This window comes from Micromonospora halotolerans, assembly GCF_032108445.1.
Classification (GTDB): domain Bacteria; phylum Actinomycetota; class Actinomycetes; order Mycobacteriales; family Micromonosporaceae; genus Micromonospora; species Micromonospora halotolerans.
Window position 1 is genome coordinate 3734481 of the sequence record NZ_CP134876.1, and the last position, 55690, is coordinate 3790170.

At 73.6% G+C, this 55690-nt stretch carries 53 protein-coding genes, 1 tRNA gene and 1 pseudogene (1 of these 55 running past the window's edge); 38 read left to right on the forward strand and 17 right to left on the reverse strand.

All coding sequences use genetic code 11. From position 1 onward, the window contains the following. Together RMN56_RS17785 and RMN56_RS17790 are read left to right on the forward strand one after the other, a co-directional pair. Positions 1 to 471: the 3' portion of a DUF8453 domain-containing protein gene (locus tag RMN56_RS17785; RefSeq protein ID WP_313718579.1), read on the forward strand. It extends 246 nt beyond the left edge of the window; 471 of the gene's 717 nt are visible here — the last part of the coding sequence; its start codon lies off the left edge, out of view; the stop codon is at positions 469 to 471. A 43-nt stretch (positions 472 to 514) separates the two neighbouring features. After that, positions 515 to 1294, forward strand: coding sequence for a TIGR02391 family protein (locus RMN56_RS17790; protein WP_313718580.1), 780 nt, complete (start codon positions 515 to 517; stop codon positions 1292 to 1294). Positions 1295 to 1345: 51 nt separating this feature from the next. On the opposite strand, the gene RMN56_RS17795 is transcribed toward RMN56_RS17790, so the two are convergent. Next, complete coding sequence (locus tag RMN56_RS17795) at positions 1346 to 2248, reverse strand: Rho termination factor N-terminal domain-containing protein (protein ID WP_313718581.1); 903 nt, start codon at positions 2246 to 2248, stop codon at positions 1346 to 1348. Positions 2249 to 2411: 163 nt separating this feature from the next. On the opposite strand from RMN56_RS17795, the gene RMN56_RS17800 reads away from it, so the two are divergent. Next, positions 2412 to 3035 carry a hypothetical protein gene (locus tag RMN56_RS17800; RefSeq protein WP_313718582.1) on the forward strand — a complete coding sequence of 208 codons (624 nt, stop codon included), beginning with the start codon at positions 2412 to 2414 and terminating at the stop codon, positions 3033 to 3035. 7 nt (positions 3036 to 3042) lie between these two features. Here the strand turns inward: RMN56_RS17800 and RMN56_RS17805 are convergent, their stop codons facing one another. Then, a complete protein-coding gene (locus tag RMN56_RS17805; RefSeq protein ID WP_313718583.1) occupies positions 3043 to 3228 on the reverse strand; it encodes a hypothetical protein in 186 nt (61 codons plus the stop codon). Positions 3229 to 3879: 651 nt separating this feature from the next. Continuing rightward, a tRNA-Arg gene (locus RMN56_RS17810) sits at positions 3880 to 3955 on the reverse strand. Between the two features lie 166 nt (positions 3956 to 4121). Here RMN56_RS17810 and RMN56_RS17815 point away from each other — a divergent pair. Next, on the forward strand, positions 4122 to 4859 hold the full coding sequence (locus RMN56_RS17815) for a hypothetical protein (RefSeq protein ID WP_313718584.1): 738 nt from the start codon (positions 4122 to 4124) through the stop codon (positions 4857 to 4859). Between the two features lie 10 nt (positions 4860 to 4869). Here RMN56_RS17815 and RMN56_RS17820 read toward each other — a convergent pair whose 3' ends face one another. Then, the gene (locus RMN56_RS17820; RefSeq protein WP_313718585.1) at positions 4870 to 5880 is read right to left on the reverse strand and encodes an alpha/beta hydrolase; all 1011 of its coding nucleotides are present in this window, start codon (positions 5878 to 5880) and stop codon (positions 4870 to 4872) included. A gap of 88 nt (positions 5881 to 5968) precedes the next feature. Further along, a complete protein-coding gene (locus tag RMN56_RS17825) occupies positions 5969 to 6379 on the reverse strand; it encodes an HPF/RaiA family ribosome-associated protein (protein WP_313718586.1) in 411 nt (136 codons plus the stop codon). 278 nt (positions 6380 to 6657) lie between these two features. Between RMN56_RS17825 and ssb the strand changes: the two genes are divergently transcribed. The 3 genes and pseudogenes from ssb to RMN56_RS17840 form a co-directional block, all read left to right on the forward strand. Next, positions 6658 to 7464, forward strand: a complete 807-nt coding sequence (ssb, locus tag RMN56_RS17830) for a single-stranded DNA-binding protein (protein WP_313718587.1) — start codon at positions 6658 to 6660, stop codon at positions 7462 to 7464. A gap of 94 nt (positions 7465 to 7558) precedes the next feature. Next, positions 7559 to 8590, forward strand: a complete 1032-nt coding sequence (locus RMN56_RS17835) for a cobalamin biosynthesis protein (protein WP_313718588.1) — start codon at positions 7559 to 7561, stop codon at positions 8588 to 8590. After that, positions 8587 to 10127: pseudogene (locus RMN56_RS17840) on the forward strand (cobyric acid synthase); the annotation flags it as partial. The gene RMN56_RS17835 and the pseudogene RMN56_RS17840, both read left to right, overlap by 4 nt. Before the next feature lie 56 nt (positions 10128 to 10183). Here the strand turns inward: RMN56_RS17840 and RMN56_RS17845 are convergent. Further along, positions 10184 to 10585: a rhodanese-like domain-containing protein gene (locus tag RMN56_RS17845; protein ID WP_313724775.1), complete on the reverse strand. Its 402-nt coding sequence runs from the start codon at positions 10583 to 10585 to the stop codon at positions 10184 to 10186. 110 nt (positions 10586 to 10695) lie between these two features. Here RMN56_RS17845 and RMN56_RS17850 point away from each other — a divergent pair, with 110 nt between their 5' ends. The 4 genes from RMN56_RS17850 to RMN56_RS17865 all read left to right on the forward strand — a co-directional run bounded on the left by RMN56_RS17850 (position 10696) and on the right by RMN56_RS17865 (position 14715). Further along, positions 10696 to 11349, forward strand: a complete 654-nt coding sequence (locus RMN56_RS17850) for a uridine kinase family protein (RefSeq protein ID WP_313718590.1) — start codon at positions 10696 to 10698, stop codon at positions 11347 to 11349. A gap of 21 nt (positions 11350 to 11370) precedes the next feature. Further along, entirely contained in the window at positions 11371 to 12738 is a 1368-nt protein-coding gene (locus RMN56_RS17855; RefSeq protein WP_313718591.1) for a dipeptidase, read from the forward strand. A gap of 78 nt (positions 12739 to 12816) precedes the next feature. Continuing rightward, positions 12817 to 13023: a hypothetical protein gene (locus RMN56_RS17860; RefSeq protein ID WP_262284628.1), complete on the forward strand. Its 207-nt coding sequence runs from the start codon at positions 12817 to 12819 to the stop codon at positions 13021 to 13023. 108 nt (positions 13024 to 13131) lie between these two features. After that, positions 13132 to 14715: an ATP-dependent DNA ligase gene (locus tag RMN56_RS17865; RefSeq protein WP_376787196.1), complete on the forward strand. Its 1584-nt coding sequence runs from the start codon at positions 13132 to 13134 to the stop codon at positions 14713 to 14715. A gap of 27 nt (positions 14716 to 14742) precedes the next feature. On the opposite strand, the gene RMN56_RS17870 is transcribed toward RMN56_RS17865, so the two are convergent. Continuing rightward, positions 14743 to 15558, reverse strand: coding sequence for an SURF1 family cytochrome oxidase biogenesis protein (locus tag RMN56_RS17870; RefSeq protein WP_313718593.1), 816 nt, complete (start codon positions 15556 to 15558; stop codon positions 14743 to 14745). 133 nt (positions 15559 to 15691) lie between these two features. Between RMN56_RS17870 and RMN56_RS17875 the strand changes: the two genes are divergently transcribed. Both RMN56_RS17875 and RMN56_RS17880 read left to right on the forward strand, forming a co-directional pair. Then, positions 15692 to 17056, forward strand: coding sequence for a cobyrinic acid a,c-diamide synthase CobB (locus RMN56_RS17875; RefSeq protein WP_313718594.1), 1365 nt, complete (start codon positions 15692 to 15694; stop codon positions 17054 to 17056). Then, positions 17053 to 17622, forward strand: coding sequence for a GNAT family N-acetyltransferase (locus RMN56_RS17880; protein ID WP_313718595.1), 570 nt, complete (start codon positions 17053 to 17055; stop codon positions 17620 to 17622). The genes RMN56_RS17875 and RMN56_RS17880 overlap by 4 nt, the downstream gene beginning before the upstream one ends. Before the next feature lie 128 nt (positions 17623 to 17750). Here RMN56_RS17880 and RMN56_RS17885 read toward each other — a convergent pair whose 3' ends face one another. Next, entirely contained in the window at positions 17751 to 19883 is a 2133-nt protein-coding gene (locus RMN56_RS17885; RefSeq protein ID WP_313718596.1) for a transglycosylase domain-containing protein, read from the reverse strand. 133 nt (positions 19884 to 20016) lie between these two features. On the opposite strand from RMN56_RS17885, the gene cobC reads away from it, so the two are divergent. From cobC to cobA, 3 genes are read left to right on the forward strand one after another with little or no spacing between them, the layout of a single operon-like run. Continuing rightward, positions 20017 to 21099, forward strand: coding sequence for an Rv2231c family histidinol phosphate aminotransferase CobC (gene cobC / locus RMN56_RS17890; protein WP_313718597.1), 1083 nt, complete (start codon positions 20017 to 20019; stop codon positions 21097 to 21099). After that, positions 21099 to 22172, forward strand: a complete 1074-nt coding sequence (gene cobT / locus RMN56_RS17895; RefSeq protein ID WP_313724776.1) for a nicotinate-nucleotide--dimethylbenzimidazole phosphoribosyltransferase — start codon at positions 21099 to 21101, stop codon at positions 22170 to 22172. Before cobC ends, cobT begins: the two co-directional genes overlap by 1 nt. Before the next feature lie 52 nt (positions 22173 to 22224). Next, on the forward strand, positions 22225 to 23454 hold the full coding sequence (cobA, locus tag RMN56_RS17900) for a uroporphyrinogen-III C-methyltransferase (protein WP_313718598.1): 1230 nt from the start codon (positions 22225 to 22227) through the stop codon (positions 23452 to 23454). A gap of 55 nt (positions 23455 to 23509) precedes the next feature. Here the strand turns inward: cobA and otsB are convergent, their stop codons facing one another. Both otsB and RMN56_RS17910 read right to left on the reverse strand, forming a co-directional pair. After that, positions 23510 to 26071: a trehalose-phosphatase gene (otsB, locus tag RMN56_RS17905; protein WP_313724777.1), complete on the reverse strand. Its 2562-nt coding sequence runs from the start codon at positions 26069 to 26071 to the stop codon at positions 23510 to 23512. Between the two features lie 35 nt (positions 26072 to 26106). After that, entirely contained in the window at positions 26107 to 27507 is a 1401-nt protein-coding gene (locus tag RMN56_RS17910; RefSeq protein WP_091269672.1) for an alpha,alpha-trehalose-phosphate synthase (UDP-forming), read from the reverse strand. Between the two features lie 307 nt (positions 27508 to 27814). Between RMN56_RS17910 and ettA the strand changes: the two genes are divergently transcribed. The 4 genes from ettA (at position 27815) to RMN56_RS17930 (ending at position 31308) form a co-directional block, all read left to right on the forward strand. Next, positions 27815 to 29491 carry an energy-dependent translational throttle protein EttA gene (gene ettA / locus RMN56_RS17915; RefSeq protein ID WP_313718599.1) on the forward strand — a complete coding sequence of 559 codons (1677 nt, stop codon included), beginning with the start codon at positions 27815 to 27817 and terminating at the stop codon, positions 29489 to 29491. Beyond that, positions 29484 to 29927: an acyl-CoA thioesterase gene (locus RMN56_RS17920; RefSeq protein WP_313718600.1), complete on the forward strand. Its 444-nt coding sequence runs from the start codon at positions 29484 to 29486 to the stop codon at positions 29925 to 29927. Before ettA ends, RMN56_RS17920 begins: the two co-directional genes overlap by 8 nt. Further along, positions 29924 to 30592 carry a DUF8185 domain-containing protein gene (locus tag RMN56_RS17925; protein ID WP_313718601.1) on the forward strand — a complete coding sequence of 223 codons (669 nt, stop codon included), beginning with the start codon at positions 29924 to 29926 and terminating at the stop codon, positions 30590 to 30592. The genes RMN56_RS17920 and RMN56_RS17925 overlap by 4 nt, the downstream gene beginning before the upstream one ends. Positions 30593 to 30723: 131 nt before the next feature. Continuing rightward, entirely contained in the window at positions 30724 to 31308 is a 585-nt protein-coding gene (locus tag RMN56_RS17930) for a type III secretion system chaperone family protein (protein WP_313718602.1), read from the forward strand. A 31-nt stretch (positions 31309 to 31339) separates the two neighbouring features. On the opposite strand, the gene RMN56_RS17935 is transcribed toward RMN56_RS17930, so the two are convergent. From RMN56_RS17935 to RMN56_RS17945, 3 genes are all read right to left on the reverse strand, one after another. Then, positions 31340 to 31729: a globin gene (locus RMN56_RS17935; protein ID WP_208602946.1), complete on the reverse strand. Its 390-nt coding sequence runs from the start codon at positions 31727 to 31729 to the stop codon at positions 31340 to 31342. Between the two features lie 79 nt (positions 31730 to 31808). Then, positions 31809 to 33191, reverse strand: coding sequence for an MFS transporter (locus RMN56_RS17940; protein WP_313718604.1), 1383 nt, complete (start codon positions 33189 to 33191; stop codon positions 31809 to 31811). A gap of 249 nt (positions 33192 to 33440) precedes the next feature. Beyond that, a complete protein-coding gene (locus RMN56_RS17945; protein ID WP_376787197.1) occupies positions 33441 to 34487 on the reverse strand; it encodes a mechanosensitive ion channel family protein in 1047 nt (348 codons plus the stop codon). Between the two features lie 287 nt (positions 34488 to 34774). Here RMN56_RS17945 and RMN56_RS17950 point away from each other — a divergent pair, with 287 nt between their 5' ends. Further along, positions 34775 to 35314: an HNH endonuclease gene (locus RMN56_RS17950; RefSeq protein WP_313718606.1), complete on the forward strand. Its 540-nt coding sequence runs from the start codon at positions 34775 to 34777 to the stop codon at positions 35312 to 35314. A gap of 8 nt (positions 35315 to 35322) precedes the next feature. Here RMN56_RS17950 and RMN56_RS17955 read toward each other — a convergent pair whose 3' ends face one another. The 3 genes from RMN56_RS17955 to RMN56_RS17965 form a co-directional block, all read right to left on the reverse strand. Then, entirely contained in the window at positions 35323 to 36186 is an 864-nt protein-coding gene (locus RMN56_RS17955; protein ID WP_313718607.1) for a class F sortase, read from the reverse strand. 13 nt (positions 36187 to 36199) lie between these two features. Then, complete coding sequence (locus RMN56_RS17960; RefSeq protein WP_313718608.1) at positions 36200 to 36709, reverse strand: hypothetical protein; 510 nt, start codon at positions 36707 to 36709, stop codon at positions 36200 to 36202. Positions 36710 to 36800: 91 nt separating this feature from the next. After that, positions 36801 to 37271 (reverse strand): Lrp/AsnC family transcriptional regulator, encoded by a 471-nt coding sequence (locus tag RMN56_RS17965; protein ID WP_313718609.1) that lies wholly within the window; start codon positions 37269 to 37271, stop codon positions 36801 to 36803. 142 nt (positions 37272 to 37413) lie between these two features. Here RMN56_RS17965 and RMN56_RS17970 point away from each other — a divergent pair, with 142 nt between their 5' ends. The 14 genes from RMN56_RS17970 to RMN56_RS18035 all read left to right on the forward strand — a co-directional run bounded on the left by RMN56_RS17970 (position 37414) and on the right by RMN56_RS18035 (position 50260). Beyond that, positions 37414 to 38298, forward strand: coding sequence for a tryptophan 2,3-dioxygenase (locus RMN56_RS17970; protein WP_313718610.1), 885 nt, complete (start codon positions 37414 to 37416; stop codon positions 38296 to 38298). Between the two features lie 14 nt (positions 38299 to 38312). Next, on the forward strand, positions 38313 to 39587 hold the full coding sequence (kynU, locus tag RMN56_RS17975; protein ID WP_313718611.1) for a kynureninase: 1275 nt from the start codon (positions 38313 to 38315) through the stop codon (positions 39585 to 39587). Further along, the gene (locus tag RMN56_RS17980; protein WP_313718612.1) at positions 39584 to 40918 is read left to right on the forward strand and encodes an FAD-dependent oxidoreductase; all 1335 of its coding nucleotides are present in this window, start codon (positions 39584 to 39586) and stop codon (positions 40916 to 40918) included. Before kynU ends, RMN56_RS17980 begins: the two co-directional genes overlap by 4 nt. Before the next feature lie 20 nt (positions 40919 to 40938). Beyond that, entirely contained in the window at positions 40939 to 42420 is a 1482-nt protein-coding gene (locus tag RMN56_RS17985) for a 2-hydroxymuconic semialdehyde dehydrogenase (protein ID WP_313724778.1), read from the forward strand. A gap of 56 nt (positions 42421 to 42476) precedes the next feature. Next, complete coding sequence (locus tag RMN56_RS17990) at positions 42477 to 43271, forward strand: 2-keto-4-pentenoate hydratase (RefSeq protein ID WP_313718613.1); 795 nt, start codon at positions 42477 to 42479, stop codon at positions 43269 to 43271. Continuing rightward, the gene (locus tag RMN56_RS17995; RefSeq protein ID WP_313718614.1) at positions 43268 to 44197 is read left to right on the forward strand and encodes an acetaldehyde dehydrogenase (acetylating); all 930 of its coding nucleotides are present in this window, start codon (positions 43268 to 43270) and stop codon (positions 44195 to 44197) included. The genes RMN56_RS17990 and RMN56_RS17995 overlap by 4 nt, the downstream gene beginning before the upstream one ends. Next, entirely contained in the window at positions 44194 to 45258 is a 1065-nt protein-coding gene (gene dmpG / locus RMN56_RS18000; protein WP_313718615.1) for a 4-hydroxy-2-oxovalerate aldolase, read from the forward strand. Before RMN56_RS17995 ends, dmpG begins: the two co-directional genes overlap by 4 nt. Next, positions 45255 to 46028, forward strand: a complete 774-nt coding sequence (locus RMN56_RS18005; RefSeq protein ID WP_313718616.1) for a 2-keto-4-pentenoate hydratase — start codon at positions 45255 to 45257, stop codon at positions 46026 to 46028. The genes dmpG and RMN56_RS18005 overlap by 4 nt, the downstream gene beginning before the upstream one ends. Then, positions 46025 to 46447, forward strand: a complete 423-nt coding sequence (locus RMN56_RS18010; protein WP_313718617.1) for a RidA family protein — start codon at positions 46025 to 46027, stop codon at positions 46445 to 46447. Before RMN56_RS18005 ends, RMN56_RS18010 begins: the two co-directional genes overlap by 4 nt. Continuing rightward, a complete protein-coding gene (locus RMN56_RS18015; RefSeq protein ID WP_262284602.1) occupies positions 46444 to 46968 on the forward strand; it encodes a 3-hydroxyanthranilate 3,4-dioxygenase in 525 nt (174 codons plus the stop codon). The genes RMN56_RS18010 and RMN56_RS18015 overlap by 4 nt, the downstream gene beginning before the upstream one ends. Further along, positions 46968 to 47969, forward strand: a complete 1002-nt coding sequence (locus RMN56_RS18020) for an amidohydrolase family protein (protein WP_313718618.1) — start codon at positions 46968 to 46970, stop codon at positions 47967 to 47969. Before RMN56_RS18015 ends, RMN56_RS18020 begins: the two co-directional genes overlap by 1 nt. Positions 47970 to 48035: 66 nt before the next feature. Next, positions 48036 to 49499: an amidase gene (locus RMN56_RS18025; protein WP_313718619.1), complete on the forward strand. Its 1464-nt coding sequence runs from the start codon at positions 48036 to 48038 to the stop codon at positions 49497 to 49499. A 49-nt stretch (positions 49500 to 49548) separates the two neighbouring features. Beyond that, complete coding sequence (gene ctaJ, locus RMN56_RS18030) at positions 49549 to 49860, forward strand: aa3-type cytochrome oxidase subunit CtaJ (RefSeq protein WP_446685801.1); 312 nt, start codon at positions 49549 to 49551, stop codon at positions 49858 to 49860. Next, positions 49847 to 50260, forward strand: coding sequence for a DUF5130 family protein (locus RMN56_RS18035; protein WP_313718620.1), 414 nt, complete (start codon positions 49847 to 49849; stop codon positions 50258 to 50260). Before ctaJ ends, RMN56_RS18035 begins: the two co-directional genes overlap by 14 nt. Before the next feature lie 102 nt (positions 50261 to 50362). On the opposite strand, the gene pepN is transcribed toward RMN56_RS18035, so the two are convergent. Then, positions 50363 to 52909, reverse strand: a complete 2547-nt coding sequence (pepN, locus tag RMN56_RS18040) for an aminopeptidase N (RefSeq protein ID WP_313718621.1) — start codon at positions 52907 to 52909, stop codon at positions 50363 to 50365. Positions 52910 to 53134: 225 nt separating this feature from the next. On the opposite strand from pepN, the gene RMN56_RS18045 reads away from it, so the two are divergent. The 3 genes from RMN56_RS18045 to RMN56_RS18055 all read left to right on the forward strand — a co-directional run bounded on the left by RMN56_RS18045 (position 53135) and on the right by RMN56_RS18055 (position 55640). Beyond that, positions 53135 to 53758, forward strand: coding sequence for a mycothiol-dependent nitroreductase Rv2466c family protein (locus RMN56_RS18045; RefSeq protein ID WP_313718622.1), 624 nt, complete (start codon positions 53135 to 53137; stop codon positions 53756 to 53758). A gap of 188 nt (positions 53759 to 53946) precedes the next feature. After that, the gene (locus RMN56_RS18050; RefSeq protein ID WP_313718623.1) at positions 53947 to 54318 is read left to right on the forward strand and encodes a hypothetical protein; all 372 of its coding nucleotides are present in this window, start codon (positions 53947 to 53949) and stop codon (positions 54316 to 54318) included. 122 nt (positions 54319 to 54440) lie between these two features. Continuing rightward, complete coding sequence (locus RMN56_RS18055; RefSeq protein WP_313718624.1) at positions 54441 to 55640, forward strand: DUF1015 family protein; 1200 nt, start codon at positions 54441 to 54443, stop codon at positions 55638 to 55640. Positions 55641 to 55690 lie beyond the last annotated feature (50 nt).

Here is a 55690-nt window from a genome sequence, read left to right on the forward strand (position 1 = left end):
CCCGACGAGCAGGACCCGCAGAAGATCATGCTGGTCGTCCAGAACACCGGGATGACCGTTGCCAAGAAAGTCCGCGTCAGCTTTGACCCTCCGTTGCAGTCGGTGTACTCGCCTGACTTCGCGGAGACGGTCCCGGCCCTCCTGGGACCGATAGCGACGCTTCCACCTGGCCGCAGGCTTCAGTGGCTCTTCGACATCGGATTCCGGCTCTTTGAGGCGACGGATAACCCGCGCCGGTACAACGTCACCATCAACGCTGACGGACCGTTCGGCCCAGTGGAGGAGCTGAGCTACGACATCGACCTCAACGACCTCCGCCGCCACGACGCGTCCACGTCGGCTCCAAAGAAGATCGCAGATGAGCTGAAGAAAGCTCGCACGGCACTCGACAAGATCGCGGTGCAGCAGCAGAAGATCGTTGCACGCCTCCCCGCTCCGGAGGTCCGCCCTGAAGATCCGCCGAGAGAGTGAGCGGCATCTGTCCCGTGTCCGACCGTGCGTTTAGGCTGCGCCGGTGAACATCGACTGGTGCATCACCGAACTCTCTGCCTATATCGAGCTTGCTGATAAGTACGAGAGCAAGGCGTTCACGGCCCGTGGCGACTACGTGGGTGACCGTGCACTCAAACCCCTCGCTGACGAACTGCGTGAGCGGGAGCCGATCATCCAGCGGATATTGAACGCAGTGCAGCCAGGGCTCGGCAAGCAGCAGCTAATACGGCGAGGCGCTTACGGCCTCTATACCAGCAAAGGACGAGACGCCGCAAAGTACGCGCTGGGCTACCTCAAGCGTCGGGCTGAGGTTGAGGCCAACCTTCGCTCGCCTGCCCCTAGGATGTCGGCGGACCGGCTGCATCCGTGGGTGTGGCAGGCCGCCCGGACTCTCTGGGAGACCAAGCACTACCGCGAAGCCGTCCAAGCGGCCAGCACCAGTCTCAACGCCCATCTTCAGGAACTGACCGGTCGGCGTGATGTCTTTGACTCGGACCTGATCACGCAGTGCTTCTCCGCGAGCGATCCCGAGCCGGGCAAGCCACGACTGCGGTGGCCGGGAGAGCCGACGGATGCGGAGTACAAGGCCATGCAGAGCGGACTCCGAGCGCTCGGCCAAGGTGCCTTCATGACAATCCGCAACCGTGCAACCCATGACCTTGAAGAGCTTGGTGAGCACGAGGCGTTGGAGCGGCTGGCCACGCTGAGCTTGCTGTGTCGGTGGATCGAGCGATGCTCGTTGGTGTCGGCTCCTGTCCCCGAGGACCACCGCACCTCCGCCGCGCAAGCCCTTGGAGCGTGACAGCAGCCGACTCTACCGGCGAGGCGGAATCGGCTGCTGGTTGTGGGTGGGCTAGTTCGCCTCAGCGATCCGGCGGAGAGCGGCGGCCACGTTGAGAACCTTCTTGCCGCCGACCCGGCTGGCCTTGTAGTCGAACGAACGGGCGGTAAACCGCAGCTCGACCTTGCCGGCGGGGGAGTCGCCGATGAGGGTCACCCCGCCGTCCTTGTGCTGCACGATGTTGGACTTGGTGAGCTGCTGCGCGACCAACTCCGCCTTCTCGCGGCTGCTCATCTTCCGCGTCACGTTCATCTTCATTCCGGCGCGGGAGGTCGCGCACCGGCCCTTGTAGTCGGCGCTGGCCCGGTTCAGCTCCGGGTGGCAGATCCAGCAGCCAGCCCGCTCCGCCGCGTCCTCCGGGAGCGCGTCGTGGCTCCGGTCGCTGTGCTCATTCTCCCACTGGGCCTCCTCGTGACACGGGACGCAGAGCTGGACCGCCTTGGCCGCGTCCCGGTCGTTGGCGTCGCCGGAGCCGGTCCCGATGTTCCGGACGCCGCAGGAGCGGCAGTTGCCCTTCTTGGCCTCCGGTTGGGCCGCCGGGGTGGCCTCCGCCTCCTCGCGCGGGCCGGTGTTCTCCGGGAGGTTGCTGAGCTGGCGGATGCGCTTCTGGATGGCCTTGGTCTGCTGCGAGAGCGGGAGCGAGGTGAGCCGCTGGAACTCCTCGCGCGGCGTCTCCGTGGCGGCCGTGATCTTGGCGTTGGCCTCCGGGTCGGTGGTCGGGTGCTCGGAAACGTTGAGGTCGATCGAGGCGGGGTTGGCCTTGGCCTCCCGCTCGATCCGCTCCCGCTCCATCGCGGTGGCGAGCGGAACGATGAGGTCAGCCTTGCGGCCCTTGCTCGCACCCTTGATCCCGTAGCGGGCGGCCAGCTTGCGCAGCTCGACGGCGGTCATTCCCTGGAGTTCGATCTCGATCATGGCCGTGGTCCCTTCTCGTTGGTGGCCGGTTCAAGATCAACTATCCTCCAGCGATCTGAAAATGGAAACCCTTTTCAACAAAGCTCCTCAAGCCCGGCAGCGAGGCGGGAGGGTTGCAGCCGTGCGGAACCATGGCGGGGTGGGCTCTAGCACTCCGTCGTGGATGGTCCTGGTCACTGCCGCGCTGGCCGTCGTCGGAACACTCGCGGCTGCGATCATCACGCAGATCCTCAGCGGACGGCGGGAGAGCCGCCAATGGGAGAGGCAGCGCGAGCAGGAGTTGGCCCGCTGGGAGCGGGAGCGGGCGGAGCGCCAGGAGCAGTGGGAGCGCGAGGATCATGCCCGGTGGCACCAGGAACGCCTCGCCGCCTACACGGACCTGCTCCAGCGGTCGGAGGACTGTCGAGGGGTGATGCGTTCGGCAGTGTTCCTGCGAAAGCCAGGCTCACGGCCGATTTCTGACGAGAAGAGCAAGGCCCTGAACGAAGCCATGGCGAACTTGGGCCTGAGCCTGACGAAAGCCAGGTTGTTTGCGTCCGAGGAAACCAGGCGGAGTGCATCGAAGCTCTATCAAGAAGCAGCTGTTTGCTGGGCCATGGCGGATTCGGGAGAGCCTGCCACCGAGGAGCAATTGAACGGTCTGCGCTCCCAACTGCGTCTCACGGACGGTCTGGCCGACGACCTGTTGCAGTCAATCCGTCGTGATCTAGGCATGAAGGCCGGTCCCACGGAGGCGGAACGGCTAGCAGCCGACTCCTCAATTGATCCGGAGTCGGCTGCTGGTTGAGCCCGGTCTAGCTGTTGGTGGTGTCGCCCTGCGTCATGTCGACCAGTCGGCCGCTCGACGCGTCCTGCACGAGGGTCCACAGGTTGGCGGGAGTCGCCTGCTCGTGGCAGAGCGTCTTCATCACCACTCCCATCGGGCGCTGCTTGAGGACGATCTTGTCCGGGACCAGCGCGAGGTCAGTGCGGATTGCCATTGTTCACCGGCATGCTTCGTTGCGTCCCTTGCCGCGCAGCGCCGTCACCAGCTCGACGCGGCTCCACGTCTCCGTGGTCACTGGGACCTTCAGCGACCGGTCGTACAGCTTGGGAGCGCCCATCACTGGCTCTCCACAACCCAGGTGTCTCCCCTTGGTCAGCTCCGTGTCGATCTCCTCGCGGAACCGAGACCAATGCGCCTTCTCGCTGGCGCTGAGCGGGGTGCCAGGGCGACCACCCGCGTACCGGCGCGCAGCCGGAGCCACCGGCTGTTGGGTCCGCCGGACGGGAGCTGTCGTAGGCGTCAGCCCCGCCTCGCGCAGGATCTGCGATGCCGCGTCATCACCGGACATCTCTCCACCTCCTATCGTGGGTGCGGTATCGCCCCCAAGATCAACTTGGCTACGACGATCCGGGGGTGTTGATCTTGAATGCAGCGAGGCGGAGGAGCGCCAACCGGCGATGCCTGAGGGGCGACCCCTCATAGGTCGACGGAGCGAGTCCGATGGGTGCAGGAGAGGCGCGCTGCAATCGGTACCCGGCAGGGGTACCGGCCTCCGCGAGCGAGGCGATGGGCTGCGACGGACGTGGATCGGACTCTCGATCTTCACGGGGTCCGGCTGGGGAGCTGCGTCCTAGCAGGTCAAATGTGGTGCGCCCGGCAGGATTCGAACCTGCGGCCTTGGGATTAGAAGTCCCCTGCTCTATCCGCTGAGCTACGGGCGCGCGTCGACGGTGTCGCGCCAAGAGGGTACCGCCGACCCCCGGCTCGCCGGGGGAACGGGTGGTCGCGGCCACGTCGCCGCTCACCGTCCCACGTCCGGCCGCGGCGGGCACCCCGGATATCCGGGTCACGGGCCACCGGCGGCGGGCGGTCCGTACCCTCGGCGTCGTGCTGCTCGACCAGGAAACCGAGAACGAGATCGCGTACGAGCTGTGCCAGCTCCTCGGCCGCGCCATCCTGCCCGTGAGCGGGTCGGACGGGCCCGGTGCGCCGGGTACGACCTTCGGCACCGCCTTCTTCTACAGCCAGCTGGTCGGCGCGACCGACGACGGTGAGGTGGTGCACGAGTGGCTGCTCACGGCCGCCGCGACCACCCGGACGCCGTACGGGGAGATCGGGCTGCGGCCGAGCGTCACCGAGCCGGCGGAGGCGGCCGCGGAGCCGATCGAGCTGCCCGATTTCGCCGACCGGTGGCTGCACCTGCCGGAGCTCGGCCTGGCCGCCATGCCCACGGGCGGGCTGCACGGGCACGCCGAGGACGGGGGCTGGAGCTGGCGTACCCAGCAGGTGACCGACGCTGTCGCCGCGCCGGCCGACGCGGTCGCCCGGCTCGGCGCGGAGCCCGGCTCGGCGTTCGTGCTGGCGCTCGGCGTCGGCGACGACGGGTCGCGGCCGTTGGAGGCGGTGATCGAGCGGGTGGCCCGGGTGGGCGACGGCGTGCGGGTCACCACCGAGCTGCCGTCCGGGTACGTGGGCGCGCCCGTGTTCGGCGTCGAGGCGCTCGACGGGGAGCTCTCGCTGCGCTGCCTGGGTGTGCTCCTGCCGGCGGACGGCGGCGGCCACCCGGTCGCGACGTTCGACCGGATCCGGTCGGCGCTGGCGGCGGCGACCGCCGGCTACCGCTGACCGGTCCGGCTCAGCCCTCGGCGGCCGCGCCGGCCGTCTCGTCGGCCGGCCGCCGCGGAGCCGGCGCGGTCGGCCCCGCGCCGAGGAAGCCCTCCGCCCAGCGACCGACCTCCGTGAAGACCTTTTCGCGTACGGCGGGACCGGACAGGGTCAGGTCGTGCAACCCGCCGTCGAAGCGGGCCAGGGTGACGTGCCGGCCGAGCCGGGGCGCCCAGCGCACCATGTGCTCCACGTCGAGCACCGCGTCGGCGAGGGTGGCTGACTCGTGCCACTTCGTGCCCCGGTAGCTGCGGGTGGAGCAGGCCAGCAGCACCGGCACCGGGATGTCCAGGCCGGCCCGGAGCTGGCGTTGACCGGCGCGGATCGCGTTGATCCAGCCGGCCCGCACCGGGAACCCGGCGAGCGGCTTCCACGCCAGGTCGTAACGCCACTCGCCGCGGTGGTCGGCGTGCAGGCTCTCGCCGTACACGGTGCCCAGCCCGAACGGGAGGATGCGCTGTGGCGCCCGGCGGCCCAGCCGGGAGACGGCGGCCGCGAGGGGTCGACGGACCAGCCAGGGCGCGTTGATGTCGAAGAAGGGGCTGTTCAGGACGATCCCGTCGACCAGGCCGGCCTCGCGGCGGGCGTGCGCCCAGAGCGAGATGATCAGGCCGCCGGTGGAGTGGCCCATGGCGAGCAGGTTGTCGTGGCCCTCGTCCTCGCGGATGATCTTCGCGGCGGCGTCCAGCTCCGCGAAGTAGTCGCTCAGGTCGCGGCAGAAGTTCGGGGTCTGGTGCGGTTGCAGGCTGCGGCCGTACTTGCGCAGGTCCAGCGCGTAGAAGTCCCAGCCGCGCTCGGCGAAGAAGTCGGCGACGTGGGTCTGGAAGAAGTAGTCGACGAAGCCGTGCACGTAGAGGACGGCCCGGCCGGTGGGGCGCTCCGCCCGCCGGCGGACCAGGGTCGCGACGACCGGTCCCTCGTCGTCGGTGCCCAGGTCGATCGTCTGCCGCTCGTACGGCGGTCCCAGCACGTCGGGTTCCACGACCGCGACGGTACGCCGCCGAGCTACCCGGCGGTAGCCCCCGCCCCCGCCCGCCGGCACCGGGTGCGGACGGGGGTGGGGGTAGGCCTCAGGCGGTCTCCGCGTCGGCCCGCTCGGCGGCCTGCGCGGGGACGCCCTCGGGCTGGTCCGTCTCGCGCAGGTGCTTGTTGTGGCGCGGCTCCTGCCGGGTCTTCGCGTCGTTGAGCCGGCGGCGCAGGTCGTCCCGGACGTCGTTGAGCGCGGCGTGCAGGTCCTCCTCGGCGGAGGTGGTGACGATCTTCTGCCGGCCCGCGACCCAGCACTCCAGGGTGACCTTCTGGCCCCGGGCGTTCCGGTCCTTGACCGACACCTCCAGTTCGGTGGCATCGGCGTGGAACCCGGCGAGCCGGGCGTCGAGGGTCGCGAACTGCTCCGCGATCCAGTTGCGGTCGCCCTGGGAGAATCCGGCGCCCACCCGCAGGCACTCGGCCACGGTCGCGGGGTTCGCCACGGCGCTCATCGCCGGGCCTCGCAGACGTCTCGGAGAAGCATCGGCGCTCCCTTTCTCTCGGTTGATCAAGTTCATACCCAATCCGGGTAGGTCCGGAACCCGGCCTGCTGATCATGTGCTTCCGCAGGTCAGGGCCACCGGGCCACCGGTCCTAGCAGACCGGGACCTTGATCAGGTGGTTGTCCACAGCCGGCCCGGTCGTCCACAGCCCGGCCGGGGACGGCTGGCTCCCGGGCGCTCGCCGGCGGAGGCTCGGCCCCACAAGCCGAGTTCCCCTGGGAGGGGCGATGTTCGATACGTACGTCACGATCGTCGGCAACGTGCTGACCGCGCCGGAGTGGCGCCGGACCACCCAGAGCAACACCCTGGTGGCCAACTTCAAGGTCGCGTCGACCGCCCGCCGCCTCGACCGGGAGAGCGGCCGCTGGGTCGACGGCAACAGCCTCCGGGTGCGGGTGAACTGCTGGCGGAAGCTGGCCGAGGGGGTGGCCGCCTCGGTGGCGGTCGGCGACCCCGTGGTGGTGGCGGGCCGCCTCTACACCCGCGACTGGACCGACGACGCCGGCAACCACCGCACCCTCTACGAGCTGGAGGCCGTCGCCGTGGGCCACGACCTGTCCCGGGGCCGCGCCCGGTTCCTCCGCAACCGGCCGAGCATGACGACCAGCACCGTCGAGGACACCGAGACGGAGAGCCGGGTGCACGGTGAGGCCACCGAGCCGGTGCCGGTCGCGCAGGCCCCGGCGTCGCTCGACGACCGGCCGTTCGACGACGAGTTCCCGCCGCCCGAGTTCAGCGTTTCCCGCGTCGGCCTCTCCGCCCGGGCGGACGCGGCGGCCGGCGACCTCGACGAGCTGGCCGACCCGTTCGACGAGCGGCCCGACGGCCGCGCCGCCGAGCCGGACGAGCTGGGCGCCGACCCGGACGAGCTGGCCGCCGAGCCGGACGGCGACGAGCTGGGCGCGGAGCCGGTCCCCGGGACGCGGGGCGCCGAGCCGGCCGCCGGCGAGCCGGATCCGGCCGGTGCGAGTGCGGGAGTCACCGGGACCGGCCGTGGCCGGCGGGGCCGGGGGCGGACCCCGGTGCCCGCCTGAGCAGCTCCGGATCGTGCGACGGGGGAGCGGGGTGGCGACGCCGGCGTGGCCACCCCGCCGTACGACTAGGCTGGCCGGCCGGAGGTGGTGACGGGTGCGGCAGGCGACCGCCATGGCGAACGCGGCGGGACTGGTGGCGGGCTACGCCCTGGACTCGCTGCTCGGCGATCCCCGACGGTGGCACCCGGTGGCCGGCTTCGGCCGGGCGGCCGGCGCCCTGGAGCGACGGATCTACCGACCTGAGCGATCGGCCGGCGCGGCGTTCACCGCGCTCGCGGTCGGCGCGCCGGTGCTGCTCGGGGCGGCTGCCGGCCTCGCCACCCGGCGGCACCCGGTGGCCCGGGCCGCGCTGGTGGCCGCCGGGACCTGGACGGTGCTGGGCGGGCGCACCCTGCGGCACGAGTCGCGGCTCATGGCGCGGGCGCTGCAGGCGGATGACCTGCCCGCCGCCCGCGGCCGGCTCAACCATCTCTGCGGGCGGGACCCGTCGGCGCTGGACGAGCCGGAGCTGGCCCGGGCCACCGTCGAGTCGGTCGCCGAGAACACCTCCGACGCCGTGGTCGCCCCGCTGGTCTGGGGCGCCGTCGCCGGGCTGCCCGGCCTGCTCGGCTACCGGGCGGCGAACACCCTCGACGCCATGGTCGGCCACCGCTCACCCCGCTACGCCCGCTTCGGCACCCCGGCCGCCCGCCTCGACGACCTGCTCAACCTGGTCCCCGCCCGGCTGACCGGGCTGCTCACCGTCGCCGTGGCGCCGACCGCGCACGGGGACCGCGCCACCGCGTGGCGGGTCTGGCGACGGGACCGCAACGAACACCCGAGCCCCAACGCGGGCCAGTGCGAGGCGGCCATGGCCGGGGCGCTCGGCGTCCGGCTGGGCGGGCGCAACGTCTACTTCGGACGCGAGGAGACCCGGCCGTTCCTCGGTGACGGGCCCCGGCCCGAGGCGCGGCACCTGAAGCGGGCCGCCCGGATCTCCGGCGCGGTCGGCCTGGCCGCGCTCGGCCTCGCGGCGGCGTACCCGGTGACGGTCGGTCGCCTCGTCGGCGCGACCGGCCGCGCCGCGCTGCGCGCCCTCGCCGGGACGCGACCGGGGAGCGGGCGAGCGGCGGGGAGCGGGCGATGAGCGGCGGGCTGCTGGTCGCCGGGACCACCTCCGACGCCGGCAAGAGCGTGCTCACCGCCGGCATCTGCCGCTGGCTGCGCCGCCGGGGTGTGTCGGTCGCCCCGTTCAAGGCGCAGAACATGTCCAACAACTCGGCCGTGGTGGTCGGGCCGGACGGGCGCGGCGGGGAGATCGGCCGCGCCCAGGCCATGCAGGCCGCCGCCTGCGGGCTCGCGCCGGACCTGCGCTTCAATCCGGTGCTGCTGAAGCCGGGCAGCGACCACGCCAGCCAGGTGGTGCTGCTCGGCGAGGCGGTCGACACGGTCACCGCCGGCAACTACCGAAAGCTGCGTCCCCGGCTCGCCGAGACCGCGTACGCGGCCCTGGCCGAGCTGCGGGCCGAATACGACGTGGTGATCTGCGAGGGCGCGGGCAGCCCGGCCGAGATCAACCTACGGGCCGGCGACTACGTCAACATGGGGCTGGCCCGGCACGCCGGCCTGCCGGCCGTCGTGGTCGGCGACATCGACCGTGGCGGCGTGTTCGCCTCGATGTTCGGCACGGTCGCGCTGCTCGACCCGGCCGACCAGGCCCTCGTGGCCGGCTTCGTGATCAACAAGTTCCGGGGCGACCTCGGGCTGCTCCGGCCGGGGCTGGACATGCTGCACCGGGTCACCGGCCGCCCCACCCTCGGCGTGCTGCCCTGGGCGCTCGACCTCTGGCTCGACGCGGAGGACTCGCTCGCGTACGGGCGGGTGCTCGGCCGGCCGGCGGCCCCCCGGGGCACCGAATGGCTCGACGTGGCGGTGGTCCGGCTGCCCCGGATCAGCAACGCCACCGACGTGGAGGCGCTGGCCACCGAGCCGGGCGTCCGGGTGCGGCTCACCATCGAGCCGGCCGAGCTGGCCGCCGCCGACCTGGTGGTCCTGCCCGGTTCCAAGTCGACCGTGGCGGACCTGGCCTGGCTGCGGGAGACCGGCCTGGCCGACGCCGTCCTGGCGCACGCCGCCGCGGGCCGGCCGCTGCTCGGCATCTGCGGCGGCTTCCAGATGCTGTCCCGGGCCATCCACGACCCGGTGGAGAGCCGCCAGGGCAGCGTGCCCGGCCTGGGGCTGCTCCCCGTCGAGATCACCTTCGACCCGCGCAAGACGGTCCGGCGTGCCGCCGGCACCGCCGCCGGGGACGTGCCGGTCCACGGCTACGAGATCCACCACGGCCAGGTCTCGGCCGCCGACCCGGGCCTGCCGCCGCTGCTCCGCTACGCCGACGGCGGCGGCGAGGGAGCGCGGCTGGGTCCGGTCCACGGCACCCACTGGCACGGCGCCTTCGAGTCCGACGCCTTCCGGCGCCGATTCCTCACCGAGGTCGCCGCGCTGGCCGGGCGGACCGGGTTCAAGGTCGCACCGGACACCTCGTTCGCCGCCGCCCGGGAGCGGACCCTGGACCTGCTCGGCGACCTCGTCGAGGAGCACCTCGACACCGACGCGCTGTGGCGGCTGATCGAGTCCGGCCCGCCCGCGGACCTGCCTTTCATCCCACCCGGCGCGCCGACGGCGTGACCGGGCCCGAGGCGTCGACGGCCTGAGCCAACCCGCGCGCCGACCGGCGGAGGGGTCAGTAGCGGACGTCGGCGGGTCGGTCGGACATCGGCAGGCCCGCCTCCCGCCAGCCCTGCACGCCGCCGATCATGTCGGTGGCGTGGCGCAGGCCGAGCGCCTGGAGGCCGGCGGCCGCCAGGCTGGAGCTGTAGCCCTGCCGGCACACCAGCACGATCTGCCGGTCGTAGCTGGTCGACTCGGGGATGCGCCAGGCGCTCGCCGGATCCAGCCGCCACTCCAGCACGGTCCGGTCGATGACGATCGCCCCGGGCAGCTCGCCCTGCTCGCGGCGCTGCGCCTCGGTGCGCGTGTCGACCAGCAGCGCCCCGGCGCGGACCGCTTCGACGGCGTCGTGCGGGGTGAGCCGGCGGAGGCCGGCCCGAGCCTGTTCGAGGAGGGCGTCGACGCCCGGACTCATCACGTCATGGAGCACCTCCCGATGATGCCCACGGCCGGGCGGGCCCGCCCGGTGAACGGCCTGCTGGTGCCGCAGGATCCAGCGGACGGGGGACGGCTAACGTCGGCCGGGTGACGGTGGCGGTGGTCGAGGCGTACGCGGGGTTGGCCCGCCGGGTGCTGGCCGGGCCGGCGCGGTTGGGGCGTACCCGGCTGGTGGCGGTCGACGGGCCGAGCGGCGCGGGCAAGAGCGTCTTCGCGACGCGCCTCGCGGACGCCGTCGCGGCGCTGCCCGGCGGCGCCCGGCCGCCGGTGGTCCGCACCGACGACCTGCTGGATGGCTGGGACGACCAGCTCACCTTCTGGCCCCGGCTGGAGGAGTGGGTGCTCGGACCGGTCCGGGCCGGCCGCCCGGGCGCCTACCGCCGGTACAGCTGGGTGCGCCGGTGCTTCCTGGACCGGCCGGTGCCGGTGCCGGCCGGGCCGGTGCTGATCGTCGAGGGGGTGAGCGCCGCGCGGGCGGCGATCCGGCCGGAGCTGACCCTGTCGGTCCTCGTCACCGCGCCGGCCGGGTTGCGGCTGTCCCGGGCGCTCGCCCGCGACGGCGCGGACATCCTGCCCGAGCTGCGCCGCTGGCACGCCGGGGAGCGGGCGCACTTCGCCGCCGACGGCACGGAGGCCGCGGTGGACGTGGTGGTCGACGGCGCCCCCGACCTGCCGCACGACGTGGACCGCTACTACGTCCGCCGGCCCGCGGGGGCGGGCTCGGACGGCGGGGTCCGGTAAGGCCGTCATACGATTCCGGTCATGACCACTCCGATCCTGTCCGAGTCCGAGGTGCGGGCCGCCGTCGAGCGGGAACTGCCCGGCGTCCGTGCCGACCTCGAGCGACTCGTCCGCATCCCGGGCATCGCCTTCGCGGGCTTCGACCACTCGCACGTGGAGCGTTCCGCCGAGGCGGTGGCGGAGCTGCTGCGCGGCTGCGGCCTCGACACGAAGATCGTGCGCTCCGGCGGCCAGCCGGCGGTGATCGGGACGAAGCCCGCCCCGCCCGGCGCGCCCACCGTCCTCCTGTACGCCCACCACGACGTCCAGCCGGTCGGTGACCTCTCGCTCTGGGAGTCCGACCCGTTCGAGCCGGTGGAGCGGGACGGCCGCCTCTACGGCCGCGGCGCCGCCGACGACAAGGCCGGCATCATGGCGCACGTCGCGGCGCTGCGCGCGTTCGGCGACCAGCTTCCGGTCGGCGTGGTCCTCTTCATCGAGGGCGAGGAGGAGTACGGCTCGGACTCGCTGGAGCGGTTGCTGGCCGAGCACCGCGACGAGCTGGCCTCGGACGTCATCGTGATCGCCGACTCCGGCAACTGGGACATCGGGGTGCCCGCGCTGACCACCTCGCTGCGCGGCATCGTCAACTGCTTCGTCGAGGTGCGCACCCTCGACCACGCGGTGCACAGCGGCATGTTCGGCGGCGCCGTGCCGGACGCGCTCACCGCCCTCGTGAAGCTGCTCGGCACGCTGCACGACGACGCCGGGAACGTCACCGTCGAGGGCCTGGTGGGCCGGGAGGGCGCCACCGTCGACTACCCGGAGGACCGGTTCCGCGCGGAGGCCGGGCTCATCGAGGGCGCGCAGCTCTTCGGCAGCGGCCGGATCACCGACCGGCTCTGGACCAAGCCCGCCCTGGCCATCCTCGGTGTCGACGCCCCGGCCACCGGGGAGGCGCCGAACGCGCTGGTCCCGGCGGCCAAGGCCAAGCTGAGCGTACGGCTGGCGCCGGGCGACGACCCGAAGCAGGCGTACGCGGCGCTGACCGCGCACCTGGAGAAGCACGCGCCGTGGGGCGCCCGGGTGACGGTGACGTTCGAGCACGACGGCGCGCCCTGCGTCATCGACGCCACCGGGCCGATGTTCGAGGCGGCGCGGGCGGCGTTCCGGGGCGCCTGGGACGGCACCGACCCGGTCGACATCGGCGTGGGCGGGTCGATCCCCTTCATCGCCACCTTCCAGGAGATGTTCCCCGCCGCGGCGATCCTGGTGACCGGTGTGGAGGACCCGCACGCCCGGGCGCACGGGCCGAACGAGAGCCTGCACCTGGGCGAGTTCGCCCGCGTCTGCGTGGCCGAGGCGCTGCTGCTCGCGAAGGTCGCCGAGGCGGGCGCGAACCGCTCCTGAGGTGTCGAAACCGTAACTTCGGGGTCGATGTCGGAGTTTGCGGTGTGTCGGGCGGCGGGGTGTTATAGCCTCTCGAACATGCGTACGAACGACGAGATGTCGCGGCTCCAGGCCGCCGTCAGTGCTCTGGGGGACGTCGATGTCTCCGCGTGGCCCGAGGACGCGCTCAAGGACCAGCTCGGCGAGCTCTCCGCCGTGCTGGTCACGCTCGACACGCTGCTCACCCGGGTCGCCGACGAGGTGCGCGCCCGCGGCCTCCGCATCGAGGAGCCCGTCTCGGCCTGAGCCGGCCGCCGCTTCCCCGCTCGTGGGGAGTTGACGTTCCTGGGGGACGCCAACTCCCCGCGGTCGGGAAGCGCCCGGCTGTCGGGGGCGGCTGGCAGGATGAGGGACGTGCGCTTCCTTGAGCTGGCGGCCACGTCGGCGGCCGTGGGCGCCACCAGCGGCCGACGGGCCAAGGTGGAGCTGCTGGCCGCCGCGCTGCGGTCGCTCGATCCCGACGAGGTGCCGGCGGGCGCCGGCTACCTGGCCGGCGAGCTGCGGCAGCGGCAGACCGGGGTGGGTTGGGCGAGCCTGCGTGACCTGCCCCCGCCGGCGGCCGAGCCGAGCCTGACCGTGGGCGGCGTCGACGCGGCGATCGAGGAGATCGCGGCCGTCGGGGGCGCGGGCTCGCAGGCCCGGCGGCGCGAGCTGCTCGGCCGGCTCTTCGCCGCGGCCACGGCCGACGAGCAGCGGCTGCTGGCCGGCCTGTTCCGCGGCGAGCTGCGCCAGGGCGCCCAGGCCGGCCTGCTCACCGAGGCGGTGGCCCGGGCCGCCGACGTGCCGGTCGCCGCCGTGCGGCGCGCCCTGCTGCTCGCCGGTGACCTGCGGGCGGTGGCGGTCGCGGCGCTCTCCGGCGGGGCGGCCGCACTGGCCGGGTTCGGGCTCCAGGTGGGCCGCCCGCTCGCCCCCATGCTGGCGCAGAGCGCGCCCTCGGTCGACGAGGCGCTCACCGCCACCGGCACCCCGGCGGTGGTCGACGTCAAGCTCGACGGCATCCGCATCCAGGTGCACCGGTCCGGCCAGGACATCGCGGTCTTCACCCGGAGCCTCGACGACATCACCGGCCGGCTGCCCGGGGTCGTGGCCGCCGTCCGCGCGCTGCCCGCCCGCGAGCTGGTGCTCGACGGCGAGGCGATCGGGCTGGACGCCGAGGGGCGCCCGCTGCCCTTCCAGGAGACCTCCAGCCGGGCCGCCCGGCGCATCACCCCGAGCACCACCGGGGACACACCGGTGGCGCCCGCCGTGCTCGCGGCGGCCGAGCGCACCGGCGAGACGGTGCTGACGCCGTACTTCTTCGACCTGCTGCACCTCGACGGCACGGACCTCATCGACCTGCCCGGCCGGGAGCGGTGGGCCGCGCTGGCCGGCGCGGTCGACTCGGCGCTGCTGGTCGGCCGGGTGGAGGTGGACGACGCCGAGCAGGCCGGCGCCGCCTTCGCGGCGGCGGTCGACGCCGGCCAGGAGGGGGTGGTGGTCAAGGACCCGGCCGCCCCCTACGACGCCGGCCGGCGGGGCGCGGCCTGGGTCAAGGTGAAGCCACGGCACACCCTCGACCTGGTGGTGCTGGCGGTCGAGTGGGGCAGCGGCCGGCGGCAGGGCTGGCTCTCCAACCTGCACCTGGGCGCCCGCGACCCGCGCACCGGCGAGTTCGTCATGCTCGGCAAGACGTTCAAGGGGCTCACCGACGAGCTGCTGCGCTGGCAGACCGAGCGTTTCCTCGCGCTGGCCGTGGAGAAGGGCGACTGGGTGGTCCGGGTCCGGCCGGAGCAGGTGGTCGAGATCGCCTTCGACGGGGTGCAGACCAGCAGCCGCTACCCGGGCGGGATGGCGCTGCGCTTCGCCCGGGTGATCCGCTACCGGGACGACAAGACCGCCGCCGAGGCGGACACCATCGACGCGGTCCGGGCCATCCACGCCGGTCGGGTCACCGGCTGACCCGACCGGGTCCTCGGCGGGCAGGGATCAGGTGGCGGCCGGCTCGGCGGCGCGGTCCACCGGCTCGCGCGGCCCGTCGAGGCCGGCCAGCCGGCGCGCCTCCCGGCGGGCGACCCAGCCGTAACCCACCAGGCTCATGGCGGCGAAGAGCCACCACTGCACCACGTAGCCGAAGTTCTGCCAGTTGTTGGTGTGCCCGATCGGCACCGCCTGGAACGTGGGGTCGGCGGCCGGCGTCTGCTGGTCGAGCAGCACGTAGCCGCCGGACACCGGGTAGGGAAGCTGCTTCGCCAGGCGGGGGATGCTGATCCGCCGGGTCTCCAGCTTGCCGTCGCGCCGGTCGACCGCGCCGCCGCCGCTCTCGCTGGACACCAGCCGGCCGGTGACCGTCACGGCGCCGGCCGGCGCGGCCGGCACCTGCGGCTGGGCGGTGGCGTTGCCGCCGGGGACGGGCGGGACCCAGCCGCGGTCGACCAGCACGGCGCTGCCGTCGTCGAGGACCAGCGGGGTGAGCACCTCGAAGCCGACCTTGTTGTCGACGGTGCGGCCGCGGACCAGGACGACGTTGGCGCTGTCGTACCGGCCGGTGGCGGTGACCCTCGTCCAGGTGAGCCGGTCGGCCGGGGCCGGGCCGGTGGTGCCCGGGCCGCCGGTCGGCGCCGGCAGGGCGTCGCGCAGCGGCGCGGGGGTCATGGTGGCGCCGGCGTCGATCCGCTCGTTGATGGCCGTCCGGCCCCGGTAGCGGTCCAGCTGCCAGTTGCCGAGGAAGACCATCACCGCGGCCGCGACCAGGGTCAGCGCGAGATAGCCGAGCCAGCGTGGGGTCAGCAGGAACCGGTACACGTTGGCCAAGGCTACCCGTATGAGCGGCGCCACTGGCCCCGCCGGGCCGGATCGGGCCGGCCGGCGGCAGCCGTGCGTCGGTCCGGGCGGGTATGGTCACGCGGGCGGAAACCACCCAGAGCAGGAGTCGATGATGACCGTCGTGCCGCGCGTCGTGCTGAGCGCGCCCTCCTCGGGGCACGGCACCGGTGCCCTCTCGCTGGGCCTGCTCGCGGCCCTCGCCGACCGGGGGCTGGACGTGGCCGGGTTCAAGATCGGGCCGGACCAGGTCGACGCGGCCTACCTGGGATTGGCCGCCGGGCGCCCGGGGCGCAACCTCGACCCACGGCTGGTCGGCCCGGAGCGGGTCGCGCCCCTCTTCGCCCACGGCGCCGCCGACGCGGGGTTCGCGCTGGTCCAGGGCACCATGGGGCTCTACGACTCGATCGCCGGCCGGCCGGAGACGGAGTCCACGGCGGCCGTCGCGACCGCGCTGCGCAGCCCGGTCGTGCTGGTGGTCGACGTGGCCGCGATGGGTCAGTCGGTGGCCGCCCTGGTGCACGGCTTCCGGGCCTACGACGAGCAGCTCTGGCTGGGCGGCGTGATCCTCAACCGGGTGGCGTCGCCCCGGCACGAGGCGATGCTGCGCGAGGCGCTCGACGACGTGGGGGTGCCGGTCTACGGCGCGCTGCGCCGCCACGAGCTGCCCCCGGTGCTGCCCGCCCGCCGGCACGGCCTGGTGCCGGTGGTCCAGGGCGACGCGGAGGCCCAGCGGGCGGTGCGCCGGCTCGGCGAGGCGGCCGCCGCCACGATCGACCTCGACCGGCTGCTGGCGCTGGCGCGGTCCGCCCCGGAGCTGACCGCCGCGCCGTGGTCGCCGGAGCCGGCCGACCCGCCCCCCGGGGAGCGGCCGGTGGTCGCGCTGGCCGGTGGCCCGGGCGGCAGCTACAGCCACCCGGAGACCGCCGAGCTGCTGCGCGCGGCCGGCGCCGAGGTGGTCACCGTCGACCCGCTGCGCGACGAGTCGCTGCCCGCCGGCACCCGCGCGCTGGTCGTCGGCGGCGGGCTCCCGGAGACGTACGCGGAGCAGCTCTCCGCCAACCGCCGGCTCTGCATCGCGGTGGCCGAGCTGGCCCGCACGGGCCGCCCCGTGGTCGCCGAGGGGGCCGGCCTGCTCTGGTTGGCCCGGGAGCTGGACGGCCTGCCCATGTGCGGGGTGCTCGACGCGGTCGGCGCCAGCCGGGACGGCCTGGTGGTCGGCTACCGGGAGGCGACCGCGGCCGTCGACAGCGTGGTGGCCCGGGCCGGTGCCACGGTGGTGGGGCACAAGCAGCACGCCGCGGTGCTCACCCCGCGGGCCGGCGACCGGGCGGCCTGGCGCTGGGAGGGTGGTGCCCCGGAGGGGTTCGTGTGGCGGGGGGTGCACGCCTCGCAGCTCGTGCCGCACTGGTCCGCGTACCCGGAGGTGGCGGCCCGGCTGGTCGCGGCGGCCCTGGCCCCCGCGGAGGCCCCGGCGTGATCGGGCAGGTGGCGGTGCGCCGGTTCCCGGCGCTGACCGTCTCGACCCCGCGCACCGAGGTACGCCAGCTCGTCGCGGCGGACGCCGAGGCGGTCGACGAGGTGTTCGCGGACCGGCGCACCCAGCGCTGGCTGCCGCTGGCCGACGCGTCGGGGCAGATCGACGGGCGGGCCTGGTGCACCGAGCTGGCCCGGCAGCGCCGGGACAGCGGGGACGGCGACCACTGGGCGGTGGTCCGCCGCGAGGACCGGCGGGTGGTCGGCTGCCTGTGGACCCGCCGCACCGACTGGGGCGCCCGGCTCACCGAGGTGTCCTACGCGATCGCCCCGCACGCCCGCGGCTACGGCCTGGCCGCCGAGGCGGTCGACGCGGTCGCCATCGCGCTGATCCTGGAGCACGGCTTCCAGCGCGTCGAGCTGCGGGTGGCCCCCGGCAACGTCGCCTCCCGCCGGGTGGCGGAGAAGGCCGGCTTCAGCTACGAGGGCCTGCTCCGCAACGCCGGCTTCGTCCACGGCGCCCGGGTGGACCTGGAACTCTGGTCCTTCGTAACCGCCGACCTGGGCTGACCCCCGCACCCCCCCCGCGCCCCCCACGGAAGTTGATCAAGAGGTTTGCGTCAGGAATCGGATGATTCCGCGCGCAAACCTCTTGATCAACTGGCCCGGGCGCACCCCCGGGCAGCCTCAGGGGGCGGTCAGCCCACGATCTGGTCGCTGGGTGGGGTGAACTGGCGGGTGGGCTGGCCCTTCAGGGCGTCGCGCAGGGTCATCGCCACCGCGTCGACGGGCACCTGGGACAACCCGTCACCCACCGCGTTGAACGGGTTGTCCGGGTCGGCGATGAAGCTCGCCGCGGCCAGTTCCGGGGTGTAGCCGGCGAACCAGGCCGACCGGGTGCTGTCGGTGGTACCCGTCTTGCCGGCGACCGGGCGGCCGACCGTGCCCCGCACGCTGTCCGCGGTCGACCAGCCGCCGCAGCCCCCCTTGGCCGGGGTGTCGCCGGTCGGGCAGCGGGCCGCATCGGTGGCCGCCCGGGCCGCGTCGGCGCTCACCACCTGCCGGCAGCGCGGCTTGGCGATCTCCCGCTGCACCCCGCCCGGCGTGCGGTACGTGGCCGGCGTGCCGTCCCGGTTCATGATCGAGTTGACCGGGATCGCCTCGCAGTACCGGCCGTCGGCCGCGACCGCGGCGTATGCGTTCGCCACCTCCAGCGGGGTGGCGTCGGAGACGCCCAGGGTGAACGCACCCCACTTGTTCGCCTTGTCCGGCGCGGCGTGCTCGCGGTCCACGTCGGTACGCCAGCGCAGCCCGAGCTGCTCGGCCAGCCGCACTCCCTTCTCCGCGCCGACCTGCTCCTCCAGCTGCACGAAGAAGGTGTTCACCGACTTGCCGAAGCCGGACCACATGGTCTGCACGCCGGTCATCGCGCCGCTGGCGTTCGAGGGCGCCCACCCGTCGTAGACCTTGGACTGGTAGCGGTACGGCGAGTTGATGGTGTCGGAGAGCTTCGTCCCGGAGTTGAGCGCGGCGAGCATCGTGAACATCTTGAACGTCGACCCGGCCTGGTACCCGGGAAGTGTGCCCCCGCCGAGCAGCGGCGCGACCGTGTTCGGATAGTTCGCCTTGACGTTCGGGCCGGCCTCCGGGTTGGAACTGTTCGGGTTCTCGCTCAGGTCGAGCGAATAGGTCCGGTTCACCGCCATCGCCTTGATCCGTCCGGTGCCCGGCTCGGCGACCACGATGCCGTTGGCGAACGGGCTGCCCGTGCCGTCCTTCGCGCCCACGTTCTTCTCCGCCGCCGCCTGGATCTTCGGGTCGAGGGCGAGCACGATGCGATAACCGCCGCGGCGCAGCTTGTCCATCCGTTCCAGCCGGTTCTCCCCGAACGCGGGCTGCGCGCTCCACCAGTTCTTCAGGTAGTCGCAGGCGAAGCCCCAGGTGGTGTACTGCTCGTTGATCGAGGCGCAGTCGTTCGGCGGGTTGGTGAGTCGCAGCTTGATCGGCTCGGCCTTGGCCGCCGCCGCGGCGTCCGGCGAGAGGTAGCCGAGGCGGGTCATGTTGTCGAGCACGTAGTTGCGCCGCCCGGTGGCGTCCTTCTGGTCGGAGGTGATCGGGTCGTACTCCGACGGGGACTTGACCAGCCCGGCCAGGGTGGCCGCCTCGACCGGGGTGAGGGTGGCCGGTGTCTTGGAGAAGAAGATCTGCGAGGCCGCGTAGATCCCGTACGCCCGGTGGCCGAAGTAGGCCGAGTTCAGGTAGCGCTCGAGGATCTGTTCCTTGCTGACGTGCTTCTCGATGTCCAGCGCCATGCGCATCTCCTTGACCTTGCGCAGGCTGGTCTGCTGGGTGGCCTCCTGGACCTCCTTCGGGGTCTTCGCGCTGTCCCGCAGGGCCATCCGGACGTACTGCATGGTGATCGTCGAGGCGCCCTGGGAGACGCCGCCGGACCGGGCGTTGGAGACGAAGGCGCGGGCCACGCCCTTCGGGTCGACGCCGTGGTGCTGGTAGAAGCGGTTGTCCTCGGCGGCGACGATCGCCTGCTGGATGTTCGGCGACATCTCGTCGATCTTGGTGTACTGCCGGTACTCCTCGTAGAACATCGTCAGCACGGTCTTGCCGTCCGGCGCGTACAGGTACGAGGTCTCGGCGGGCAGCGCGGTCTTCAGGATGTTCGTCTTCTGCTCCACTGCGTGTGCGGTGGCCTTGGCCCCGATGCCGGTGACAGCGGCCAGCGGATAGGCCGCGGCGGCGACCACGATGCCGGCGATGAGCCCGGCGCGGAGGAGGGGCACGGCACGACCAGCGGAGGCAAGGGGTCGGTTGCTCACGTGGTCAAGCTATGACATTTCCGATTCGGAAATGAGAAGAATTCATAAACGGGCGAGGGGGTTCAGCGGTGGTGACGCGGCCCACGCCGGGATGCGCTGTCCCGGGCGGCGGCTTCCCGGCAGGATCGCGGACATGCGCGCTCAGCTGATCGGGACCGGCGCCGCGGCGGTCGAGCCCGACCTCGGCCACCACGGGGACGCCGAGGCCACGCCCGGCCTGGTCGACCTGGCGGTCAACGTCCGCCGTGCCCCGATGCCGGACTGGCTGGCCGACCCGCTGGTCGCCGCCATGGGCGCGCTGGCCGCGTACCCGGACCCCGGTCCGGCCCGGGCCGCCGTCGCCGCCCGGCACGGCCGTCCCCCGGAGGAGGTACTCCTCACGGCCGGCGCCGCCGAGGGCTTCGTGCTGATCGCCCGGGCGCTGCGCGAGGCCCGGCGGCCGGTGGTGGTGCACCCGCAGTTCACCGAGCCGGAGGCCGCCCTGCGGGCCGCCGGCCACACCGTCGAGCGGGTGCTGCTCGACGCGGGCGACGACTTCCGGCTCGACCCGGCCCGGGTGCCCGCCGACGCCGACCTGGTGCTGGTCGGCAACCCCACCAACCCCACCTCCGTGCTGCACCCCGCCGAGGCGGTCGCCGCGCTGGCCCGCCCCGGCCGGGTGCTCGTGGTCGACGAGGCGTTCGCCGACACCACGGCGGCACCCGGCGTCGAGGGCGAGCCCGAGTCGCTCGCCGCGCGCCGCGACCTGCCCGGCCTCGTGGTGGTCCGCAGCCTCACCAAGACCTGGGGGCTGGCCGGGCTGCGGATCGGCTACCTGCTCGGCGACGCCGCGCTGCTCGCCCGGCTCGCCGCCGCCCAGCCGCTCTGGGCGGTCTCCACCCCGGCGCTCGCCGCCGCCACGGCCTGCGCGTCCCCGGCCGCCGCCGCGGCCGAGCGCGCCATCGCCGCCGGGCTCGCCGCCGACCGCGACCACCTGGTGACCCGCCTGTCCGGCCTGCCCGGGGTACGCGTCGTGGGCCGCCCCGCCAGCGCCTTCGTCCTGGTCCACCTGGCCGGCGCCGCCGGCGTACGGGAGCGGCTGCGTGAGCGCGGCTGGGCGGTCCGCCGCGGCGACACCTTCCCCGGGCTGGGCCCGGACTGGCTGCGGATCGCGGTGCGCGATCCGGCGACGACCGACGCCTTCACGGACGTGCTGGCGGAGATCCTGGAGGCATGATGTTGGAGTCCACCGTCGCGGCGATCCGGCCGCTCGACGAGGCCGCCATGGCGGCGGCCCGCGAACTCCACGGCCGGCTGACCAAGCCCGCCGGCTCGCTCGGCGCCCTGGAGCCGCTCTCCGTACGCCTCGCCGGCCTCGCCGGGACCTGCCCGCCGCCGCTGCCCGAGCCGGCCGCGGTGGCGATCTTCGCGGGCGACCATGGCGTGCACGCCCAGGGCGTCACCCCGTGGCCGCAGGAGGTCACCGCCCAGATGATCGGCAACTTCCTGGCCGGCGGCGCGGTGGTCAACGCGTTCGCCCGGCAGGCCGGCGCCTCGGTCACCGTGGTGGACGTCGGCGTGGCCACCCCGCTCCCGGCCGACCCCGCGGGCGCCGACCAGGCCGGCCCCCGCCTGGTCGCCGCGAACGTGCGGCCCGGCACCCGGGACCTGACGGTCACCGCCGCGCTCACCCGCGACGAGGCCCGCGCGGCCGTGGAGGTGGGCATCCGGGTGGCCGGGGAACTGGTCGACGCCGGGGCGGGCATCCTGCTCACCGGGGACATGGGCATCGGCAACACCACCCCGGCCGCCGCGCTGATCGCCGCGTTCACCGGGGTCGACCCGGCGGCGGCGACCGGGCGGGGCACCGGGGTGGACGACGAGACGTACGCCCGCAAGGTCGGCGTGGTGCGGGCCGCGCTGGACCGGCACGCGCCCGATCCGGCCGACCCGCTCGGGGTGCTGGCCACGGTCGGCGGCCTGGAGCACGCCGCGCTCGCCGGGCTCATCCTCGGCGCCGCCGCGCGCCGGGTCCCGGTGCTGCTGGACGGCGTCATCGCGGTCAGCGCCGCGCTGGCGGCCGCCGCGTTCGCGCCGGACGCGGTCGGCGCCATGGTCGCCGGGCACCGCTCGGCCGAGCCGGGCGCCACGGCCGCGCTGCGGCACCTCGGGCTGGACCCGCTGATCGACCTCGGGCTGCGGCTCGGCGAGGGCACCGGCGCGCTGCTCGCGCTCCCCGTCGTCACCGGCGCGGTCCGGGTGCTGCACGAGGTCGCCACCTTCGACTCGGCGGGAGTGGCCGAGAAGTGAGCGGGCACGTCCTCCGGTTCAGCGGGTTCCGGCGCAGCGGGACGGCGGCGACGTGAGCGGCAACCCCTACCCCCTCGGGTTGCGGCTGGCCGGCCGGCGGGTGGTCGTGGTCGGCGGGGGAGCGGTGGCCACCCGGCGGGTGCCCGCGCTGCTCGACGCCGGGGCGGACGTCCTGCTGGTGGCGCCGGAGCTGACCCCGGCGCTGCGGGCGCACGTGGACGCCGGCCGGCTGCGCTGGGAGCCGCGCCGGTTCGCCCCGGACGACCTGGACGGTGCCTGGCTGGTCCAGGTGGCCGTGGACGACCGGATCGCCGCGGCCTCGGTCAGCGCCGCGGCCGCCGAACGGCGCGTCTTCTGCGTCCGCGCCGACGATCGGACCGCCGCCACCGCGTGGACCCCGGCGGTGACCCGGCACGGCCCGGTCACCGTGGCGGTGCTCGGCGGCGGCGACCCCCGCCGGGCCATGAGCGTCCGCGACGCGATCCGCGCACTGCTGAGTGCAAGGAAGGGGCCCCTGTTAACGCCTGCGGTAGAGCAGGGGCCCCCTGTTAACACTGGCGGGCGGGTGGCGCTGGTCGGCGCCGGGCCCGGCGACCCCGAGCTGATCACCGTGAAGGGCTGGCGGCTGCTCACCGAGGCGGACGTGGTGGTCGCCGACCGGCTCGTCCCCGGGCTGCTCCTCGACGAGCTGCGGGCGGACGTCGAGCTGGTCGACGCCTCCAAGATCCCGTACGGGCCGGCCCGGGCCCAGGAGGAGATCAACCGGATCCTGGTGGACCGCGCCCGGGCCGGGAAGGTCGTGGTCCGGCTCAAGGGCGGCGACCCGTACGTCTTCGGCCGGGGCGGCGAGGAGCTGCTGGCTTGCGCCGAGGCGGGCGTCCCGGTGACCGTGGTGCCCGGGGTGACCAGCGCGATCTCGGTGCCCGCGGCGGCCGGGGTGCCGGTCACCCACCGCGCCGTGGCGCACGAGTTCACCGTGGTCTCCGGGCACGTCGCGCCGGACTCGCCCGACTCCCTGGTCCGGTGGGAGTCCCTCGCCGGCCTGCGCGGCACCCTGGTGATCCTCATGGGCCTGAAGAACCTCGCGGCGATCAGCGCCGCCCTCGTGGCGCACGGCCGACCGGCGGACACCCCGGCCGCGGTGATCCAGGAGGGCACGACCAGCGGGCAGCGGGACCTCCGCTCGACCCTCGGCGCGGTGGCCGCCGACGTGGCGTCGGCCGGCCTGCGCCCACCCGCCATCGTCGTGGTCGGCGACGTCGTCGGCGCCCTCGACACCTGAGTACGCGAGCGGCCCGGGACCGGTTGGTCCCGGGCCGCCGTCGTGGCCGGTCAGGTCACTGCTTGAGCATGTTGTCCAGCATCAGGGCGCAGCGGATCAGCCCGAGGTGGCTGTAGGCCTGCGGGTGGTTGCCCAGCCCGCGCTCGGCCAGCGGGTCGTACTGCTCGGGGAGCAGCCCGGTCGGCCCGGCCGTGTCGACCATCTGGGCGAACAGCTCCTCCGCGTCGCTGCGCCGACCGGTGCGCAGGTACGCCTCGATCAGCCACGCCGTGCAGATGTGGAAGCCGCCCTCCCGGCCGGGCAGGCCGTCGTCCCAGTGGTAGCGGTAGACGACCGGGCCGCTGCGCAGGTCCGCCTCGATCTTCAGCACCGTGGACAGGAAGCGCGGGTCGTCCCCGGCGAGCAGCCCCGAGATGCCGATCCAGAGCGACGAGGCGTCCATCTCCTCGTACCCGTAGGCGACGCTGTAGGCCTCGGCCTCCGGGTGCCAGCCGTGCTCCAGCACGTTGTCGGCGATCCGGTCGCGCAGCTCGACCCACTCCGGCCGGTCCTCGCCGCCGTGCTGCCGCACCACGTGCAGCGCGCGGTCGACGGTCATCCAGAGCATGACCTTGGAGAAGACGTGGTGCCGGGGCGGGAGGCGGGCCTCCCAGATGCCGTGGTCGGGCTCGTGCCAGCGGCGGCGGACCGCCTCGACCATGTTCTCCAGCACCCGCCACTCGTCGTCGCGGACCGAGCCCCGAGCGTCGGCCACCGCGGCGATCAGATCCGCGACCGGCCCGAAGACGTCGAGCTGGAGCTGGTGGTTGGCGAGGTTGCCGACCCGGACCGGCCGGGAACCGGCGTAGCCGGGCAGGGTGTCGATGACCGCCTCGGCGCCCAACTCGTAGCCGTCGACCGTGTAGAGCGGGTGCAGCCGCTCCGGGTGCCCGCCGGTGCGGTCGATGACGCCGTCGACCCAGCGCAGCAGGCCCTCCGCCTCCTCGGTGGAGCCGAGGTCGACCAGCGCGCGGGCGGTCATGGCCGCGTCCCGCAGCCAGCAGTAGCGGTAGTCCCAGTTGCGGACGCCGCCCAGCTCCTCGGGGAGCGAGGTGGTCGCCGCGGCGAGGATCGAGCCGGTCGGCTCGTGGCAGAGCCCGCGCAGGGTGAGCGCGCTGCGGGCCACCAGGTCCCGGGCCGTGGCGGGCAGCCGCAGCGAGGCCACCCAGTCCTTCCAGGGCTGCTCGGCGGCGACCTGCCGCTCGTGGATCGGCACCCGGTGGTGTTCCAGGCTCTGCGTGCCGAAGCGCAGCTCCAGCACCACCTGACCGCCGGCGGCCGACAGGTCCACGACGGCCTTGGCGGTCTCATAGCCGGCGTCGTTGGTGACCTCCCACTCGACGCCCGGCGAGTAAAGGGCCACCGGCTCGTTGGAGCCGAGCACCAGCAGTCCGTCGTCCAGCGGCTGGAGCTGCACGGCGACCTGGCCGAACTCGGGGCGCGGGGCGAACTCGATCCGGGCCCGCCCGCTGCCGCTGAGCACCCGGACCAGCGTCGAGTCGCCGGTGACGACCGCCGGGTCGTCCGGCGTGGTCTCCTTCGCCGGCAGGTCCAGCCAGTCGGTCACGGTCAGGCCGGACCAGCGGGTCTCCACCGTCATGGTGTTGCTGCGGTAACGCTGGCCCAGCGGGATGCCGCCCCGCTGGGGGCCGACCGTGAAGTGCCCGGCCGGGCTGCCGCCGACCAGGTCGGCGAAGATCGCCGCCGAGTCCGGCTTCGGGTGGCACAGCCAGGTGATCTTGGCTTCGGGGGTGACCAGCGCGACCGTGCGGCCGTTGGCGAGCATCGAGTGCCGCTCGATCGGCACCGCCCGCTCGCCGAAGAGCCAGTGCCGCCGGGTCTCCAGCAGCAGGCCCAGCGCCCGGGCCGCCTCGATGGGCTCGGCCACGCGGAAGTCGGCCCGGGTGTCGCCCGGGCCGATCTTGATGCCGACGTCCGGCCCGTGCAGGTTGCCGAAGGCGTTCTCGTCGGTGACGTCGTCGCCGATGAACAGCACCGCGCTGGCCGCCAGCTGGGTGCGGAGCTGGTCGACGGCGGTGCCCTTGTGGGTCGCCACCACCGACAGCTCGATGACCTCCTTGCCCTGGGTGACGGTGACGTCCGCCCAGGTGGCGGGGCCGCTGCGGACCGCCTCGATGGCCGCGGCGGCGACCTGCGGGTCCACCCCGCGGGTGTGCACCGCGACGCTGGCCGGCTTGCGCTCCAGGCGGATGCCCGGGTGGGCCGCGGCGATCTCCCGCAGCTCGTTGCGGAGCCGGTGCCGGACCGCGATCAGCTCGGGGGTCAGCCGCTCGACGAAGCCGATGTCGAACTCCGAGCCGTGGCTGCCGACCAGGTGCACCTCGCTGGGCAGCCGGGAGAGCGTGGCCAGGTCACGCAGCGCGCGACCGGAGACCACGGCCACGCTGGTCTGCGGCAGGGACGCGAGAGCCCGCACCGCGGCCACCGACTCCGGCAGCGGCACGGCCTTGCTCGGGTCCTCGACGATCGGCGCCAGGGTGCCGTCGTAGTCGCAGGCGACCAGGAGCTGGGGGACCCGGGCGATGCGGCCGATCGCGGCGCGCAGCTCGGGATCCATCACCCCGCCCGGCGGAGTGGTGGTGGCAGAGGAGCTCACGCCGCCTCCGCATCGGGCACGCCCAGTTCGGTCAGGAAGGACTTGGCCCAGTGGCCCACGTCGTGGCTGCGCAGGTGGCGTTGCATTATCCGCATCCGGCGGCGGGCCTCGGGTTTCTCGACGTGCACGGCGCGCAGCAGCGCGTCCTTGACCGCGTCGGGGTCGTGCGGGTTGCACAGGAACGCCTGGCGCAGCTCGGTGGCGGCGCCGGCGAACTCACTGAGCACGAGCGCGCCGCCCTGGTCGGCGCGCGATGCCACGTACTCCTTGGCCACCAGATTCATTCCGTCTCGCAGCGGGGTCACCATCATCACGTCTGCCGCGACGTACATCGCGGCGAGTTCGGAGCGACTGTACGACTGATGCAGATAATGCACCGCCGGCACGCCGACCCGTCCGAATTCACCGTTAATCCGGCCTACCTCGCGTTCGACCTTCACCCGAAGTGCCTGGTAGTGCTCCACGCGCTCGCGGCTCGGCGTGGCCACCTGAACCATGACCGCGTCGGGGACTGTCAACTTTCCGTCAGCGAGGAGTTCGCGAAAGGCCTTCAGCCGGAGCTCGATGCCCTTGGTGTAGTCGAGCCGGTCGACGCCCAGGATGATCGTCTTGGGGTTGCCCAGCTCCTCGCGGATCTGCTTGGCCCGGGCCTGGATCGCCGGGTCCTCGGCCAGCCGCTCCATCTCCCGGGTGTCGATCGAGATGGGGAACGCGCCGGCCTTCACCTGCCGGCCGTCGACCTGGATCATCTGCCCCTCGTAGCGGAGGCCGAGCAGGTGCCGGGCCAGCCGGACGAAGTTCTGGGCCGCCAGCCGCTGCTGGAAGCCGACCAGGTCGGCGCCGAGCAGGCCGCGCAGGATCTCGGTGCGGAACGGCATCTGCATGAACAGCTCGATCGGCGGGAACGGGATGTGCAGGAAGAACCCGATCCGCAGATCCGGCCGCAGCTCGCGCAGCATCGCCGGCACGAGCTGGAGCTGGTAGTCCTGCACCCAGACCGTGGCGCCCTCGGCCGCCACGTCCGCCGCGGCCTCCGCGAACCGGGCGTTGACCAGGCGGTACGCCTCGCGCCAGCGCCGCTTGTAGGCGGGGGTCTCGACGGCGTCGTGGTAGAGCGGCCAGATCGTCGCGTTCGACTGACCCTCGTAGTAGCGCTCCAGCTCCTCGGCGCTCAGCGGCACCGGATGCAGCCGGATCCCCTCCAGGTCGAAGGGCTCGGGGGCGGCGCCGGTGCCGCCGGCCCAGCCCACCCAGGTGCCCTGGTGCTCGGCGAGGACCGGGTGCAGCGCGGTCACCAGGCCGCCCGGGCTGCGGCGCCACTGCCGCCCCTCGGGTGTGCTCACCTCGTCGACCGGCAGTCGGTTCGCCACAACGACAAAGGAGCTACGGACGGTCACGATCGGCCACCTCCGGTTGCTGACGGGTCCACCGCGCTGAGCGTACTGAGCGTAGCTGCGGCCTCTGTTGCCCCGTGCCGGAGTTCCCTACCCGTCCCGGAAGCGCCGAATCCACATCGTGATCTTGTCGACAGCGACGGCGCGCCGCGCGCTCGGGGGCGGGGTGATGTGGGCGGACCGGGCCGTACCTGTCAGGATTGACGACGGCGTGCGCGCGGCCGGCCCCGGCCGGCGGCGGCGGGCGGACCTCGAAGCCCGCGCCCGCGCCCGTAGCTCGCGATCGCAACCGACGGAGGTAGCCCGCACCGTGGCCCAGTTCATCTACGTCCTGGAAAAGGCGCGCAAGGCGCACGGCGACAAGGTCGTGCTCGACAACGTGACGCTGAACTTCCTGCCGGGGGCCAAGATCGGTGTGGTCGGTCCGAACGGCGCCGGTAAGTCCAGCCTCCTCAAGATCATGGCAGGTTGGGACCAGCCGAGCAACGGCGAGGCCCGGCTCATGCCCGGCTACACCGTCGGCATGCTGGCCCAGGAGCCGGCGCTCAACGACGCCAAGACCGTCCTCGGCAACATCGAGGAGGCGGTCGCCGAGACCAAGGCCAGGCTGGAGCGGTTCAACAAGATCGCCGAGCAGATGGCGACCGACTACTCAGACGAGCTGATGGAGGAGATGGGCAAGCTCCAGGAGGAGCTCGACCACGCCGACGCCTGGGACGTCGACTCCAAGCTCGAACTGGCCATGGACGCGCTGCGCTGCCCCCCGCCGGACGCCGACGTGACCCAGCTCTCCGGCGGTGAGCGCCGCCGCGTGGCGCTGTGCAAGCTGCTGCTGGAGGCGCCGGACCTGCTGCTGCTCGACGAGCCCACCAACCACCTGGACGCGGAGAGCGTGCAGTGGCTGGAGCAGCACCTCGCCAAGTACGCCGGCACGGTGATCGCCATCACCCACGACCGGTACTTCCTCGACAACGTGGCCAACTGGATCCTGGAGCTGGACCGCGGCCGGGCCTACCCGTACGAGGGCAACTACTCCACCTACCTGGAGAAGAAGGCCGCCCGCATGGCGGTCGAGGGCCGGCGCGACGCCAAGATGAAGAAGCGCCTCGACGAGGAGCTGGAGTGGGTCCGCTCCAACGCCAAGGCCCGGCAGACCAAGTCCAAGGCCCGCCTCGACCGCTACGAGGAGATGGCCACCGCGGCCGAGCAGACCCGCAAGCTGGACTTCGAGGAGATCCAGATCCCGCCGGGCCCGCGCCTGGGCAACACCGTGATCGAGGCCAAGGACCTCGTCAAGGCGTTCGGCGACCGGGTGCTGATCGACAACCTGAGCTTCTCGCTGCCGCGTAACGGCATCGTCGGCGTGATCGGCCCGAACGGCGTCGGCAAGACCACCCTGTTCAAGACCATCGTGGGCCTGGAGGAGCCGACCGGCGGCACGGTGCGGGTCGGCGAGACGGTCTCCCTGTCGTACGTCGACCAGAGCCGGGCCGGCCTGGCGGGGGACAAGACGGTCTGGGAGACGGTCTCCGACGGGCTGGACCACCTCCTCGTGGGCAAGGTAGAGATGCCGTCCCGGGCGTACATCGCCGCGTTCGGCTTCAAGGGCCCGGACCAGCAGAAGCCGACCAAGGTGCTCTCCGGCGGCGAGCGCAACCGGCTCAACCTGGCGCTGACCCTCAAGATCGGCGGCAACGTCATCCTCCTCGACGAGCCGACCAACGACCTCGACGTCGAGACGCTCGGCAGCCTGGAGAACGCGCTGCTGGAGTTCCCCGGCTGCGCCGTGGTCATCTCCCACGACCGGATGTTCCTGGACCGGGTCGCCACGCACATCCTGGCCTGGGAGGGCGACGACCAGAACCCGGCGCGGTGGTTCTGGTTCGAGGGCAACTTCGAGGCGTACGAGAAGAACAAGATCGACCGACTCGGCGCGGAGGCCGCCCGGCCGCACCGGGTGACGTACCGCAAGCTCACCCGTGACTGACCGGTTCGTCTACGACTGCGCGCTGCGCTGGTCCGACCTGGACGCGTACGGCCACGTCAACAACGCCCGCTTCCTCACGCTCTACGAGGAGGCGCGGGTGGCGATGATGTTCGCCGGCGGCCGGGCGTGGGGAGTGGGCTCGTTCGCCGACGGGGTGGTCATCCGCCGGCACGAGGTCGACTACCTGCGCCCGGTCGACTACGCGCTGGGCCGGGCCACCGCGGAGGCGGCCCCGACGGTGCGGATCGAGCTGTGGGTGGAGGAGATCCGGGCGGCCTCCTTCACCATCGCCTACGAGCTCTACGACCGTGACGTGCTGGCCAGCCGGGCGCGCTCGGTGCTGGTCCCGTTCGACCTGGCCGCGCAGCGGCCCCGCCGGATCTCCGCGGACGAGCGGGCCTTCCTGCTCCGGTACGCGCCGGGACTGCACGGATGACCACGGCGGCCACCGGGCACGGGCTGGGCGGGGTGCCCGACGCGGGCGCCTTCCTGGCCCGCCTGGTCCGGCTGGACCCGGGCACCCTGGTCCGGCTCCGGCCGGTGCCGGGGGCCGGGCGCACCGCCCTGTGGGCCCGGCTGCCGTGGGACGTGCTCGTGGTCCGGACCGTCCCGGGCACGGCGCCGGGCGACGTCACGGTGGCGGCGGGGGAGCTGCTGGCGGAGCTGTCGGCGGGTGGCGACGCCCTGCCCCGGCGCCGGGACGACGGGTGGCGCTGGCCGCTGCCGCCGGCGGCCAGCCGGGCGGTGGAGGTGCTGCCCGCCGCCGAGGTCCAGCGGATCGCCGCCGCGGCGGCGGGGACGCTGCGCGAGGCGGCAGCCCACGGCGTGGCGGGCCGGGCGGTGGGCCAGCGGGCGCTGCGGGACGCGCTGCTGGACCACGTCGCGGTGGTGGTGACCCCGGACGAGGCGCCGGACGCCCCGGTGGAGGTGCCGCAACGGCTGGTGCAGGGGCTGGTCCGGATGGGCTTCCTCGGCGCCGGCGACGTTCAGGTACGGGTCGCCGGCCGTTGGGTCGGGCTCGTCGGACCGTACGGAGCGGCCTGGTCGCGGAAGGTCGCGGACCTCGCACTGACGCCTATCGGGGTTCATCCGAACGGATGACCCCTGGTCGTTCTTCCGGTTTGGGGCGGCCGTTGGGGGGATGCCTCATCCCGGCTGTCCGGGTACCGTCCATCCTCGGATCCAACGCACCGTAGGCGACTGGATCCGCTGGGGAGTGAGGTGCGCGAGCGATGCCGTGGTGGTCATGGCGCCCAGGTCCCGCCGGCGGCGGCGACCCGGAAACTCGAAGCGGGATCACAGTGGATGACACCGTCCGGGTCGGGCCACCGACCCCCCGTCAGCCGGCGGACGACGCGGCGGCCGCCGAGCGGCCCGTGATCGCCGACATGCCGGCAACCGTCGCCCCGGTCACCCTCCGCCGGGTGTGCGACGCACTCGACCTGCTCGACGTGCGCTACCTGGCCGACGGCGACGGGAACCTGCTGGCCATGTGGGAGCGGCACGCGGTGCTGGTCACCCTGGAGGGGCCCGAGGACGAGATCCTGGTGATGCGGGCCCGGCCACACGCGACGGTCCCGCCGGACTGGGCCGACCGCGCCTACCGGGTGGTCAACGAGTGGAACCACACCCGACGGTTCTGCAAGGCCTACATCGGCGACCCGACCGAGCGCGGCCAACTGCCCATCTACGCGGAGCTCCAGGTCCCGCTGGGCGCCGGCACCCACGACGCGCTGCTGGTCGAGATGCTCGACTGCGGCGCCGCGGTGGCCACCACCTTCGTCGACTGGCTGCACGACGAGGGCGCCCTGCTCTGACCGACTCCGGGCGGCGCCCCGGCCCGCCCGCTCAGCCCTCGGCCGCCGGGTCCTCCATCACGTTCACCATGAAGTAGGCGGCCCGCTCCAGGTAGTCCCAGAGCGCGGCGGCGAGCTGCGGCGGCAGGTCCAGCCGGTCCACCGCCCGGCGCATGTGGTGCAGCCAGGCGTCCCGCTCGACCGCGCCGATCCGGAACGGTGCGTGCCGCATCCGCAGCCGCGGGTGGCCACGCTGCTCGGAGTAGGTGTGCGGGCCGCCCCAGTACTGGATGAGGAAGAGGGTCAGCCGGTCGGCCGCGGGGCCGAGGTCCTCCTCCGGGTACATGGGCCGCAGCAGCGGGTCGGTGGCGACACCGGCGTAGAACTCGTCCACCAGCTTGCGGAAGGCGGGTTCGCCGCCGATCGCCTCGAAGAGGGTCATCGACTCGCCTGGGGAAGTCACGCCGTCCATCCTGCCAGGTGCCGACCTGGGGCGGCCCACGCCCACCTCCCGGCGGGAGTCAGGTCACCGCGTGCCGGCGCCGGCTGCGGTCGCCGGACCGGTCGCCCGCCATCCCCCGGCCCGGGGTGTGCCCGCCGCTCCCGTCGCGGGCGGCGGTGGCCGCGGATTCCGCCCGGGCGGCCGCGACGGCCGCCTCGACGGCGGCCGGGCGCGGCCAGGTGAGCACCGCGAGGAGCATCAGCAGCACGCCGGCGGCGCTCCACGCGCCGACCACCGAGGGGATCGCGAACCGCTCGGCGAGCGCCCCGGTGGCCAGCACGGCGGCGCCCTGGATGATCTGGGTGCCGCTGGCCATCACGCCGAACGCCCGGGCCCGGTAGCCCTCCGGCAGTGCTTGGACGAAGAGGCCGTTGGCGACCGGGATGAGCCCCGCCACCGCGAAGCCGCACGCGGCGGCGAGGAGCGCCACCACGACCGGCGGCGGGTCGAGCAGCGCCGGGACCAGCACCGCCGGGGCGATCACCGCCAGCGGGCGCATCAGGGTCAGCCGGCGGGCCGGGCCGACGAACCGCCCGACGGCGAGCCCGCCGAGCACGTAGCCGACCGGGTTGGCGGCCATGATGACCGCCTGGGCGGTGCCGGTGTCCATGCCGTCCCCGGCCCGCTCGGCGGCCCAGGCCGCGGCGAGCCCCTCGGGGACGATCGAGAAGACCATCGCGCTGAACACCAGCACGGCGATGGCGCGCAGCACCGGGCGGCCGAAGACGAGCCGGAACCCCTCCGCGGTCTCCCGCAGCAGGTGGCTGCGGTGCGCCTCGGTCATGGCCGGCGGCCGGTCCCGCAGCCCGAAGCGGACCAGCGCCGCGGAGATGCCGAAGGTGGCGGCGTTGATCAGCAGCGCGGCGGCCGGGTTGACCGCGGCCACCGCCGCGCCGAGCAGGTAGCCGAGGACCTGGGCGGCCTGCCCGCTGCTCACCGAGACCGACAGGCCGACCACCAGCCGGTCGCCGGCGAGGATCTGGGGCATCAGCGCGGACCGGGCGGCCTGGCTCGGCGGGTTGGCCAGGGTGGCGGCGAAGATCAGGGCGAGGACCGCCCAGGGCGGCACCCCGGGCAGGGCGACCAGCACCATGAGGAGCATCCGGACCACGTCGCAGGCCACCATGACCTGCCGGTACCGGTAGCGCTCGGCGAGCGCGGAGAGCAGCGGACCGCCGACCAGCCAGGGCAGGTAGCTCGCCGCGAACGCGGCGGCGGACAGCGCCACCGAGTCGGTCTGCCGGTAGACGAGGACGGTCACCGCCGCCTTCGCGACGTAGTCACCGATCCAGGACAGAGCGCTTGCCGTGAAGAGGACCCGGAACTCCGCGAGGCTGAAAACGTCGCGGAAGGTGGCCGGCCCCTCCTGGGCGGGTCGCTCGTCGGACACCGTCGCCTCCATCGTTTCCGGGTCGGCCACTCGTGATGGTCCGACCTGGAAACCGTCGTCAGATCTACGGATCAGCGAGGACACCAGCACGCTCCCTTGGGGAGCGTGTTCACCGGATTCTGCCCGATCGTCTGACAACTGGCTAGGGTGAACGGATTGATCGTCACATCTCCGACTGAACGAACGGACGATACCCGAGGGGCCGCGCGGCGCGCGACCCCGGAAGTTCGTCGGGCCCGTCGAGCCGACCGGCGACGCGGGTCAGGTGGCCCCGCCGGTGCCCGTCTCGCCGCCGCCCGGAGCGCGGGCCGGCAGGCCGGGATAGAGCCGCGCCGCCGCGATCCTTGCGGTGATGCCCGAGTTCTCCAGTGCCTCGGCGAGCCGGCGGCGCAGCTCGCGGCCGACCGCGAACTGCCCGTCGGCGGTGGTCTTCACCACGGTACGGATCACCGCGCCGTCGACCGTCATCTGCTCGACGCCGAGCACCTCCGGCTCCTCGACGATCTGCGGCGCCAGCTCGGGGTCCAGCGCGACCGAGGCGGCCGCCGTACGCAGCACCGCGGTGGCGTCCTCGGTGCCGGCGAAGCCGATCGGCAGGTCGACCACGACCAGGGCCCAGCCCTGGCTCTTGTTGCCCACCCGGATGATCTCGCCGTTGCGGATGTACCAGAGCACCCCGCGGCCGTCCCGGACCGTGGTGACCCGCAGGCCCACCGCCTCCACCACGCCGGTCGCCTCGCCCAGGTCGACGGTGTCGCCGACGCCGTACTGGTCCTCGATGAGCATGAACAGGCCGGCGATCAGGTCCTTGACCAGGCTCTGCGCGCCGAAGCCGAGGGCGACGCCGGCGATGCCGGCGCTGGCCAGCAGCGGGGCCAGGTCGAAGCTGAACTCCTTGAGCACCATGAGCAGGGCGATGCCGAAGATGAACGCGGTGACCATGCTGCGCAGCACCGAGCCGATCGCCTCGGCGCGCTGCCGCCGCCGTTCCGGCACGAACTGCTCCGGTTCGAGCGTGGCGCTGGGGATCCGCTCGCGCAGCGGGCGGAGCATGGTGGGCACCGCGCCCTCGGTCGTGGTCCGGACCAGCCGGTTGATGGTGCGGTGCAGGGCCCACCGGGCGGCCACGGCCAGCAGCAGGATCAGCAGGATGCGCAGCGGCTTCAGCAGGATCCAGTAGCTGCTCTCGGCGAACCAGGCGGAGTTGGTGACCTTGTACACCCACTCGCAGGAGCTGCTGCCCTGGCAGTCCGGGCGCCGGTCGGAAACGGCGGACAACACGGTGGCGATCAGGTCGGAGAGACTCACCCTGTCTTCGTACCGCAACACCGCTGGGCGCCCGCTGGCGACCCGCCCCGGCCGCCGCCGGCGGGGCGGCGGACCGATCATGCGGGGCGGAACCGGTCATCCTGGCACGGACCGAGAAAGCTTCATGAGGGTACCCCGGATTAGTGCGTGCAATCCGGGGCGCGATCAGGGACTATTGGCGCAACGGACGTCGGTGATCCGGCCGGCGTCGGTGTCGTTCCCCGCTGCCCGCGGGGCGCGCCCGGCGTCATGGTGGCCGGAGCGGCTGGACCGGGAGGGTGAGCGCGATGCCTGACATACGACCCACGGCGGGCTCCGGTGCACTCGTTCTCAACGCCACCTACGAGCCCCTGTGTGTCGTGTCGGTGCGTCGCGCGGCGATCCTCGTGCTCTCCGCCAAGGCCGTCTGCGTGGCCGACGGCGAGGGCATCCTGCACAGCGCGCGCAACGCGCTCCCGGTCCCCTCGGTGGTCCGGCTGACCCGCTACGTCCGGGTCCCCTACCGCACTCACGTCGGGCTCTCCCGGCGGGCGATCTTCGCCCGCGACGGCTGGCGCTGCGCCTACTGCCGCGGCCCGGCGGAGACCATCGACCACGTCTTCCCGCGCAGCCGGGGCGGCCGGCACGCCTGGGAGAACGTGGTCGCCGCCTGCGCCCGCTGCAACCACACGAAGGGCGACAAGACGCCGGCCGAGCTGGGGTGGCGGCTGCACAGCCTGCCGGCCGCCCCGAAGGGCACGGCCTGGCGGGTGCTCGGCCACCGGGCGCCCGACCCGCGCTGGGCGGACTGGCTCGACCTGCGCGAGCCGGAGCCCGAGGCGGCCTGAACGGCCGCTCAGCGCGCCTTCACCAGCGAGGCGTAGACCACCAGGTTGTCCGCGTACCCGGTCTCGCCGCCCACCCAGCGCCCGCCGCAGGTGATCAGCCGCAGGTTGGGCCGGCTGAAGTCGCCGTAGACCTCCCGCACGGGCAGCCGCTCCTTGCCGTACCGCTCGATGGAGGTCACCTCGAAGACGGCCACCGAGTGGTCCTGCCGGGCCACCTCGATCCGGTCGCCGTCGTCGAGGTCCTTGAGGTCGTGGAAGACGGCCGGCCCGGTGGTGGTGTCGACGTGCCCGACGAAGACCGCCGGGCCGTACTGCCCGGGGGTCGGTCCCTGCTCGTACCAGCCGACCTCGCCGGCCCGGCCGACGTCCGGCACCGCGATGCTGCCGTCCGGTGCGATGCCCACCCGGTGCACCGGCGCCCGCAGGTCGATCTTGCCGATCGTCAGGTCGGTCGGTGGGCTGCCGGACAGCACCGGGAACTTCTTCGGCGGCGGGCGCAGGCTCGCGGTGAGCTGCTCCGGCAGCACGCTGATGCCGGTCAGCCGTTCCACGCCGAGCATCGCCACGATCAGCGCCATCAGCGCCGCGACCACCAGCACCGGGACGCCGGGGCCGCGCTGGGCGGCGTACCGCCAGCGGCCGGCGGCCGGGCCCTGCCGTGCCGGCGGCACCGGGCGGGCCTGCGGGTCCGCGGTGGTGACGCTGGCCGAGAAGGCGTGGCCGGCGGCGCGGGTGAACCGGCGTGAGGCGCGGGACACCAGCCGCAGGCCGGCGGCGACCCGGGAGCCGGTCCGGTGCCGGCCCCGACGGGCGGCCCGGCGCGGGTCCGGCCCGGGACCGGTGCGGTCGTGGCGGCGCGGTGAGCGGGCCATGGCCGCACCCCCGTCAGACGCGACTGCCGGACTTGCGGCGGGCGCCCACCCCGGCCACCACGGCCACCACGACCAGGCCGCCGACCAGCAGCAGCGAGCCGGCACCCCGGCCGCCCGCCGTGCCCCCGCCGCCGGTCGCCGGGCCCTTGCTCGGCTGGGCCATGTTCAGCACGGTGAGCATGGTCGAGGCGGTCTTCCCGTTGGAACAGTCCAGGTTCACCGGGTAGTCGCCGGGCGCCTTGTTGCCGGGAATGGTGACCGCCCCGGTCAGGAAGCCGTTGTCCGGCCGGAGCATCACCCGCCCGAAGGCGTCCGAGGTGACCTGGGCCTGCCGGTCGTTGTTGCCGTCGCAGCTGGCCCGGATGCTCACCCGGGAGCCGGCCTGGACGCTGTTCGGCGTCACCTCGACGAAGACGTTCTCCCCGGCGCGGGCCGGAGCGGCGGTGGTCAGGACGAACGCCGCGACCAGGCCGAGCAGGCCCAGAACGGCCCAGAGCGCGCGGTGTGACAGGAGCCCTCGCATGATTCCCCCCTTCCGGTGCGGTGCACCGGAATCCTGCTGACGGGCAGCGCGGGATGCATTCCCCCTGACGTGGGGGCAAACCCGGGGCGGATCAGCGGCGCCGGCCGGTAGGGGACGCCCCGGGCGGCGGGAGCGGGGTGACCGGGTGCCAGTCCAGGGGGGTGGAGAGCACCATGGTGCTGGACGGCTGGCCGTACGGGGCCAGCCGGTCGATGACCCCCTCGAACTCGCCCATCGTGCCCGCGGCCACCTTGAGCATGCTGCACGCGTCGCCGGTGATCCGGTGGATCTCCATGATCTCCGGCCAGTCCGCCACGGCGGGGTCGTTGAGGATGCACCGGGACCCGTAGCAGGACATCCGGATCAGTGCGAGCACGGTCCGGCCGGCCCGGGTGAGGTCCACGTGCGCGTGGTAGCCGGTGATCACACCGGACTCCTCCAGCCGCCGCACCCGCTCGGCCACGGCGGGCGGGGACAGGTGCACCCGGCGGGACAGCTCGCTGTAGGAGAGCCGTGCGTCGGCCTGGAGCTCGCGCAGCAGCGCCCAGTCCATCTCGTCCACGCGGTGACCTTTCTTCCGTGAAGTCGAGGGGCGGAGACGCCTTCGACGCGATAGGTGAGACCACCGTAGCGCCGTCGAACAGGCATTCCATTCGCGGATCAACCAGCGGCATCATGTCGTCTACCCCGGCGTACGGAGGGAGATGACGGTGGAACAGACGACAGCGGTGCGGCCGGCCACCCCGCAGCAGCGGGCGGCACGGGCGGCGCGCAACGGTGGCAAACCCACCCTGGAGTTCGCCGACCGGGTGCCCTACGACGCCTACGTGCACGCGAGCACGCTGCACCAGCTCCAGCAGCCGCTCAGCGACGACCCGGGCGAGATGTCCTTCCTCATGGTCAGTCAGATCATGGAGCTGTACTTCAAGCTGACCTGCCACGAGCTGCGGCACGCCCAGCGTGAGCTGCGGGCCAACCGGATCTGGGACGCGCTGCCCCCGCTGCGCCGCGCCGCCCTGCACCTGGAGGGGCTCAACGCCGCCTGGCAGGGGCTGCGCTGGATGACGCCGGCCGACTTCAACCGGTTCCGCGACCGGCTCGGCGAGGGCTCCGGCTTCCAGTCGGCCATGTACCGGCAGCTGGAGTTCCTGCTCGGCCTGCGTGACCCGGCGCTGATCCGCCCGTTCCGCCGGCAGACCGAGGTGCACGCCGAGCTGACCGCCGCGCTGGCCACGCCGAGCCTCTGGGACGACGTGGTGGCGCTGCTCGCCCGGCGCGGCTTCGAGCTGCCCGCCGACCTGCTGGACCGGGACGTGACGGCCGAGCACGAGCCGCACCCGGCCGTCGAGGCGGCGTGGGTGCGGATCTACGCCGACGGCGGCCCCGACAACCACCTGCGCCTGCTCGGCGAGGCGCTGAGCGAGGTGGCCGAGGGGTTCGGCGACTGGCGCTGGCACCATGTCAAGGCGGTGCAGCGCTCGATGGGCGCCAAGGTCGGCAGCGGCGGCTCCGCCGGGCTGGCCTGGTTGCAGCGGAGCATGGCCCGGGTGGTCTTCCCGGAGCTGTGGTCGGCCCGGACCGCGATGTGACCGGAGAGAACAGCATGCACACCGAAGAAGAGGCCCGGACGCTCGACGCCGCCGACCCCGGCCACCGGCACCTGTTCCTGGTGCCGCCGGCCGAGGGCGGGCGCTACCCCGAGGTGGCGTACCTGGCCGGCAACTCGCTCGGCCTGCAACCGCGGGCCACCCGGGAGGAGCTTCTGGCCGACCTGGACGCCTGGCGGCGGCTGGGCGTGGAGGGGCATCTGGAGGCGGAGCGGCCCTGGCTGCCGTACCACGAACTCCTGACCGCGCCGGCCGCGCGACTGGTCGGCGCCCGCCCCGCGGAGACCGTGGTGATGAACTCCCTCACGGTCAACCTGCACCTGCTCATGGTGAGCTTCTACCGGCCGGCGGGGGAGCGGACCCGGATCGTCATCGAGGACAGCGCCTTCCCCTCGGACAGCTACGCGGTGCGCAGCCAGGCGCGGTTCCACGGCCTCGACCCGGACACCGCCGTCGTCCGCCTCAGGCCGCGCCCCGGCGAGGACACCCTGCGGACCGAGGACGTCCTGGACTTCCTGGCCACCGAGGGGCACACCGTGGCGCTGCTGCTGCTCGGCGGGGTCAACTACCTGACCGGCGAGCTGATGGACATCCCGGCGATCACCGCCGCCGGGCGGGCGGCCGGCGCGGTCGTCGGCTGGGACCTGGCGCACGCGGCCGGCAACGTGCCCCTCGCCCTGCACGACTGGGACGTCGACTTCGCCGCCTGGTGCTCCTACAAGTACCTGAACTCCGGGCCCGGTGCCCTCGGCGGCGTCTTCGTCCACGAGCGCCACCTCGGCGACCCCGCACTGCCGCGCTTCGAGGGCTGGTGGAGCACCGAGGCGACCACCCGGTTCGAGATGACCCCGGTGTCCCGGCCGCCCGCCACCGTCGAGGCGTGGCAGATCTCCAACCCGCCGATCTTCGCGATGGGCCCGGTGCGCACCTCGCTGGAGCTGTTCGACGCGGTCGGCATGCCCGCGCTGCGCGAGCGCAGCCTCCGGCTCACCGGTTACCTGGAGCGGCTGCTCGACGAGGTGACCGCCGACCGGCCGCTGACCGTGGTCACCCCGCGCGACCCGGCCCGCCGCGGCTGCCAGCTCTCCGTGCGGATCGGCGCGGGCAGCGCCAACCAGCTGACCAAGCGGCTGCGGCACGAGCACGGCGTGATCGCCGACGCCCGGGAGCCCGACATCGTGCGGTTCGCGCCGGTGCCACTCTACTCGACGTACCACGACTGCTGGCGGGTCGCCGACGCGCTGGCCGCCACCGTGGAGGCCACTTCATGAGTACGGAACGCGAGGAGATCGCCGTCGTCGGCGCCGGGCTGGCCGGTTGCCTGCTGGCCTGCTTCCTGGCCCGGCGCGGCTACCCGGTCGCCCTCTACGAGCGGCGGCCGGACCCGCGTACCGGGAAGGTCGAGCGGGGCCGCTCGATCAACCTGGCGCTCTCCGAGCGCGGCCTGGACGCGCTGCGCCGCATCGGCCTGGACCGCCAGGTGATGACCGACTCGCTGCCGATGCGCGGCCGGATGATCCACCCGGTGGAGGGCGAGCCGCAGTTCCAGTCGTACAGCGTCTCCGGCGACCGGGCGATCAACTCGATCAGCCGGGGCGCGCTGAACAACGCGCTGCTCGACGCAGCCACCGCGCTGCCCGGCGTGCGGATCGCGTTCGACCACCGGCTCGTCGGGCTCGACCCGGCCACCGGTGAGATGACCTTCGAGACCCCGCAGGGCAAGGTCGGCGAGACCGCGTCGGTGGTGCTCGGCGCCGACGGCGTCGGCTCCGCCGTCCGCGGGCAACTGCTGGCGTACGGGGCGGTGAGCGAGAGCCTCGACTTCCTCGACTACGGCTACAAGGAACTCACCATCCCGCCGATCGGCGGCGAGTTCGCCCTGGACCCGGGCGCGCTGCACATCTGGCCGCGCGGCACCTCGATGATGATCGCGCTGCCCAACCCGGACCGCTCCTTCACCTGCACCCTGTTTTGGCCGACCCACGGCACGCAGAGCTTCGCCTCGCTGGGCAGCCCGGCCGCCATCGAGACGTACTTCGCCACCCACTACCCGGACCTGGTCCCGCTCGCGCCGAACCTGGTCGACGACTACCAGCACAACCCGGTCGGGGTGCTCGGCACGGTCCGCTGCACCCCGTGGCAGTCCGACGGCCGGGTCGGCCTGCTCGGCGACGCGGCGCACGCCATCGTCCCGTTCTACGGCCAGGGCGCGAACTGCGCCTTCGAGGACGTGGTCGAGCTGGACCGCTGCCTGGACGAGTGCGACGACCAGTGGGCGTCCGCGCTGCCGTTGTTCCAGCACCGCCGGCAGGCCAACGCCGAGGCGATCGCCCGGATGGCGCTGACCAACTTCGTCGAGATGCGGGACAAGGTCGCCTCGCCGGTGTTCCAGACCCGCAAGAAGATCGAGCACGCGCTGGAGCGCGCCCTGCCCGGCCGCTACGTCTCGCAGTACGAGCTGGTCTCCTTCTCCACCACCCCGTACGCCGAGGTGCGCCGCCGGGTGCGCCGCCAGTACGGGATGGTGGGGGCGGTGGCCGCCGGCGCGGTGGCGGCGCTGGCCGGGGTGGCGGTGGCGCTGCGCCGAGGGAGGCGAGGATGACCCTCTGGGATCCCCGGCTGATGGCCGGGCACGCGCCGGACGGCCCCGGCCTGCTGCGCAACTTCGTCGGCGGGTCCTTCACCGACGCCGGGCCGCGGTTCACCAAGCGCAGCCCGGTCACCGGTGAACCGGTCTTCGAGGTCGTCGAGGCCGGTGAGTCCGTGGTGGACGACGCGGTGACCGCCGCCCGGGCGGCGCTGCGCGGCCCGTGGGGCCGGATGGGCGAGCGGGAGCGCGCCGAGGTGCTCCGCCGGGTCGCCGACGAGCTGGAACGCCGCTTCGACGATCTGGTCGCCGCCGAGGTCGCCGACACCGGCAAGGCCATCTCCCAGGCCCGCACGCTGGACATCCCGCGCGGGGCGGCCAACTTCCGGGCGTTCGCCGAGATCGTGGCGACCGCGCCGACCGAGTCGTTCACCACGGTCACCCCGACCGGCGGCCGGGCGCTGAACTACGCGGTCCGCAAGCCGGTCGGCGTGGTCGCGATCATCGTGCCGTGGAACCTGCCGCTGCTGCTGCTCACCTGGAAGGTCGCCCCGGCCCTGGCCTGTGGCAACGCCGTGGTGGTCAAGCCCAGCGAGGAGACCCCGGCGTCGGCCACCCTGCTGGCCGAGGTGATGGCCGCGGCGGGCGTGCCCGACGGCGTGTTCAACCTGGTGCACGGCTTCGGCCCCGGCTCGGCCGGCGAGCACCTCACCCGGCACCCGGGCGTCGACGCGATCACCTTCACCGGGGAGTCGGCCACCGGCAGCGCCATCATGCGCGCCGCCGCCGACGGGGTGAAGGCGGTCAGCTTCGAGCTGGGCGGCAAGAACGCCGGCCTGGTCTTCGCCGACGCCGACCTGGACGCGGCGGTCGCCGGCTCGGTCCGCTCCAGCTTCACCAACGGCGGCCAGGTCTGCCTCTGCACTGAGCGGATCTACGTGCAGCGGCCGGTGTTCGAGGAGTTCACCGCCCGGCTGGCCAAGCGCGCGGACGAGCTGGCGTACGGCTGGCCGGCCGACGAGGCCACCGTCAACATGCCGCTGATCTCGCGCGGCCACCGGGACAAGGTGCTCGGCCACTACGAGCTGGCCCGCACCGAGGGCGCCGAGGTGCGCGCCGGGGGCGGCACGCCGCGCTTCGGCGACGCCCGCGACGGCGGCGCGTACGTGCAGCCGACCGTGCTCACCGGGCTGGGCCCGGACGCCCGCACCAACACCGAGGAGATCTTCGGCCCGGTGGTGCACGTGGCGCCGTTCGACGACGAGGACGAGGCGTACACCCTGGCCAACGGCACCGACTACGGCCTGGCGGCGACGGTCTGGACCCGGGACGTGGGCCGGGCGCACCGGGCCGGCTCCCGGCTGGACGCCGGCATCGTCTGGGTGAACACCTGGTTCCTGCGCGACCTGCGCACCCCGTTCGGCGGGGTGAAGGCGTCGGGCATCGGCCGGGAGGGCGGGGTGCACTCCCTCGACTTCTACTCCGAACTCACCAACGTCTGTGTGGACCTCGCATGAGTGCGCGGCCCGGGCAGAATGGCCGGCGTCCCAAGCGAACGCAGCGAGGAGCCGGCATGACCGTGGACATCGAAGCCGCCAACCGGGAACTGGCCGTGGCCCGGCAGGCGGAGAAGCCGTGCCCGCCGCTGCGCGGGCGGCTGCTGCCGGAGGGCGACGTCGAGGCGGCCTACCAGGTGCAGCAGGTCTACACCCGGCAGCGGCTCGGCAAGGGCCACCGCCGGGTCGGCGCGAAGATCGGCCTCACCTCCCGCGCCGTGCAGGAGAACTTCGGCGTCTTCCAGCCCGACTTCGGGGTGCTGTTCGACGACATGGCGGTCGGTGACGGCGTCGAGGTGCCGATGAGCCGGCTGCTCCAGCCCCGGGTGGAGGCGGAGATCGCCTTCGTGCTCGGCGCGGACCTGCGCGACGAGCGGGTCACCACCGTCGACCTGATCCGGGCCGTCGACCACGTGCTGCCGGCGATTGAGATCGTCGACTCCCGGATCGCCGGCTGGGACATCTCCATCGTGGACACCGTGGCGGACAACGCCTCCAGCGGGCTGTTCGTGCTCGGCACCGCGCCCCGGCGGCTGTCCGACGTGGACCTGCGGCTGTGCGGCATGGTGCTGGAGCACGCCGGTGAGCCCGTCTCGGTCGGCGCGGGGGCGGCCTGCCTCGGCAATCCCCTGCACGCACTCGTTTGGCTGGCCGGCACCATGGCCCGCGCCGGCGACCCGCTGCGGGCCGGGGACGTGGTGCTCTCCGGTGCGCTCGGCCCGATGGTGCCGGTGACGCCGGGAGCGGCGTACGAGGCGCGCATCTCGGGGCTGGGCTCGGTGCGGACCTGCTTCTCCAAGGAGGCCTCATGACTGTCGGCGTGGCGGTGCTCGGGTCGGGCAACATCGGCACCGACCTGATGATCAAGGTACTGCGGCTCAGCACCGACCTGCGGATGGTCGCGATGGCCGGCATCGACCCCGAGTCGGACGGTCTGGCCCGGGCCCGCCGGCTCGGCGTCGCGACCACCGCCGAGGGCGTCGACGGCCTGGTGGCCATGCCGGAGTTCGCCGACGTGGAGCTGGTCTTCGACGCCACCTCGGCCGGCGCGCACCGGCGCCACGACGCGGTGCTGCGCGCGCACGGCCGGACCGTGGTCGACCTGACGCCGGCCGCGATCGGCCCGTACGTGGTGCCGCCGGTCAACCTCGACGAGCACCTGCACCAGCCCAACGTGAACATGGTGACCTGCGGCGGGCAGGCCACCGTGCCGATCGTGCGCGCGGTCGGCCGGGTCACCCCGGTCGCGTACGGGGAGATCGTCGCCTCGATCGCCTCGAAGTCGGCCGGACCGGGCACCCGGGCCAACATCGACGAGTTCACCGAGACCACGGCCCGGGCCATCGAGGTGGTCGGCGGCGCCGAGCGCGGCAAGGCCATCATCGTGCTGAATCCGGCCGACCCGCCGCTGCTCATGCGGGACACCGTCTACTGCCTCTGCCCGGACGCCGACGCCGACCGGGCCGCGATCGCCGCCTCGGTCGCCGACATGGTGAAGGCCGTGCAGGAGTACGTCCCGGGCTACCGGCTCAAGCAGGACGTGCAGTTCGACCGGGTGGACACGTACGCGCCGGTGCTGGGCCGGCATTTCACCGGGCTCCAGGTGTCGGTCTTCCTGGAGGTCTCCGGCGCCGGGCACTACCTGCCCGCGTACGCCGGGAACCTGGACATCATGACCTCGGCCGCGCTGCGCACCGCCGAGCGGCTGGTCGCGCTTCGGAAGGTGGCCGCGCGATGACCGACCTCTACATCCAGGACGTGACGCTGCGCGACGGCATGCACGCCATCGCCCACCGGTACACCGTGGACCAGGTGCGGACGATCGCCGCCGCGCTCGACGCGGCCGGCGTGGCCGCCATCGAGGTGGCGCACGGCGACGGCCTGGCCGGCTCCAGCGTCAACTACGGCCACGGCGCGGCCGGCGACGCGGACTGGATTTCCGCCGCCGCCGAGGTGCTGACCAGCGCGCGGCTCACCACCCTGCTGCTGCCCGGCATCGGCACCATCGCCGACCTGAAGGCGGCGAAGGCGCTCGGGGTGACCAGCGTGCGGATCGCCACCCACTGCACCGAGGCGGACATCTCCGCCCAGCACATCTCCTGGGCCCGGGAGAACGGCATGGACGTCTCCGGGTTCCTCATGATGTCGCACATGAACGACCCGGCCGGGCTGGCCGCCCAGGCCAAGCTCATGGAGTCGTACGGGGCGCACTGCGTCTACGTCACCGACTCCGGCGGGCGGCTGCTGATGTCCGACGTGGCGCAGCGGGTCGACGCGTACCGGCAGGTGCTGGACCCGGAGACGCAGATCGGGATCCACGCCCACCACAACCTGTCGCTCGGCGTGGCCAACAGCGTGCTGGCGGTCGAGCACGGCCGGATCCCCGGCCCCGGGCCGGCGGGCGCGGGCGCCCCGCACGGCCGCACCGTCCGGGTGGACGCGTCGCTGGCCGGCATGGGCGCGGGCGCCGGCAACGCGCCGCTGGAGGTCTTCGTCGCGGTCGCCGAACTGCACGGCTGGAAGCACGGCTGCGACGTGTTCGCGCTCATGGACGCGGCCGACGACCTGGTCCGCCCGCTCCAGGACCGGCCGGTCCAGGTCGACCGGGAGACGCTCTCCCTCGGGTACGCGGGGGTCTACTCCAGCTTCCTGCGCCACGCCGAACGGGCCTCCGCGAAGTACGGGGTGGACGTCCGCTCGATCCTGGTGGAGCTGGGCCGGCGCCGGATGGTCGGCGGCCAGGAGGACATGATCGTGGATGTGGCACTCGACCTGGCCGGCAAGGGGGACGCAGCGTGATCGGACCGGACATCGCGGGGATCGCCGAGAAGCTGGGCGCGGCCGCCGACACGGCCACCGCGATCCCGCAGCTCGCCGCCGAGACGGGCCTCGACGTGGACGCCGCGTACGCGGTGCAGGCCGCGCTGCTGCAGCGCCGCCTCGACCGGGGCGAGCGGTTGGTCGGGCTCAAGATGGGGCTGACCAGCAAGGCGAAGATGGCCCAGGTCGGCGTCGACGAGGTGATCTGGGGCCGGCTCACCGACGCCATGCGGGTGCCCGACGGCGGCACCGTCGACGTGGCCGGCTTCATCCACCCCCGGGTCGAGCCGGAGGTGGCGTTCCTGCTGGACCGCCTCCCCGAGCCCGGTGAGCCGATCGGCGCGTTCACCGAGGCGGTCCGCGCGGTCGCCCCGGCGCTCGAACTGATCGACTCCCGGTACGCCAACTTCACCTTCTCCCTGCCGGACGTGGTCGCCGACAACACCTCGGCCGCCGCGTTCGTGGTGGGGCCCTGGTCGCCGGTGCCGGACGGGCTGGACAACCTCGGCGTGCTGCTGGAGATCGACGGCCGGGCGGCCCAGGTCGGCTCGACCGCCGCCATCCTCGGTGACCCGCGCCGCGCCCTGGACGAGGGCATCCGCCTGGCCGGCCGGCACGGCGTGCGGCTCCGCGAGGGCTGGGTCTTCCTGGCCGGCGCGGCCACCGCCGCCGTGCCGCTGCGCCCCGGCGTGCACGTCCGGGCCGTCGTGGAGAAGCTCGGCACCGCGTCGCTGAAGGCGGGATCATGACGGCCCGGGTGGTCGCCGGGAAGGCCGTGCCGCGCGGCGCCTTTCCGCACGTCAAGGTCGCCGGCGGGTTCGTCTTCGTCTCGGGCACGTCGTCGCGCCGCCCGGACAACACCTTCGCCGGCGTGACGGTGGACGAGTTCGGCACCACCGACCTGGACATCCGGGCACAGACCCGGGCCGTGATCGGGAACATCCGCGACCTGCTCCGCTCGGTCGGCGCCGACCTGGCCGACCTCGTGCAGGTCACCAGCTACCTGGTCAACATGAACGACTTCGGTGGCTACAACGAGGTGTGGGCGGAGTTCTTCGACGCCACCGGGCCGACCCGGACCACGGTGGCCGTGCACCAGCTTCCGCACCCGCACCTGCTGATCGAGATGCAGGCCGTGGCCCTACTTCCGTCGGGAGGTCCGTCATGAGTGAGATCGCCGAGCCGTTCAGCTTCTCCGGCTGGATCGGGGAGAACCAGCACCTGCTCAAGCCGCCGGTGGGCAACAAGGAGATGCTGCCGGGCAGCGACGACTTCATCGTCATGGTGGTGGGCGGCCCGAACCAGCGGACCGACTTCCACGTCGACCCGTACGAGGAGTTCTTCTACCAGGTCAAGGGCAACATGCACATCAACCTCATGCTGCCCGAGGGCCCGCGTACGGTCCACGTGCGCGAGGGTCAGATGTGGATGCTGCCGCGCAACACCCCGCACTCGCCGCAGCGCCCCGAGGCCGGCTCGATCGGCATGGTGATCGAGCGGGTCCGCGAGGAGGGCACGCTGGAGAAGTTCCAGTGGTACTGCACCGAGTGCAGCCACAAGGTGCACGAGGTGGAGCTCCAGGTCCGCGACATCGCCGCCGACCTGCCGCCGGTCTTCGCGGCGTTCTACGCCGACGAGAAGGCCCGCACCTGCACGAACTGCGGCGCGCTGCACCCGGGCAAGGGCTGATGCCCCCACGCGTCGTCGACGTGCACACGCACGTCGTACCCAAGGGGTGGCCGGACCTCGCCGCGGCGTGCGGCGGGTCCAGCTGGCCCTGGCTCCGGGTGGACTCCGAGCGCGCCGCCATGATCATGGTGGGGGAGACGGAGTTCCGGCCGGTCGGCGCGGAGTGCTGGGACGCGGAGACGCGGCTCGCCGACATGGCCGCGGACGGCGTCGACGTGCAGGTCGTCTCGCCCACCCCGGTCTTCTTCAGCTACGACCGCCCGGCCGACCAGGCCGTCAAGGTGGCCCGGATCTTCAACGACCTCACCCTGGCGGTCACCGCGGCCGGCGGTGACCGGCTGGTGCCGTTCTGCCAGGTGCCGTTGCAGGACCCGGACGCCGCCTGCGCCGAGCTGGACCGCTGCCTGGCCGCCGGGCACGCCGGGGTGGAGATCGGCAACCACGTGGGCGACCGCGACCTCGACGACGCCGGCATCGTGCAGTTCCTGACGCACTGCGCCCAGGTGGGCGCGCCGGTCTTCGTGCACCCGTGGGACATGCCGGGCGGGCCCCGGCTGGACCGGTGGATGGCCCGCTGGCTGACCGGGATGCCGGCCGAGACGCACCTGTCGGTGCTGGCGCTGATCCTCGGCGGCGTCTTCGACCGCGTGCCGGATTCGCTGCGGATCTGCTTCGCGCACGGCGGCGGCAGCTTCCCGTTCTGGCTGGGCCGCGCCGACAACGCCTGGCACCGTCGCGGCGACCTGGTCCGTGGCGCGTCCAGCGCCCCGCCGAGCGCCTACGTCGACCGGTTCAGCGTCGACTCCGTGGTCTTCGACCCGGCCGCGCTGCGGCTGCTCGTCGACACGATGGGGGAGGACCGGGTGCTGGTCGGCAGCGACTACCCGTACCCGCTGGGGGAGCGCCCGGTCGGCCAGGTGGTCCGCAAGGCCGACTTCCTCACCGCCGACCAGCGCGACAAGCTGCTGTCCCGCAACGCCCTGCGCTTCCTGAACGGCTGACCGCGGCCGGCCGGCGCGCGGCCGGTGGTGAGTGCGAGGGCCGCGGTGACCAGGCAGGATGGGGGCATGGCCGAGCCGCACGACCTGACGGCGTTGGAGCAGGCCGCCGCGATCCGCCGGGGTGAGCTGTCCAGCGTGGAGCTGGTGGAGCACCACCTGCGCCGGGTGGACGCGCTCGGCGACACCCTCGGCGCCTTCGTCACCGTCACCCCGGAACGCGCGCGGGCGGCCGCGGCCGCCGCCGACGCGGTGCCGGCGGACCGGCGCGGCCTGCTGCACGGGGTGCCGACCGCCGTCAAGGACCTCACGCTCACGGCCGGGGTGCGCACCACCTTCGGCTCGGCGGCCTTCGCCGACTTCGTGCCGCCCGTCGACGCCGACGTGGTCCGGTTCATGGCCGCCGCCGGGCTGGTCAGCCTCGGCAAGACCACCACCTCGGAGCTGGGCTGCTCGCTCTACTCCGAGGGCCTCGTCGCGCCGCCGGCCCGCAACCCGTGGGGCCTCGCCTACACGGCGGGCGGGTCCAGCGGCGGCGCGGCCGCCGCGGTGGCCGGCGGGCTGGTCCCGGTGGCGCAGGGCTCGGACGGCGGCGGCTCGCTGCGCATCCCGGCGGCGCTCTGCGGCCTGGTTGGCTACAAGCCCAGCCGGGGCCTGGTCTCCGGCGGCCCGCTCGGCTTCGGCGCGTTCGGGCTGCCCATCAGCGGCCCGCTCGGCCGGACCGTGACCGACGTGGCCGCGCTGCTGGACGTTCTGGCGCAACCGGTGCCCGGCGAGCCCTACCTGCCGCCCGCCGCGCCCACCGGCGGCTACCTGGGCGCCGCCCGGGCCGCCGCGCCGGGCCGGCTGCGGATCGGCCGGTTCACCACCCCGATGCTGGCCGACGAGCCGGTCCACCCGGACTGCGTGGCCGCCGTCGACCGGGCCACCGCGCTGCTCACCGAGGCCGGCCACGAGGTGGTCGACGTTCCCGCGCCGCTCGGCCCCGAGGCGTGGCCGCTGTTCGAGACCGTCTGGTACGTGCTGGCGCTCGCCCCCGTGCCGTCCGAACGGGAGAGCGACCTGCTGCCGCTGACCCGGTTCCTCCGGGCCCGGGGCGCGGCCGTCGGGGCCGGCCCGCTGATGGCCGCGCTCGGCGAACTCCAGGCGCAGGTACGCCGTGGCGTGCGCCGTACCGCCGGCTGCGACCTGCTGCTCTGCCCCACCCTGGCGGCCCCGCAGGCCCCGGTCGGGGCGTTCGCGAGCCTCGATCCGGCCGAGGATTTCGACCGGCAGCGGCGGTTTTCGCCGTACTGCGCCATCTTCAACGTCACCGGCGACCCGTCCGTTTCGCTGCCGGTGGGCCGCACCGGCGACGGGATGCCGGTCGGCGCGCTGCTCACCGGCCGGTACGGCGACGACGCGACATTGATAGGCACTGCCGCGCAACTGGAGCACGGCTGTGGCGGGTGGGATCAGCACCCCGCAATCTGGCGGGCCGTCGACTCCGCTAACGTGAACAGCACAAGCGGAGTCGGGCGCGCGTCGTCATGACCGTCCACCCGACCCGAACATTCCTGGTCTCTCTTTCCGCCTGGGGGCGTTGGGATTGTCTGTAACCGAGACGTTGCTGGTCTTCTTCGGCATCCCGGCGGCCGCGGTGCTGGTGATCGCCGGACTGGCGGCCGCCGGCAGTCGCGGCGGCGGCGGTGGCGGCGCCAAGCGCTACCGGCCGGGCCGGCCCTTCGACTTCACTCCGGTCTGGTTCCTGGGCCGTCCGGAGCAGCTGGCCGACTCGGCCGGCACCGCACTGGCCGCCGGGGCGCAGGCGCCGGCGCTGACCAGCCGCAAGCAGGAGCAGGCCGGCCGGCAGGCTCCGGCCGGTGGAACCGGAGGCGCAAGTGACCGTTGGTGAGAAGCAGGCCGCGGCGGGGGCCGGTAACCCGCCCGAGGTCCTGGACGGGCCGTTCTCGACCCGTCAGCTGCTCCGCATCGACGAGGCGCTCCGCCTGGCCGACCAGGGCACCGGCCTGGTCTTCTCGGTCTACGTGGGCGGCCTCGACGAGCCGATCCGGGAGCACGCCGAGCGGCTGCACCGCCAGCTCGCCGAGCCGGACCGGTCGGTGCTGATCGCCGTGTCGCCCAACCAGCGGCAGCTCGAGATCGTCACCGGCCGCTACGCGCGCAAGCGCATCCCGGACACGTACGCGAAGCTGGCCGCGCTCTCCATGGTGGCCTCCTTCGGTGGCGGCGACCTGGCCGGCGGCGTCATCCAGGGCCTCGACCAGCTCGCCAGCCACGCCGGCAAGGGCTGAGCCCACCCGCACACGACGAAGCCCGGCCCGCGAAACGCGGGCCGGGCTTTCTCGTGTCCGCCGGCGGGTGGCCCGGGCGCTCCCAGGCCGCCCGCCAGAGGATCAGGCGGTCTGGGCGTCCCGGGCGCGGGCCTTGAGGGCCCGGGCCACCCCGTCGCGGCCCTCGGCCACCAGCCGGCGCAGCGGCGCCGGCTGACCCTCCTGGGTCAGCCACGCGTCGGTGGCGGCCACCGTGTCGTCCTCCACCAGGTACGCCGGGTAGGCGAGCTGGACGAACTCCTGCGCCGGCTCGCTGTCCCGCTGTGCCCACACCTGCGCCACCGTGGCGAAGTACTTCTCCCGGTACGGCGCGGTGAGTTCCACCTGCGCCGGGTGGGCGAAGCCCTGCAGCAGCGCCCGGTTGCGCCAGTTCGGCAGCGCCTCCGGGCCGGTGAGCTGCGCCCACACCGCCGCCTTGTTCTCGGCGGTCGGGACCAGCGCGTGCGCGTACGCGGCCTCCCGCTCGCCGCTGGCGGTCCGGTCGCGGGCCAGCTCGGCCTCCACCTCGGCGGCCCCGGCCGCCCCGTTGGCCACCAGCGACTGGAGGACGGTCCAGCGCAGCTCGGTGTCCACCGTCAGCCCGCCCGGCACCTCGCCGCCGTCCAGCCAGCCGCGCAGCGCGGCCAGGTCCTCGGCCGAGCGGGCCGCGGAGGCGTACGCCCGGGCCCAGGCGAGCTGGAAGCCGCTGCCCGGCTCGGCCGCGGCGAGCGCGGTGCGGGCGGTCCGGGCCAGGTCGCCCCAGCCGGTCGGCGCCCAGGCCGGGTCGGCGTAGAAGGTGAGCGTGGTGGTCGCCTGCCGCAGGGTGGCGGTGACCAGGTTGATGTCGGTCTCCGCCGGCAGCCCGGCCAGCACCAGCGCCACGTAGTCGCGGGCCGACAGCTCGGCGTCGCGGGTCATGTCCCAGGCGGCGGTCCAGCAGAGCGCCCGGGCCAGCGACGAGTCGAAGCCGGCGATGTGCTGCACCACGGTCGCCATCGACCGCTCGTCCAGCCGCAGCTTGGTGTAGGTCAGGTCGTCGTCGTTGAGCAGCAGCACGTCGGCGGCGGGCTTGCCGTGCAGCACGGACAGCTCGGTCAGCTCGCCGGTCACGTCGACCTCGACCCGCTCCCGGCGGACCAGCCGGCCGTCGGTCAGGTCGTAGAGGCCCACGCCGATCCGGTGGGTCCGCAGCGTCGGGTGCCCGGCCGGAGCCTCCTGCCGCACCAGCACCCGCTCGTACGCGCCGTCGGCGCCGATGGTCACCTCGGGCCGCAGCGTGTTGACCTGCGCCGTCTCCAGCCACTGGGCGGCGAACTTGCGCAGCTCCCGGCCGGAGGCCGTCTCCAGCTCGGAGAGCAGGTCGTCGAAGGTGGCGTTGCCCCAGGCGTGCTTGCCGAAGTAGGCCCGCAGGCCGGCCACGAACGGCTCCTCGCCCACGTACGCGACGAGCTGCTTGAGCACGCTGGCGCCCTTGGCGTAGGTGATGCCGTCGAAGTTGACCTCGACCGCCTCCAGGTCCGGCATCTCGGTGTAGACCGGGTGGGTGGAGGAGAGCTGGTCCTGCCGGTAGCCCCAGTTCTTCCGGATGGACAGGAAGGTCGTCCAGGCCTCGGCGAACCGGGTGGCGTGGGTGTTGCACCAGTGGCTGGCCCACTCGGCGAACGACTCGTTCAACCACAGGTCGTTCCACCAGCGCATGGTGACCAGGTCACCGAACCACATGTGGGCCAGCTCGTGCAGGATCGTGTTGGCCCGCTGCTCGTACTCGAAGTCGGTGACCTGCGAGCGGAAGATGTAGTGCGACTCGGCGTGCGTGACGCAGCCGAAGTTCTCCATGGCGCCGGCGTTGAAGTCCGGCACCCAGAGCTGGTCGTACTTGGGCAGCGGGTAGCGCACCTGGAACTTCTCGTGGAAGAAGTCGAAGCCCTGCTTGGTGATCAGGAACAGGTCGTCGGCGTCCAGGTACTGCGCCATCGAGGCCCGGCAGTAGACGCCCAGGTCGATGCCGTCGTGGCTGTCCCGCACCTCGTGGTACGGGCCGGCGCACAGCGCCGTGATGTAGGTGCTCATCCGCGCCGACTCGGCGAAGTGGACGGTCTTGAGCGCCTCACCGGCCGGCTCCTCGCGCTCCACCGGCATGTTGGACACCACCCGCCAGTGCTCCGGGACGGTGGCGTGCCAGGTGTAGACGCTCTTCAGGTCGGGCTGGTCGAAGCAGGCGAACACCTTCTGCGCGTCGGCCGTCTCGAACTGGCTGTAGAGGTAGGTCTCGCCGTCCACCGGGTCGACCGTGCGGTGCAGGCCCTGCCCGCTGTTGGAGTAGCCGAAGTCGGCGTCGACCACGAGGACGTTCTCGGCGGCCAGCCCGGTGAGGGTGAGGCCCTTCTCCGCCGACCAGCCGGAGAGATCGACGGGCGTGCCGTTCAAGGTCGCCGACCGCACCGACTCGGCGGCCGTCTCGATGAAGGTGCTCGCTCCCGGCTCGGCACAGCGGAACCGGACCTCGGTCACCGACCGGAACGTGCGGCCGTCGGCCTGCACCGCGGTCGACAGATCAAGGTTGATGTCGTACCCGGTGACGTCGAGCAGGCGGGCCCGCTCGGTGGCCTCGACCTGGGTCAGGTTGCGCACTCCCGGCACTGTTCGTCTCCATCCCACTCGTCTCGCCGCGCCCCGCGGCACCGGCCTCCCGGCCCGATCGTGACGGCCGGTCCGAAACCGAGTCTTCCATGCACGGACACCCTCCGGTGGCCGAGGTCACGCTCTCATTCCGGTACCGGTCGATGCCGCGGGGGGTGAGGATCGGAGGGGAAGGCGCCGGAGCTCCGGCGCGTCAAGTCGTGAAGGGATGACACCGTGACCGAACGTGTCGCCGTGGACATGTGGTTCGACCCGCTGTGCCCGTGGGCGTGGATCACCTCCCGCTGGCTGCTCGAGGTCGAGCAGGTCCGGGACGTGGACATCCGGTTCCACGTGATGAGCCTGTCCGTGCTCAACGAGGGCCGGGACCTGCCGGAGCAGTACCAGGATCTGATGAAGAAGGGCTGGGGCCCGGTGCGGGTCTGCATCGCCGTCGAGCAGGCCCACGGCGGGGAGGTGCTGGGGAAGCTCTACACCGCGATGGGCACCCGGATCCACCTGGGCAAGGAGGAGCTGGGCCGGGAGATGCTGGCCGGCGCGCTCACCGACGTGGGCCTCGACCCGGCCCTCGCCGACGCCGCCGAGTCGACCGAGTACGACGAGGCGCTGCGGGCCAGCCACGAGGCGGGCATGCGGCCGGTCGGCACCGACGTGGGCACCCCGGTGATCCACGCCCCGGGCCCGGACGGCCGCCAGGTGGCCTTCTTCGGCCCGGTGATCACCCCGGCGCCAAAGGGCGAGGCGGCCGGCCGGCTCTGGGACGGCGTCCTGCTGGTGGCCGGAACGCCCGGCTTCTACGAGCTGAAGCGCACGCGAGAGGTAGGCCCCGTCTTCGACTGAGGTGAAAGGAGGGGCCCCTTCTTAACGCCTCCGGTAGAGCAGGGGCCCCTTCTTAACACCCCTTGCCCCGCGTCGCCCACCGTCACCCGGGCGGCGCGGGGCTCGTTTCACCGGGTGTTCCAGCCGGCGGCCGCTCCGGTCGCACCCCGGCAGCTCCTGGAGGCGTTCCCATGGGTAAGCACCGCCGCATGTCCGACGACGCGCCGGTGACGGAGACCGAAGTCCCTGATGCGACGTACTGGTCCGTGGCCGAGGGCGACTGGCCGGATGTTCGGCCGTCGCTGCCCGCCGAGATGGTGGACCTGCTGGCTCCCCCGATCGTGGTCGGCGTGGCCCGGGTGGTGGCCACGTCCCGGATGACCCCGCCCGCCGGCGCGGACCTTCCGGCTGGCACGCCCGGCCCGGTCCGGAGGGGTACCTCCACCGATCGCCCGGTGCCGGTCGGGGCCACGACGGTACGCCTCGCCGCGGCCGCCCCCTCGCGCCCCGCCGCCTCGGCGCCCGGCCCGTTCCCCGGCGCCGGCCGCCATCGCAGTGCCGGCGCCGAGCGCACCGCCTAGCGGTGTTAAGAAGGGGCCCCTGCTATACCTGGGGCGTTAACTAGGGGCCCCTCCTTTCATCTGGTGGACGGCGTGCGGGTCCCGCACCGGCGCGCAAGGGGGCGCGGGTAGCGTCAGCGGGCATGACGGTCGTGCATCCGATCGCCCGGGCCTGGATCACCACTGGCGGCACCGGCGCGCAGAACTACGACGAGTTCGCCGACGACGCGGAGATCACCGCCATCGTCGAGGCGAACCCGCACAGTGCCCTGGGCATCGAGATGCCCCACCGGGCGCCGGGCAGCCTCGGGAAGTCCTTCCTCGACGCGCTCCCCGACGCGGTGGGCCGCCTCGCCGAGGCCAAGGCGGACGGCAGCTACACGCCCGCCGAGCACGTCGTGGTCCTCTACCGGATCAGCGCGCCGGGCGAGGAGAGCGCGTACGGCCTGTTCGCCATGGTCGACACCGACCAGATCTCCACCCGGGCCGACGAGCCCGGCCTGGTGATCCGCAACGAGGACGTGTTCATCGCGAAGGTGCGGGAGCGGGTCGCCCTGGCCGAGGCGCTGGGTCACCTGCTCTCACCCGTACTCCTGCTGCAGACCGGGCGCGGCGACGAGCTGCACGCGGCCCTCGCGGCGGCGACCGAGTCGGCGGGCGCCCCCGCCGCCACCGACGTGGACCAGGCCGGCCGCACGCACGCCATCTGGCTGCTCGGCCCAGGCCCGGCGCAGGACGAGCTGACCGCCCTGGCGGGCGGCGGCGACCTGGTGGTCGCCGACGGCAACCACCGCAGCCTGGCCGCGCAGACCGGCGGCTTCCCGCGCTTCCTGTCGGTGATCACCACTCCGGCCTCGGTCGCCATCCAGCCCTACAACCGCCTGGTCAGCGAGCTGACCACCACCCCGGACGAGCTGCTCGACCGGCTCCGCGCGGCCGGTGCGGAGATCACCCCGGTCGCCGGCCCGGTCGGCGTCCCGGAGACCGGCGGCGCCGTGCACCTCCATCTCGCCGGCCAGGGGTACGCCGTGCGCCTGCCGCAGGTCGGCGGCGGCCGGCTGGAGAACCTCGACCACGCCCTGGTCGAGCGGCTGCTGCTGCGCGACGCGCTCGGCCTCGACCCGGGCGACAAGCGGATCACCTACGTGGGCGGCGACTACCCGGCCAGCTGGCTCACCGGCGAGGTCGACGCGGGCCGCGCGGAGCTGGCCGTCCTCGTCGCGCCGGTGACCGTGGACGACTTCGTCGCGGTGAACCTGGCCCGGGAGAAGATGCCGCGCAAGAGCACCTGGTTCACGCCGAAGGCGCGGGCCGGTCTGGTCGTCGCCGAACTGCCCCGGTGACCGTGTGACGAATCCGCCTCCGTGCCGCCGCCCGCGCACCGGCACGGCGG

Coding starts and splice junctions, on each gene's coding strand:
- RMN56_RS17795 (WP_313718581.1), bottom strand. CDS start 2,248: ATGATCGAGATCGAACTCCAGGGAATGACCGCCGTCGAGCTGCGCAAG.
- RMN56_RS17800 (WP_313718582.1), top strand. CDS start 2,412: ATGGTCCTGGTCACTGCCGCGCTGGCCGTCGTCGGAACACTCGCGGCT.
- RMN56_RS17805 (WP_313718583.1), bottom strand. CDS start 3,228: ATGGCAATCCGCACTGACCTCGCGCTGGTCCCGGACAAGATCGTCCTC.
- RMN56_RS17825 (WP_313718586.1), bottom strand. CDS start 6,379: ATGAGCGCCGTGGCGAACCCCGCGACCGTGGCCGAGTGCCTGCGGGTG.
- ssb (WP_313718587.1), top strand. CDS start 6,658: ATGTTCGATACGTACGTCACGATCGTCGGCAACGTGCTGACCGCGCCG.
- RMN56_RS17845 (WP_313724775.1), bottom strand. CDS start 10,585: ATGAGTCCGGGCGTCGACGCCCTCCTCGAACAGGCTCGGGCCGGCCTC.
- RMN56_RS17855 (WP_313718591.1), top strand. CDS start 11,371: ATGACCACTCCGATCCTGTCCGAGTCCGAGGTGCGGGCCGCCGTCGAG.
- RMN56_RS17860 (WP_262284628.1), top strand. CDS start 12,817: ATGCGTACGAACGACGAGATGTCGCGGCTCCAGGCCGCCGTCAGTGCT.
- RMN56_RS17875 (WP_313718594.1), top strand. CDS start 15,692: ATGACCGTCGTGCCGCGCGTCGTGCTGAGCGCGCCCTCCTCGGGGCAC.
- cobC (WP_313718597.1), top strand. CDS start 20,017: ATGCGCGCTCAGCTGATCGGGACCGGCGCCGCGGCGGTCGAGCCCGAC.
- cobT (WP_313724776.1), top strand. CDS start 21,099: ATGTTGGAGTCCACCGTCGCGGCGATCCGGCCGCTCGACGAGGCCGCC.
- otsB (WP_313724777.1), bottom strand. CDS start 26,071: ATGGATCCCGAGCTGCGCGCCGCGATCGGCCGCATCGCCCGGGTCCCC.
- RMN56_RS17925 (WP_313718601.1), top strand. CDS start 29,924: ATGACCACGGCGGCCACCGGGCACGGGCTGGGCGGGGTGCCCGACGCG.
- RMN56_RS17930 (WP_313718602.1), top strand. CDS start 30,724: ATGCCGTGGTGGTCATGGCGCCCAGGTCCCGCCGGCGGCGGCGACCCG.
- RMN56_RS17935 (WP_208602946.1), bottom strand. CDS start 31,729: ATGACCCTCTTCGAGGCGATCGGCGGCGAACCCGCCTTCCGCAAGCTG.
- RMN56_RS17940 (WP_313718604.1), bottom strand. CDS start 33,191: ATGGAGGCGACGGTGTCCGACGAGCGACCCGCCCAGGAGGGGCCGGCC.
- RMN56_RS17950 (WP_313718606.1), top strand. CDS start 34,775: ATGCCTGACATACGACCCACGGCGGGCTCCGGTGCACTCGTTCTCAAC.
- RMN56_RS17955 (WP_313718607.1), bottom strand. CDS start 36,186: ATGGCCCGCTCACCGCGCCGCCACGACCGCACCGGTCCCGGGCCGGAC.
- RMN56_RS17960 (WP_313718608.1), bottom strand. CDS start 36,709: ATGCGAGGGCTCCTGTCACACCGCGCGCTCTGGGCCGTTCTGGGCCTG.
- RMN56_RS17970 (WP_313718610.1), top strand. CDS start 37,414: ATGACGGTGGAACAGACGACAGCGGTGCGGCCGGCCACCCCGCAGCAG.
- kynU (WP_313718611.1), top strand. CDS start 38,313: ATGCACACCGAAGAAGAGGCCCGGACGCTCGACGCCGCCGACCCCGGC.
- RMN56_RS17980 (WP_313718612.1), top strand. CDS start 39,584: ATGAGTACGGAACGCGAGGAGATCGCCGTCGTCGGCGCCGGGCTGGCC.
- RMN56_RS17985 (WP_313724778.1), top strand. CDS start 40,939: ATGGCCGGGCACGCGCCGGACGGCCCCGGCCTGCTGCGCAACTTCGTC.
- RMN56_RS17990 (WP_313718613.1), top strand. CDS start 42,477: ATGACCGTGGACATCGAAGCCGCCAACCGGGAACTGGCCGTGGCCCGG.
- RMN56_RS17995 (WP_313718614.1), top strand. CDS start 43,268: ATGACTGTCGGCGTGGCGGTGCTCGGGTCGGGCAACATCGGCACCGAC.
- dmpG (WP_313718615.1), top strand. CDS start 44,194: ATGACCGACCTCTACATCCAGGACGTGACGCTGCGCGACGGCATGCAC.
- RMN56_RS18010 (WP_313718617.1), top strand. CDS start 46,025: ATGACGGCCCGGGTGGTCGCCGGGAAGGCCGTGCCGCGCGGCGCCTTT.
- RMN56_RS18015 (WP_262284602.1), top strand. CDS start 46,444: ATGAGTGAGATCGCCGAGCCGTTCAGCTTCTCCGGCTGGATCGGGGAG.
- RMN56_RS18020 (WP_313718618.1), top strand. CDS start 46,968: ATGCCCCCACGCGTCGTCGACGTGCACACGCACGTCGTACCCAAGGGG.
- RMN56_RS18025 (WP_313718619.1), top strand. CDS start 48,036: ATGGCCGAGCCGCACGACCTGACGGCGTTGGAGCAGGCCGCCGCGATC.
- RMN56_RS18050 (WP_313718623.1), top strand. CDS start 53,947: ATGTCCGACGACGCGCCGGTGACGGAGACCGAAGTCCCTGATGCGACG.
- RMN56_RS18055 (WP_313718624.1), top strand. CDS start 54,441: ATGACGGTCGTGCATCCGATCGCCCGGGCCTGGATCACCACTGGCGGC.